This is a genomic window from Stenotrophomonas sp. Br8, from assembly GCF_014763005.1.
GTDB classification, from domain to species: Bacteria; Pseudomonadota; Gammaproteobacteria; order Xanthomonadales; family Xanthomonadaceae; genus Stenotrophomonas; species Stenotrophomonas lactitubi.
This window is the reverse complement of sequence record NZ_JACGTN010000008.1, coordinates 172,514-227,702: the sequence shown is the minus strand read 5'-3', so window position 1 is coordinate 227,702 and position 55,189 is coordinate 172,514. Positions and strand designations below refer to the sequence as shown.

Sequence of the window (55,189 nt, the reverse complement as noted above, 5' to 3'; positions counted from 1 at the left end):
TGGCGGTGTGCAGCACCGTGCGCGAGAACGGCCAGGACATGCCGCTGGATGAGCAGCGCCTGGCCCGCGTGCGGCAGACCACCGAGGAACTGAACGAACAGGGCCTGCGCGTGGTGGCCGTGGCGATGAAGGAAACCGCGGCCAGCCAGAACGTGTACTCGCAGGCCGACGAGCGGGAGCTGACCCTGGTGGGTTACGTGGCCTTCCTCGATCCGCCGAAGGAGTCGGCCGCGCAGGCGCTGCAGGCGTTGGCCGCGCACGGTGTGGAGGTAAAGGTATTCACCGGCGACAACGAACTGGTCACCGCCCGGGTCTGTGCCCAGGTCGGCCTGGACGCCGACACGATCGTGACCGGCCCGCAGATCGAGCGCATGGACGATGCGGCCGTGGCACGTGCACTGCAGGAACACCGCGTGTTCGCCCGCCTCACGCCGCTGCACAAGGAACGACTGGTGCGCGAACTGCGTGCACAAGGCAAGGTGGTCGGCTTTCTCGGTGATGGCATCAACGATGCTCCCGCACTGCGCGCAGCCGATATCGGCATCAGCGTGGACAGCGCGGTGGACATCGCCAAGGAGGCCGCCGACATCATCCTGCTGGAAAAGAACCTGATGGTGCTGGAGGAAGGCGTCATCCAGGGGCGGCGCACCTTCAGCAACATGCTGAAGTACATCCGCATGACCGCCAGCTCCAATTTCGGCAACGTGTTCTCGGTGCTGGTGGCCTCGGCGTTCCTGCCGTTCCTGCCGATGCTGCCGTTGCAGCTGCTGGTGCAGAACCTGCTGTATGACATCTCGCAGATCGCCATTCCGTTCGACAACGTCGATGAGGAACTGGTGCGCAAGCCGCTGAAGTGGAACCCGGCGGACATCGGCCGCTTCATGGTGTTCTTCGGGCCGATCAGCTCGATCTTCGACCTCAGCTGCTTCGCCTTGATGTGGTACGTGTTCGATGCACGCACGCCGGCCGACCAGGGCCTGTTCCAGTCCGGCTGGTTCGTGGTCGGCCTGCTGACCCAGACCCTGATCGTGCACATGATCCGCACGCCCAAGGTGCCGTTCCTGCAGAGCATCGCCGCGCCGCCGCTGCTGCTGATGACCGGGGCGATCATGGCGATCGGCGTGATCCTGCCGATGAGCCCGTTGGCGGGCTACTTCAAGCTGCAGGCGCTGCCGGCCGGCTACTGGCCGTTCCTGGTGGCGATCCTGTTCGGCTATGCGGTGCTGACCACCGCGCTGAAGAAGCTCTACATCCGCCGTTACGGCTGGCAGTAAGCGCATCGGCGCAGGGAGAACCGTCATGGACTTCAACCCCCACCTGCCCGCGTTCAACGCGGGCGCCACCCTCAGCTCGCTGATCAGCCTGTCCGTCGCCTTCGTGCTGGGCGCGCTGATCGGCCTGGAGCGGCAGTTCCGCCAGCGCACCGCCGGCCTGCGCACCAACACGCTGGTGGCAGTGGGTGCCGCGGTGTTCGTCGACCTGGCCGTGCGCTTCCACGACATGTACGGCGGTCCGCCGTCACCGCTGCACGTGGTGGCCTACGTGATCTCCGGTGTCGGCTTCCTCGGTGCCGGCGCGATCATGAAGGATGGCGCACAGGTATCGGGCCTGAACACCGCAGCCACCTTGTGGGGCTCGGCGGCGGTCGGCGCGTGTGCCGGCATCAAGCTGCTGCCTGAGGCGGTGCTGGCTGCGGTGTTCGTGCTGGCCGCCAACACCCTGCTGCGGCCGGTGGTGAACCGCATCCAGCGGCAACCGCTGCCGGAAGCGTTCAGCGAGGCAACCTACGCGATCAACGTGGTCTGCCAGCGTGAGCAGCAGGCCGAGGTGCTGGACCGTCTTCTGCTGTTGCTGGAGCAAGCACAGTACCCGGTGCGCGCGGTCGACCAGCGCCCGTTCGGCGAGCGCGATGTCGAGATCGAGGCGGTGCTGTACGCCACCACGGTCGATGGCGGCGAACTGGATGCCGTGCTGGCGACGTTGGCGGCCACGCCGGGCGTGCTGCAGGGGTTCTGGAACGCCAGCCTGGAGGAATGACGCCCGGTAGTGCCGGCTGCTGGCCGGCAACCAGCAAGAGCGTGCACACCAAGCTTCGGTAGGTGCCGACCGTTGGTCGGCACGGATCTTCAGATACCCCGGCTTCCTGCTGCTGTGCCGACCAACGGTCGGCACCCACCGCGGCACCCGCGGCCGTTCGAGGGCATGGGCTCACCTTTGCTATCCTTTCCACCCACGCCAGGGAGCCCCCGATGCCATCGCTGTCGCCCCGCCGCCCCCTGGTCGTGCTGGCCCTGATCATCGTGATGGCGGCCATCTTCCTGGTCGATACGGTTACCGACTACGCCGTTGCCGCCGCCTGCTTCTACGCAGCCGTCATCCTCGCGGCGTCGCGGCGCCTGCCCGCACGCGGCCTCATCCTGCTTGCCGCGGTCTGCATCGCGTTGACCGGCCTCAGCTTCTTCCTGACGCGCTTCGGCACCTACCGCATCGGCCTGGTCAATTCAGCGATCGGCATGCTGGTGATCGGCATCACCACCTATCTGGCATTGAAGATGGAAGCGGCCAAGGCCGCAGTGCAGGACGCACAGGCGCGCCTGCTGCGGGTTGCCCGCGCCTCCACCGTCGGCGAGCTGACCACCTCCATCGCGCATGAAGTGAATCAGCCGTTGGCTGCCATCGCCAGCAGCGCCGAGGCCAGCCAGCGCTGGTTGGCCCAGGATCCGCCCAACCTGGACAAGGCACGTCAGACCATCGCCCGCATCGTCGCCGACGCCCATCGCGCCAGTGACGTGATCGCCCGCATCCGCGGCCTGACCCAGGGCGCTGCACCTGAGCGCCAGGCCTTCGACCTCAACCAGGCCGTGGAGGAAATGCTGGCGCTGTCGCACAGCGAACTGGAGCAGCATGGTGTGACGGTCGCGCTGGTGCTGGGCAACGACCTGCCCCCCGCCCATGCCGATCGCGTGCAGGTGCAGCAGGTGATCGGCAACCTCATCCTCAACGCCGTCGACGCGATGGCCGGTACGCCCACGGGGGAGCGCAGGCTGTCGCTGCTGACCGCGCATGATGGGCACGGCCACGTCAGCCTGAGCGTGCGCGATCGTGGTATCGGCCTGCCGGCGGAGCAGCCCGACCGCGTGTTCGATGCATTCTGGACCACCAAGGCGAACGGCCTCGGCCTGGGCCTCAGCCTGAGCCGCTCGATGATCGAGGCCAACGGCGGCCATATCCGCGCCGAGCGACCCGCTGGTGGCGGCGCCTGTTTCATCTTCGAGCTGCCCACGCACATGGAAGCTACCCATGCGTAAACCCACGATACTCCCAGTGGAACCGTCACCGATCGTCTACGTGATCGACGACGATGCTTCGGTGCGTGCTGCGCTGGAAGACCTGCTGGCCTCGATGGGCCTGCAGGTACGGGCCTTCGCCTCGACCGGCGAATTTCTTGCGCAAGCGCTGGAGGATGCCCCGGCCTGCCTGGTGCTGGACGTGCGCATGCCGGGCCAGAGCGGACTGGATTTCCATCGCACCATGGCCAGCCATGGCCTGCACCTGCCGGTGGTGTTCATCACCGGGCACGGCGACATCGCCATGGGTGTCAATGCAATCAAGGAAGGCGCCATCGAATTCCTGACCAAGCCCTTCCGTGACCAGGAACTGCTGGATGCCATCCACAAAGGCATCGAGATCGATCGCCAGCGACGCCGCGAGGGCGACCTGCTGGGCGCATTGCAGCAACGCTGGGACACCTTGAACACCGGGGAGCGCGAGGTGGTCGCCGGCGTGGTGCGAGGTCGCCTGAACAAGCAGATCGCCGCTGACCTTGGGGTCAGCGAGATCACGGTGAAGGTGCGACGTGCGCAGGTGATGCGCAAGATGGGCGCGCGCACGCTGGTGGACCTGGTGCGCATGTACGATCGGCTGCAGGCGGGCCTCGCCTGAACCTTGCTTGCCTGATCCTGGCTTACTCCGGGTCGGGCAAGCTGTAGGCCAGACGGTAGTCGTGACGGCCATCGCTGATGGTGATCTGCAGCGTGCCGCTCAACCCGAGCAGTCCGTCCGTGCCTGAGTCCGGCACAACCACTACGCTCAGGCTCGGTGTGCCGCGCGTCATCACGCCGGTGTGCTGCAGCGTAAACGCGCCCTGGCGTCCGGCCAGCGTGGCGGTCACCCGCTCCATCGCCACGTAGCCCGCTGAACCCTGCACCGCGCTGCGGAATGCCAGCATCTGGCCAACGCTGATACCCTGCAGGTCGCCATGGAAGATCTTGTCGATTGACATCACCCCGATCGGGCCGTTATTGCCGCCGATCGGCAACAGCGTGACCTCGAACGTACCAGTTGCTTCGCCCTGCATCCTGCTCTCCCTTGTCGATTGGCTTGATGCTACCGCTTGGTCGCCAGCACGATCACACCGGCGACCACCAAGCCGATCCCGCTCCATTCACGCAGGCTCGGCCGTTCACCCAACAGGAGGTAGGCCAGCACGATGACCAGTACCACGCTGAACTTGTCGACCACCGCAACCTTGGCCAGTTCGCCACTCTTCAGCGCGCGGAAATAAAACAGCCACGATGCACCTGTGGCCAGCGCAGACAGCATCAGGAACAACTGGGTGCGACCCGGCAGCAGCAACGGGTTGGACCATTTTCCGCTGAGTACAACCAATGGCAGGACTACTGCAGCGACTACCAGGGTGCGGATCGCCATCGCCAGATCCGAGTCGACATCCCTGACCCCGGCTTTGACGAACAAGGCTGTCAGCGCCGCAAACAGTGCTGACAACGTGGCCCATACCAGCCATTGCGGAATGTTCTGCATGCCACTCCACTCCTGCATTAGAGGGTCGACATCCGCAACGCTACTCCCATCACCGGGTTCCGCAAGCACCCAGTCGCTGGCCGCAATCAGGCGCCTTGCAGGCGCCGCTGCAACCGCGTATCCATCAGCCCCACAATCAGCAGCACAGCGCTGGTCAACCAGCCGGCTGCGAGCAAGTGCGTATGCGGCAGGACCACGCCCAGCACGACCAACGCCGCTGCCCCCAGCAGATGCGAGCGCGGCACGTGGCCGTAGACCGCCCGCTTGTACAGCGCGCTGCCCAGCAGGTAGATCAATGGTCCCGCCGCCAGCATCGCGGCATACGGCAGGGTCACCACCGCTTCCGGTTCGTCCATCACCAGGTCATTGCCGACGGCGGTGGCGATGATGCCGGCGATCAGCAGCGCATGCACGTAGTGGAAATAGGCGCCGATGCGGCCCGGGTCGTCGGAACGGGTGATGGTGTCGGTGGCGTCGCGGCTGGAGATGCCGAAGTACAGCCACCACATCGCGATCGTACCGGCGAAGGTCGCCAGCACCGCCGAAACCACCGCGCCACTCCAGTGCTCCACTTCGCTCAGCACGCCGCCGGTTGCCAGCAGCGTCTCACCCAGTGCGACGATCACGAACAGCTGGCAGCGCTCGGCCAGATGCCCGCCTTCGATGGTCCACTCGCGGGTGCGCGAACGGCCGAGGCCGGGAAACGCGAAGCCGAACATCGGCGAGATGTATTCGCAGGCGACGGCCAGTGCCCACAGTGCCAGCCGCGCATTGCCCTCGACCGCTGCACCGGCCAGCCAGAAACAGGCCGAAACGCTGACCCAGGCCAGCATGCGCCTGAAATTGGCGGCCAGCGGGTGCGCGCGCCCTACTTCCAGCAGGACGAACAGCGTCCGCCCCACCTGCATCGTGGCGTAGGCGCCAGCGAATATCCACGCGCGTCCGGCAAAGGCTTCGGGGATGGACGAAGACATCAGCAACGCCAGCAGCATCGTGACGAACAGCAGGCCGCGGATGCGCGGCGCTTCCGGGTCGAACCAGTTGCTGACCCAGCACGCGTACTGCCAGCCGAGCCAGACCGCAAACCACAGCACCAGCGTCTGCAGCACGCCCAGCAGGCCCAGGTGGTGCAGCAGGTGGTGGCTGAGCTGGGTGACGGCGAACACGTAGACCAGATCGAAGAACAGTTCTTCGTATGTCACCCGTGCATGATGGCCGTCGCGACGACGCAGGGCAGGAAGACGGGGTGTTGCCGGCATCGTGGATCCTCGCTTCAGCGGCCCAGCCGCCAGAAAATGACACCGGCCACCAGCGCCGGAACGGCAAACACCAGCAGCAGGATCGGCAGCTCCTCGCGCACCGCATAGCCCGCCCGGCTGACCCCCACCCACAGATTGGCGACCGACACCAGCAGCCAGGTGCCGATGAAGGCCAACAGCGCCGTTGGCAGCTGCGAGCTGCCCGTGCTCCAGAGCCTGCCGAACAGGGCGAAGACACCCAGCAACAGGAACCCGCCGACGATCACCAGAAGCACGTGCATGGTCACTCTCCCCGATGGCTGCCCTGCAGCCTATCTGCGGCCGAGTGTGCGCTGCAGAGGGTGATCGTGGATTCACTTTCCGGCGGCCACGAACAATCCCCCGTGGCACACCCGATAGCAAATGCGAACAGTTCCCATTACTATCGTGGCACCGCGCAGGGCTGGCCTTGCGTGGCCCCGCCCCTTCCCGCCTGCGCCGCTTTCCCGGATGTCCACGCCACCGCACTCCCCACCACCTGCGCTGCCGCTGGTGTCCTCGCTGGTGCGCCACTACGAGGATCTGGTGGATTACCTGCGCCGTCGCTTCGCCTCACCCGGGCTGGCCCGCGAGGTGGTGCACGACGTCTGCGTACGCCTGCTGGAGCGCCCCACCCCGGCCCATGTGCGGCAGCCGATGGCGCTGCTGCGGCGGATGGCGCATGACGCCGCGGTTGATCGTTGCCGTGCCGAAGACCTGCGCCGCCAGTGGGTGGAAGCCCGTGCCGAACTGCCCGATGCCGCCTGCGAAGGCGCCGGCCCTGCCAGGCAGGCCGTTGCCACGCAGGAACTGGCTCGGCTGGTCGAGGTCATCCGTGCGATGCCCTGTCGCCGCCGCCAGGTGTTCATCCTGCACAAGATCCATGACGTGCCTCAGGCGGCGGTTGCGCGGCGCATGGGCATCGGACTGAAGGCCGTCGAGCGGCATCTGCGGTTGGCGATGCTCGATTGCCGGCATTCGCTGGATGTACGGGCGCTGACGTGACAGCACCACGCCGCCCGCGCACGCCACGCCCGGACAAGACCGGCGCGCCTTCGCCTGATCGTGTGCTGGAACAACATCGGGACACTCTCAAGGCATTGTTTCCGGTGCCCGACCCGGTGCAGCTGTATCGGCCTCATCGCAGCCGGCGGATCGGCGGCGCCGTGCTCGGCCTGCTGTTTGTGGCTGGATTGGGCGGGCTTTACGCTTTCGATCCCGGCTGGCAACAGCACGATTACCAGACAGCCATCGGCGAGCGCCGCAGCGTGCTGCTGGCCGATGGCAGCCGTATCGAACTGGATGCAGACAGCCATCTGCAGGTACGCAGCCATCTGCATTCGCGCCGCACGGTGCTGGTCTCCGGACGCGCCCGATTCGAGGTGGCGCCGTCGCGCTGGCGTCGGTTCCAGGTCGATGCCGGACCGGTGCAGGTGCGCAACTACGGCACGGTATTCGATGTGGATCGACGCGGTGACCGCAGTGAAGTCCGCCTGTGGCGCGGCAGGGTCGGCGTGCGCGTGGCTGGTCGCGATGGCGAGCAGCGCCTGCACCCTGGCCAGCAGCTGCTGGCAGGGACAGGCCCGGTCCAGCAACCGCAGCCGATCGCCGCCGGCAGCGGAGAATGGACCGAGGGCCGGCTGCAGTTCGCGCAGACCCCGCTGGGCGAAGTGGTACGCAGCCTGCAGCGCTATCACCGCGGCGCGATCGTACTGGACGAACCCGGTCTGGCCACGCTGCAGGTTTCGGGCGTGTTCGATGGCGACCATGCCGCCACCGCGCTGGCGCTGCTGCCGGAGATCCTGCCGGTCGCCATCCACCCCCGCGACGATGGCAGCGTCCACATCTCCGCGCACCACTGAATTCCGCATCGAGGGTGGGTTGTGGCCCTGCTCATCCGGCTGCTGCTTGAACCCCTCTGAAGGACCCCGCATGATCCGCATTGCCCTGCCCGCCGCCCTGCGCCGCCTGACGCCTGCCCTGCTGGCCGTCAGCCTGTGCGCCGCCCTTCCGGTGGCGGCGCAGTCCACCCCCACGACGGTGGACGTCCATCTTCCGGCGGCCCCGCTGCAGCAGTCACTCAATGCGGTAGCCAGGCAGAGCGGCATCCAGCTGCTGTTCGCTGCGGACAGCGTTGCTGGCCGCCAGGCGCCAGCACTGGACGGCCGCTATGCCCCGCGCGAGGCACTGCAACGGCTGATTGCCGGCCAAGGCCTGGACGTCGAGGAACGCTCGCCAGGCGTATTCGTGATCCGCAGTGCGGTCGCAACCGCGAAGCCGGCGGCAAAAGCAGATGGCCCGCGCACGGCAGCAACGGCGGCAGCTGCGACCTCACTCGGCAGAGTGACCGTGTCGGCGTCCACCGCGCGCATGCCGCAGGGCGAGACCGCCATGCCCAACACCATCACCGTGCTTACCCGTGAGGACATCCAGCAACAGCTGGCACTGGGCTCGGATGTGTCGCGCGTACTGTCCTCGCAGATCCCGGCCTTCGCCCCGGCGCGCGAGAAGATGTCCAACTATGGCGAAAGCATGCGCGGGCGCGGCATCCTGTACATGGTCGACGGCGTGCCGCAATCCACGCCGCTGCGCGACGGCTCGCGTGACTCGCACACCATCGATCCGGCGATGATCGAACGCATCGAAGTGATCCACGGTGCCAACGCGCTGCAGGGTATCGGCGGCACCGGTGGCATCGTCAACATCATCACCCGCAGCGCGCCGAGCGAACCGGGTGCTTTCCTGCTGGACAGCAACCTCTCGCTCACCGCCGCCTCGCCGGGCCGCCGCGATGATGATGGCCAGCGTGCTTCGGCACTGGTGGGTATCCGCGGCGAACAGTTCGACCTCGTTGCCGGCCTGGCCCATGAGCGGCAGGGCCTTTACTACGACGGCGATGGCCGTGCGATCGGCACCAATGCGCAGGGCGAACTGATGGATTCGACCTCGATCAACATCTTCGCCAAGCTTGGCTGGAACATCGCCGAAGGCCAGCGCCTGCAGTTGATGGCCAATCGCTACGAACTGCGTGGCCTGGACAATTACCTGCCGGTGGATGGCAACTTCCGTACCGGTCGCCCGGCCACGTCGGTACCCGGCGATACGCCGCTCGATCCGCCGATGAACCGCTCACGCTCGCTGACCCTGGACTACAGCAACGCCGATCTGTTCGGCGGCCAGTTCCTGGCGCAGGCCTTCGCGGTTGATTTCGAAGGGCGTTACGGCGCCAGCCAGTGGGACCCGTGGGGCAACACGGGTGCCAACGCCGCTTGGGACCAGACCCAGAACGAGTCGGACAAGCGCGGCTTCAAGCTGACCCAGAGCTGGCGCCGCATCGGCGACACGTCGCTGGACGTCACCCTGGGCCTGGATGGCCTGCGCGACCGCACCCACCAGGTATTGTTGGCCAGCGGCCTGAACTGGGTACCGCTGACGACCTACCAGAGCCTGTCGCCGCTGTTGCAGCTGCAGTGGTGGCCCACCGACCACGTCATGCTGTCCGCTGGCCTGCGTTACGAAAAGGGCGAACTGGAAGTGGGCGACTACACCACCCTGCCCCGCTACGGCGCACGCAAGGTGGCCGGTGGCAAACCGACGATGAGCGAGACGCTGCCCAATTTCGGCGCGGTCTGGTACATCAACGATCGCCTCAACGCCTACGCGTCGTACTCGGAGGGCTACACCGTGGCCGACGTTGGCCGCGTGCTGCGCGCGATCAACCGCGATGGCCAGCGCGTGGACAACCTGGTGGACCTGTCGCCGGTGGTGTCGGACAACCGCGAGATCGGACTGGAATATGACGATGGTCGCTTCAGCGGCGATATCGCGTACTACACTTCCGAATCCAAGCTGGGTTCGGTACTGGTCTATGACGCCGGCATCGATGCCTACAACGTGCAGCGCCAGGCTACGCGGGTGGAAGGCTTCGAGACCAACCTCCGCCTGCGCCTGGGCGACAGCCGCCTTGGCCTGGGCTATGCCCGCGCCAATGGCCGCTACGACGCCAATCTGGATGGTCAACTGGAAAGCGACCTGGCGGGCGTCAACATCGCCCCGAACCGGCTGACCGCGTTCTGGGAACAGAGCTGGACCTCGCAGCTCAGCACCCGCCTGCAGGCCAGCCATGCCTTCGACCGCGACTTCGACCTGCGCGGCGTGCCGGTGGCCAGTTTCAAGGGCTACACCACGTTCGACCTGGTCGCCCGCTATGCGCTGGACAAGAGCAGCTTCACCCTGGGCGTGCAGAACCTCGCCAACAAGCAGTACATCACCTACTACTCGCAGACCACGCCATCCAACCCGAGCTATTTTGCAGGGCGCGGACGTGTGCTGACGCTGGGATGGCAGTACCGCTACTGAGACATGCCGCCCTTATGGGTGCCATGAAATCTATGCGTGACGCGACGAAGGAGGCCCATGCTAGTTTCTGGGCCTCCTTCATCGGTGTCCACCCATGCGCCTGCAGACCCTCGCCATCACGCTCGCTGCCCTGCTTCCCGCTGCGGCTTCTGCCGCCGAACCGCCGCTTCCACAGCTGCGTGCCTACACCGTGGATGCGTCCTGGCTGCAGCCGATGGTGCCGCTGCAGATTGCCGACCACACCTGGCAGGTCGGCACCGAAGACCTGACCGCGCTGCTGGTGCAGACGCCGCAGGGCGCGGTGCTGCTCGATGGCGGCATGCCGCAGATGGCCGACCACCTGCTGCGCAACATGAAAGCGCGCGGTGTTGCGCCGCAGGATCTGCGCCTGATCCTGCTCAGCCATGCCCATGCCGACCACGCCGGCCCGGTTGCTGCGCTCAAGCGCGGCACCGCTGCGCAGATCGTGGCCAATGCAGAATCGGCGGTGCTGCTGGCGCGCGGGGGCAGCAACGACCTGCACTTCGGCGACGGCATCACCTATCCGCCGGCAACCGCGGACAGGATCATCATGGACGGCGAGGTGGTCTCGCTCGGTGGCATCGACTTCACCGCGCACTTCGTGCCCGGCCACACCCCGGGCAGCACCGCCTGGACCTGGACCGACACCCGTGAAGGAAAACCCGTGCGCATCGTCTACGCCGACAGCCTGAGCGCACCGGGTTACCAGTTGAGGGACAACCCTCGCTATCCGCGCCTGATCGAGGACTACAAGCGCAGCTTCGCGACGGTGCGGGCGCTGCCCTGCGACGAATTGCTGACCCCGCATCCTGGTGCCAGCAACTGGAACTACAGCGCTGGGGCCAAGGCCGGTGCCAAGGCCCTGACCTGCAAGGCCTATGCGGATGAGGCCGAGAAGAAGTTCGACGCGCAGCTGGCCAAGGAAGCGGCCGGGGCCCGCTGATCCTGTAGCCGAGCCGATGCTCGGCTTGCCGGCCGAAAGCAGCCGAGCGTGGGCTCGGCTCTACACGTGGCGCGCCGAAGAAGGACTACGTGGATGCAGCCGAATGGGCGCTCGACACGCAGCTGGCCAAGCGGCCGGGGCCCGCTGATTCTGTAGAGCCGAGCCGATGCTCGGCTTGCCGGCCGAAAGCAGCCGAGCGTGGGCTCGGCTCTACACAGGCCGCGTGGAAGGGTGCCGGTCAGACCGACCGGCACCGCCACTGACTGTCAGCCTCCCTGCCCGTGCTGTGCGAAGGGCTGGGTGCTGCCATCGGCCAGCACCAGCTCTACGGTATACGGCTGCACATAGCCATCAGGCATTTCCATGCCCGGAGATCCGGCCGGCATCCCCGGCAGCACCAGGCCACGCGCCGTCGGCCGTTCCTTCAGCAGGCGCTTGATGTCGCTGGCAGGAATATGGCCTTCCACCACATAGCCACCGATCTCGGCGGTATGGCAGGACGCCTTGCCGGCCGGTACGCCGAGGCGCTGCTTGACCGGATGCATGTCATCGGTGTCGCGTATCTCAACCGGGAAGCCTGCGGCTTTCAGGTGGTCGGCCCACACGCCACAGCAACCACAACTGGCCGTCTTGTGGACGATCGCCAGCGGCAGTTCCGGATCGATCGTCGCCTCAGCCATCACTGCGGCTGCCGAGGCGGTTGCGGCTGCGGCTGCGGTTGCCGAGGCGGACGAGGACACGGCTTCTTCGGAGGCGCGCGCGCAGGCGCTGCCCAGCAGAACGGTGGTAAGCAACAGGCCCAGGGAAAGCGTGCGGTTCATATGTCAGGTTGTCCTTTGCAATCGCAGGCGCGAGCGCCTGCCACCCACACGACGGATTCGCGTGGGTCAGGTAAATGAGGGGGGGGGTACTGCAGGACGGCAGGCACGCAATGCCTGCGCGCGATCAGGCGATCGGCGGACGGATCAGGTGCGGCAGCGCAGGCGCGGGATGACCGGGTCGCAGCGCCTCGCCGGGCACTGCACGTCGCGGCGATGCAGCAACGCTTGCCGCCGACGGCAGCATGGCCACACTGGCCGGCACGCATTCGCAACCCTCGCTGCTGCACGCGCCTGCGTCCCGTTCATCGCAGCAGGCGGGCGCGGCAGAGATTGCAGTGTTGGCGCTCTCGTGGGGCGCACCCCAATGACCATCGCTGGCCTGACCGTTGATGCCGCCCGAGGCAAGCGCCAGCGCCGGTGCATTCAGCACCAGGGTCAGGAGCAGCATCAGTCGCAGCAGCAGGCCGGATATATCCACGGGCTGATGATAGCCGACGCACGAGGCACCCGTCGCCGCTGCCTGGTGTCATCATGGATGACGTTCATTGGAGCATTTCCATGCCTGCCCGCTGCGCCCCTGCCGCCCTCCTGCTGTCTGCGTTGCTGAGCTTTCCGGTCATGGCAGGCGAACGCCAATGGACCGTGCTGTCCAGCGGCGATGCTGACGACACCCATGAGCGCTGGCAGGTGAGCGCGACGCGGTTGCATACGCTGCCCGCCTTCGACCCGGCGCGCGCCGAGCCGCCGCTGTCGGTACATCAAGCGACGGCGGCAGCGCTGGCCCACGCACGCCTGCGTTATCCGGGCGACGACTTCGTGGTCTCCGAGGTCAGCCTGCAGCGCTTCACCGCCGGCGCGGCGGCGCATAACGAAGACGCAGCGCGCGGCTGGGTGTACCTGGTCAGCCTCGACTACAACGCCAAGGGCTGGACCCAGATGGTTCCCGTGCTGCTGGACGGCAGCATCGTGCTGAGCGGCAACGAGAAACCGTAGGGGCGGTACCCGCCGGCCTGTTCTGCTGGCTGACTCGTCCCGGACTTGCGCGGCGTCCCGGTCTGTGGCGATATGGCGGTCGCGCCGCTGCCCCTAGGCTCGGGCCTACTCCAGGACACGGAATTGTCTCGATGAATGGAATCATGCGATCGCTGCTGGCGCTCGTCCTGCTCTTCGCCGCCACGTCCATACGTGCCGACGAACTGACTGATCGCCACGCTGTTACCCGGCAGGCCACGGAACTGTTCGAGAAGCAGGATTTCGCCACGCTGGAACGACTGGGCGAACGCTACCGCACGACGGATCAGCGCTTCGGCAGTGGCGTCTGGAAACTGTCCACCTACTACGCCGGTATCTCCAGAGCGTTCAGCATCACCAACCGCGACCCCGCCTACTGGGCTGGCCGCGAGAAGATCGTGCGCACCTGGATCGAACGGCATCCGAAGTCGCCAGCGGCGCACCTGGCCATGGCCAGGATGCTGTCCAGCCACGCATGGAGCATTCGCGGCAGCGGCTATGCCAACACGGTCAAGGACCAAGACTGGGGGCCCTTCAATACCTACCAGCAACAAGCCATCGACTACCTGCAGCAGCACAAGGCCGTCGTCTCGACGGATCCATACTGGTACGAGCTGATGGAACACCTCGCCATCGAGCGCAGCTGGCCACTGGAGCAGTTCATCGCACTGCACGACGAAGGGATCAAGCGATTCCCCGGTTATTACCCGCTGTACTTCTCGGCCGTCCGCTACTTCGCGCCAAAATGGGGTGGCGATGCACAGGGCCTGGAGATCTACGCACGGCGGGTCATGGCTTTGGCGCCGCCGCGCGATCAGTACATGCTGTATGCGCGCATCTACTGGGTAGCCTCGCAGGATGAGTATGGCAAACGCCTGTTCGTCGATTCGGCCGTCGACTGGCCGAGCATGAAACGCGGCTTCGAGGACATCCTGGCGCGCTACCCGGACGAATGGAACCAGCAGGCGTTCGCCTACTTCGCCTGCCAGGCCAATGATCGGGAAACGGCCCGCGGACTGGTGACAAAGATCCAGGAGCCCATCCTGGCGGTGTGGCGGGATACCGCCGACTACTACCGTTGTTCGTTTGCCCTGGACGAAGATACCAACCCACACCTGGGCGCCCGCTAGCGCCGAGTCTACTCGACGCCACCGGCCCCGCCGGCAAGCAGGCATGACTCTCCTCTACGCTGGCACCTCGACCTGCGCGCGCATCCGTACCGGAATGGATTTCGCCGCTGGCGTACCGCTGATCCGATCGTAGTAGTCCAGCGGCAGCAGCGGGTTCAGCTCCGGGTAGTAGCCCGCCAGCGCGCCGCGCGGCATCGGATAGTCAAGCACGGTCAGGCCTTCGATTCGCCGCGTCACGCCATCGTCGCTGATCGTTTCCAGGCTCACCAGGGCTTCCTTTCCGAGCCCGCGCGCCAGACGGTCTTCGATGTTCATGAACACCACCATGCGGTCGTTGTACACGCCCCGGTAGCGGTCGTTGTAGCTGTAGATGGTGGTGTTGTACTGGTCGTGCGAACGCACCGTGGCCAGCCGCAGCATCTCCGGGTCATCGACCACCGTGTTCACTTCCAGACCCGGCATGACCAGGATATTGGCCTTGCCGTTCGGCGTCGGCCACACGCGCCGGCGCGGTGGAATATCCAGGTGGAAGCCGTGCAGTGCCTGGATGCGTTCGTTGAAGCCTGCGTAGATGTCCGGGTAGACGGCGGCGATCAGGTCGCGGATCGGGCCGTAATCATGCATGTACGCGGCCCAGTCAACCTTGCTGTCCGGCAACGCCGCCATCGCCATGCGGCAGACGATCTCCACCTCCGGCAGCACGTGCTCGCTGGCCGGCTCCAGCACACCACGCGACGCCGTCACGTTGGACATCGCATCTTCGATGGTGACGAACTGTTCCCCCAATGGTGTGCGGATCCACTCCGAACGCGCCACCACCGGAAGGATCAGCGCGTCGCGGCCATGCACAAGATGACCTCGATTGAGCTTGGTGGCGATGCCTACGGTCAGTTCCAGCTTGCGCATGGCTTCGTAGGCGCGTTCGGTATCGGGCACCGCATGGATGAAATTGCCGCCCATGCCGATGAACACCTTGGCGCTGCCATCCAGCATCGCCGCGATCGACTCGACCACGTGGTGACCATGTTCGCGTGGCGGATCAAAACCGAACACCTGCTGCACCCGATCCAGGTAGCGCGCCGTGGGCTTTTCATCGATGCCGACCGTGCGGTCGCCCTGCACGTTGGAATGCCCGCGGATCGGGCCGATGCCCGCGCCCGGCTTGCCGAAGTTTCCGCGCAGCAACAGCAGGTTGGCCACTTGCTGCAGCAGCCGCGAACCCTGCTGGTGCTGGGTCAAGCCCATTCCATAGCAGATGACCGTCGCACGCGAACGGATATAGATCTCCGCGCAGCGCCGTATCTGCTCCTGCGCGATACCCGACACCCGCACGATCTCATCCCAGTCCTGCGCCAGCACGTCTTCGCGCAGTCCCTCCAGGCCAACGGTATGCTCGGCCAGGAAGGCATGATCCAGCACCTGCTCGCCCTGCGCTTCGCGCTCGAACATCACCTTCATCATGCCCTTGATCAGCGCCAGGTCGCCGCCGATGCGCACGTGCACGAACTCGCTGGTGATCTCGGTGGAACCGAACGTGGCCATCTGCACCACGTCCTGCGGTTCGGTGAAGCGGATCAGCGCACGCTCGGGCATCGGGTTGACCGCCACGATCGGCACGCCGCGTTTACGTGCTTCCACCAGGTTGCTCATCATCCGCGGCGAGTTGGTGCCGGTGTTCTGGCCCATCACGAAGATCGCCTCGGCGTGTTCGAAGTCGTCCAGCACGATGGTGCCCTTGCCCACGCCGATCACCGGCGGCAGACCACGGCTGGTCGGCTCGTGGCACATGTTCGAGCAGTCCGGGAAGTTGTTGGTGCCGAACTCGCGCACGAAGATCGAATACAGGAACGCCGCCTCGTTGGGCGTGCGGCCGGAGGTGTAGAACTCGGCTTGGTCAGGGTTATCCAAAGCCTGCAGATGCCGGCCGATCAGCGCGAACGCCTCGTCCCATTCGCAGGGAACATAGTGATCGGTGGCGGCGTCGTAGCGCATCGGCTCGGTCAACCGGCCCTGCAGCTCCAGCCAATAGTCGGTCTGCGCCATCAGCTCGGTGACGGTGTGCTGGGCGAACAGCTCGCGGGTCACTCGGTGCTGGGTCGCTTCCCAGGCCAAGGCCTTGGCGCCGTTCTCGCAGAATTCCAGCTTCTTGCGGTGGTCGGCATCGGGGAACGCGCAGCTGGGGCACTTGAAGCCACCCGGCTGGTTCATCGCCAGCAGTGCCTTCGATCCCTTGCCGATCACGCTCTGCTGCAGCAGCACCTTGGCGGTCGCACCGGCGGCCCCCCAGCCGCCTGCCGGTTGGTTGTAGGGCTTGTAACGCGGCGGCTTCTGTTCGGACATGGTCGGGAACCTGCGTTGGTGGAGTGCCTGCCTGCAGTGCCGGGCCCGCGCCCGGCTGCCGTGGCCAGTCAAGCACGCCGGCAACCGCGGCGCCATAGCCCGGCTGTGGTAACGCAGGCTGCCATGGCAACGGTTACCGCCGCGTCTTCACTGGATGGCTGCGCTATTCTGCGGGCGTAGCCTGCCCTTCTGCTTTGCCCAGGATGTGCCGCATGCCAGGATCGACGCCGCCCTCCCCTCCGCCCGCCGGCACGGCACTGCGCACGCTGCAACGCTGGCGCAGCACAGGGCAGGAGCAACAGGTGGACGTGATCGCCGAAGAAGTGCCGGTGGTGATGCGCTACAACGGTGCCGCCTTCGCGGTGATGATGGCCACGCCGTGCGACCTGGAGGATTTCGCCCTGGGTTTCTCGCTCAGCGAAGGATTGATCGAGCGCCCCGATCAGCTGCTGTCCGCCGAGGTGCAGCCACAACTGGAAGGCATCGAGCTGAAGATGACCGTGTCCGCCAACGCCCCTGGCGCAGGGCTGGACCCCGACAATGGCCGCCTGCTGCCTGGTCGTGGCGGTTGCGGACTGTGTGGTGCGCGTCAGCTGGAAGACGTGCTGCGTCCGCTGCCGCCGGTAAATGACCGCCGCACCTATCAGACGGCTGCCCTGCAGCGGGCACTGGCCGGGTTGGCCCCGCACCAGCCGATGAATGCTGCCAGTGGTTCGACCCATGCAGCGGCGTGGGCCGATGCCAGCGGCCGCATCGGCTGGGTGCGCGAAGACGTGGGCCGCCACAACGCGCTGGACAAGCTGATCGGTGCGCTGCACCACAACGAACACAGCATCGATGGCGGCCTGCTGGTGGTGTCCAGCCGTGCCAGCTACGAAATGGTCAGCAAGGCAGCACGCGCCGGTGCCAGCGTACTGGCCGCCGTCTCGGCACCCACCGCGCTTGCCATCGATCTGGCCCGCAGCGCCGGGCTGTGCCTGGTGGGTTTTGCCCGCGAAGGGGGCTTCAACGTGTATACCCACCCGGAGCGGCTGCAGGGGGATGGCCTGCACGGCCACCCACCTGCTTGACGGCGCGGCCTCAGCGCAGCGCCACCTTCGGGAAGTCCACCGGCACGTCAAAGGCCACGTTGACGTAGTTGGTGAACAGATTGAGCGCTACGTGGGCCAGGATCTCCACAATCTGCTCGTCATCGAAACCAGCCGCGCGCAGCGCCTGCACGTCAGCGTCGGCAATCTGCGCACGCTGCTCGACCACCTTCAGCGCGAAGTCCAAGGCGGCGGCGGTGGCCGGATCGCTGGACTGGCCGATCTGTGCAGCGGCCATCTGTTCGCCACTGGCGCCGGCCTTGCGCCCCAGCGCCGTGTGCGCGGCCAGGCAGTATTCGCAGGCATTGCGGTTGGCGATGGCCACCGCGATCTGCTCACCCAGCAGCGGCGACAGACGGCCGCCACCCAGCGCGCCAAATGCGCCCCACATGCTCTGCAGCGCGGCAGGCGAGTTGGCCACGGCACGGAACATCGCCGGCGTGGCGCCGAAGGCGGCGTGGACCTGGCCCAGCAGGGCCTGGCGCTCGGGCGTGGTCGAGGTCGGATCGATCAGGGGAATGCGGGACATGGGAGTACTCCTTGCGATAGCGCCCGGGATTGGACGATGGGCTCATCGTAGGTAGACTCGCAGGACGAATAGAGCCTTTATTTCCAGATATGTTGTCCAATCATCCATGAACGCCACGCCGCCCCCATTCCCACCGTCCGACGATGTGCCTGACCGGCTGTCGACCCTGCTCGAACGGTTCCGGGTACAGGCAGCGCTGTTCCATTCCGGCCCGCTGTGCGGACGGCACGTGTTCGAACCGCAGCCGGGACGCGCCTTCCTGCACATCCTGCGCAAGGGGGAAATGGAGGTGCATCACCCCGACGCGGACTGCATCACGCGCCAGCTGAAGGTCACCGCCCCCAGCCTGCTGTTGTACCCGCGGCCACTGCGGCATGTGTTCCTCAACGCGCCGCTGGACGGTCCTGATTTCACCTGCGCCACGCTGGATTTCGACGGCGGTGCACGCAATCCCGTCGTCCAGTCGCTGCCGCCGGTGATGGTGGTGCCGCTGTCGGCCATCGGTGAACTGGACGGCACCCTGCACCTGCTGTTCGCAGAAGCCGACCGCCAGCGCTGCGGCTCACGCCTGCTGACCAACCGACTGTTCGAGGTTGCCCTGATCCAGGTACTGCGCTGGGTGATCGATCATCCCGATGCTGCAGGGGTAAGCCACGGGTTGATGCGTGGGCTGTCCGATGTGCGCCTGGCACGCACGCTGGTGGCCCTGCACCAGTCGCCGCAGCAGGCCTGGACCCTGCCGAAGATGGCGTCCATCGCCGGGCTGTCGCGCAGCGCGTTCGCAGCGGTGTTCAAGGATGTGATGCAGACCACGCCGGCCAGCTACCTGCTGGATTGGCGTTTGAGCCTGGCCTGCACGCAGCTGCGCGCGGGGGCGGCGGCCAAGCACGTTGCGACCGACGTCGGCTTTGCGGATACCGCCTCGCTGTCCAAAGCGTTCCGCAAACGCCTGGGGCTCTCGCCCCGCGCGTGGCTGGCGACGCTGTAGCCCGCGGCTAGTCCTTCGGGGACTGCTCGGGAGAGAGCAGCCCACCGATCCGCTCGGTCAACTGAGCGCGCACGTTCTCGTCCAGCTGCCCTTCGTACATGGCCTCGTAGATCCACAGGCCGTCGGCGGCCAGCCGCGCCACGAAATTATCCAGCGCCGCAGGGTCGTCGCTGCCGGCGGCCGGCGGCGAAGGCGCCCAGCGCTGCACTACCGGTGCCCACGGCCGGTCGCTGGGGAATTCCGGGTCCACCGAGTCGAGCATGAACATCAGCTCAGCGCGGGTAGCACTCTGCGCCGAAACGCGCACGAAGGTCTGGTAGCGCTCCAGCGCAGTGGCCTCGCCGGCCGACTTGCCCAGCAGCGCCTCCATCGATGCTTCCCAGCTCTGCACCAGGTGCTCGTCGATGCCGCGCAGCAACGCTTCGCGCGACGGGAAGTGGTACAGCAGGCCGCCACGGGTCAACTGCGCCTCGGCCGCCACCGATTCAAAGGTGACCGCACGCACGCCGTCGCGGTTGATCACGCTGACGGCGGCGTCGAGGATGCGCTCGCGCTTGCTGGTTCTCATTGCCGCTATTTTACGCGATCGGAAGCGCCGTCGCGGCCACCGGCACGTCCACGCAGCAGGCGCGCGATGATCACCGCGCCGGCCGCCAGCACCGCGCTGATCACCAGCAGCACGATCTGGTAACCGCGATCGTAGGCCGCGGTGGCCAGGGCGAACCACTCACCCTGCCCCGTGTCACGCGCCACGTGCAACGCCTGGGTGAACCCCTCGCGCGCGGCGGCCGGAATGTCCGCCGACTCCGGCAGGAACGCGCCGTACATCGCAGCGCTCAGGCTGCCCAGCAGCGCGACCGCCAGCAGGCCACCGAACTCGTAGGACACCTCCTCCACCGACGAGGCCATGCCCGCACGATGCGGCGGCACGTTGTTGAGGATGGCGGTGGACGCTACCGAGATCGCAGCGCCCATGCCGAAGCCGGTGATCGCCATGCCGGCCACCACCCAGCCCAGACCGTGCGGGAAGCCCAGCGCCACCACCCCGACACCTACCGCGCCAGCCGCAAGGCCGCCACAGATCAACGGACGCAGGCCGACCCGATGCAGCACGCTGCCGCCCAGCAACGCGCTGGGCAGGCTGCCCAGCGCCGCCACCGATACCAGCAGGCCCGCCTGCAATGGGCTGAGGCCGGCCACCAGCTGGAAACGCTGGGTGGTGAGCAGCTGCAGCCCGGCCATCGCAAACAGGGTGAACACTGCCGACAGCGTGCCTGCAAGGAACGCCGGGTTACGGAAGATGGCGAAATCCAGCAGCGGATAGGGCAACTGCTGCTGACGGCGGCTGAAGGCGAAGCCGGCGATGAGCGCCAGCAGCAGCGAGACCGCGCCGACACCGTACGAGGGCGGCGTAGCGATCAGCGACTTGATCGCCAGCACCAGCCCGGACAGCGCGGCCAGTGCCAGCAACGAGGACAGCAGGTCCCACGGCCGCGTGCTGTCGCGCTGCCCTTCCGGCGCCAGCACCAGGGTCGCGATGAAGGCGACCACCACCACCGGCACGTTGATCAGGAATACCGAGCCCCACCAGAAGTGCTGCAACAGCCAGCCACCGATGATCGGCCCCAGTGCCGCACCGACGATGGCCACCGAACCCCAGATCGCGATGGCGATGTTGCGCTCGCGCTCTTCATGGAAGCTGAGCCCGATCAATGCCAACGTGGCCGGCATCATCGCCGCCGCACCCACGGCGAGGAAGGCACGCGCTGCAATCAGCTGCGCGGCGGTCGCAGAGAACGCGGCCGCCAACGAAGCGATGCCGAACACCACCAGGCCGATCAGGAACATCCGCCGGTGGCCGATGCGGTCACCCAAGGTGCCAGCGCCCAGCAGCAGGCCGGCCATCACCAGCGGATAGGCGTTGATGATCCACAACGCCTGCCCGGCACTGGCCGAGAGCTCCTCGGTCAGGGTCGGCAGCGCCGTGTACAACACCGAATTGTCCAACGTGACCAGCAGCAGGCCGGCGGCGACGGTGAACAGCAGCGACCAGCGTCGGGCGCGCGACAGGGACGGAGCACCGTCCAAGGGCTGGGAGAGAGCCATGGGAACCTGGAGGGGGAAGGAGTACGCCCATAACTATACAGGACGTCCTGTATAGTTATGGATGTCCCAGCGAACGCCATTCAGCTTCCGGGAGGCGCCCTGCCCGCTGCGCCACGGCCCTGGCTTACCTGCATTCCGCGGGCAATGCAGCGACCGCCTGCACGACCGGATCCTGCATGGCCTGGCCTACTTCGGCATCCAGCTCGCCACGCAGATGGCCGTGCTGCCGCTGCATCGCGTCTTCGCACAGCGCACGCACCCGCGCACGGGCGTTGCTGCGCAGCGTGCTGCAGCGCCAATCCCCCCCTCCCAGCGGCAGCACCGAATAGACCACGCTGTTGCAGGCGTTGCCGGCGCGTTCTGGCAGCGTGCGCCCGCCGAAGTCACGCGGCGCACTGCTGCGCTGCGGATCGAAGTAGCTGTCCGGGAACGTGCGTGCGTACTGTTCGATATCCACCTCGATGCTGCCGCCATCGCCTGCCGGCAGGCGCAGTGGCTGGCCGCAGCCGGTGGCATCGGCGCGGTGCTGGATGTACTGGTAGATCGGTCGGTCCAGGCTCGCATCCTGCGTGGTCACGGTGCTCACCGCCGCCAACACCGGCAGTGACGCACGGTTGGCCATGCGTGCCAGCACTCCCGCCTGCGCCGGTTCGCAACGGTCGCGCAGCGTCGCCACCAGCAGGAACAGCAGGTCATCACGAAAGGCCTTGTCTGCAGCCATGTGATGTTCGATGCGTGCCTGCGCTTTCGCCGCCGGTGCGGGAAATGCCACTGCCGGTGGCGAGGGCGCGTGCGTTGCGTTCCACAGCAGCGCCACGCCGGTCCCTGCCAGCAGCAGCACCACCATCAGCAGCGCGACGGTGCGTGCGCGGAGCCTGGTCATCGGGTGATCGCGGAAAGCGTCGCCGCGGCTGCGTCATAGGACGCGCTGGCGATATCCGCCTCGAAGTGCTTCACCTGCAGGCGGCCTGACAGCCGATAGGGGTCCCACAACGCGCCCATCGTGATCGGGGTGGCCAGGGTCACATGGATGATCTGGTTCGGCGGTGGCGGCGGTACGTGGATGCACGCGCCATAGAACGGCACGAACAGCAGTTCGTCCACCTGTCCCGCGTCGTTCATCGCCAGCGGCACCACATAGCCATCCAGGTCCAGCGTCCGGCCATCCACGCCATCGACCACCGCCGACGAGCCGAACTGCTGCGCGCGCAGAGGGCTGGAATGATCGATGGCCTGCCCGGGCAGCGAACCCGAACCGGTGTCGTCGATCAATCCGCCTACCCCATCCATGCCGTTGCCACGCGACAGCCCGATCTGCGGCGGTGGACGCTGGAAGCTGTCCTCCCCGGGCATCAGCGCGTCCCAGCGGTCGATCACTGCAGACGGCGCCGCTGGCGAAGCGGCAGCGTTGCTGGCCTGTGGCGGGGTCTCCACGGCGGGCCGGCCACAGCTGGTCAGCAGAACACCGGCAAACATAGTGGCAAGCACCTTCGCGCTACGGTTCATAAGGCCTCAATTCGGCGTCGGCCATGCTGTAGGCCGAGCCGGCAAGATCATCGTCCACCCGCTCGGCACGCAGCACGCCGGCCAGGAAGAACGGCGAGTACATGTCGGGCATGGCGATCGGCCGCGGCAGCACCACGTGCACGATCTGGTTCGGTGGCGGCGGTGGCACGTGGATGCACGCGCCGTAGTACGGCACGAACAGGAATTCGAGCAGTCGACCATCTGCGGCATTGGCCAAAGGCACGACATAGCCCGGCAGCCGAACCGCGCGATCCAGTACCGCGTCCACGGTACGGAAGGTACCGAACTGGGCCATGCGCCGGTTGCCGCTGTGCTGCACCTCCGGCCCCTCGCCGCGCTCCAGTGCGGCCAGTTCATCGCCCGGCAGCATCTGCAACCAGTCCAGTTCCTGCTCGCTTTCGGTGCGGGCACTGTCTCGCACCGGCGACGGAGGCAGTGCCTGCACGCCGGTATCGGTCGGCCGCGTGCAGGCGACCAGCAGCATGGCCGCAGCCAGCAGCAACCCGCGGACGCCCGTGCTCATGACGCAGGCGCCAGGCCATCGGCCAGGGTGCGCCGGTAGGCCAGCAGCGCAGGCAGCAGGCCTGCGACCGCGCTGATCAGCAGCACGCCGCCCACCCAGGCCAGTTCGCGCGCGTCCGGCCAGACGTGGGTGATCGACAGACCGAAATTGGCCAGCGCCCAGCTGCGCCCCACCACGCTGGCGCAGGTCAGCACGGCCAGCGCCAGCGCGCAGGCCATCGCAGCGGTGGCCACGGCTTCAACGACCAGCAGGCAGGCCACATAGGCTGGACGCGCACCGGTAGCGCGCAGCACCGCCATCTCTCGGCGGCGCTCCTGCAGCGTCGATACCAGCAGCGCCATCAGCGAAACCATGCCCAGCAGCACCACCATCGCACTGATCAACTGCAGCGCGCGCTCTGCGGTACCCAGCGACTGCCACAGTTGCTGCAGGGTCACGCCGGGCAGGATCGCCTGCAACGCTTCGTCTGGATACTCGTTGATGCTGCGCTGCACGCCGAACGTGGCGATGCGCGAGTTCAGGCCGAGCATGAAGGCGGTGATGCTGGTCGGGGTCAGGTCGAGCTGGCGTGCCTGCTCGGCACTGACGTGCTGGCTGCGAAGCTGCACGCCGGAGCGCCAGTCGACATGGATCGCCTCGATCGCCGGCAGTGACACCAGCACGGAAGAATCCACTGGCGTACCGGTCCGCTGCAGGATGCCGACCACACGGAACGGCTTGTCGGCATGCGTGGCCAGCGTTACCGCACCAGTGCCATGGGCCAGCACGATGTCAGCGCCCACGCCGATGTGCGCCGCCTGTGCCACTTCTGCACCAACCACCGCGTCATACAGGTCGTCGAACGGCTTGCCCTGTGCGAATGCCAGCGGATGCCCTGCGCCATGCCGGTAGTGTTCGAAGTAGCCGGCAGTGGTGCCGATCACCCGGTAGCCCCGCCAGGAATCGCCCAATGACAGCGGCACTGCCCATTTCACCTGCGGCAGCGCGGACAGTTCCTGGTAGGACTGCCAGGACACATTGTTGGTCGGGTCGCCGATATGGAACACCGAATACAGCAGCAGGTTCACCGGCCCCGAACGTGCACCCACGATCAGGTCCGTACCCGAGACGGTGCTGGCAAAGCCCTCGTGGGCCTGCGTGCGGATGCGTTCCACGCCCAGCAGCAGGACCACGCTCAGAGTGATGACCAGCACGGTCAGGCTCACGCTCAGGGCGCGGCTGCGCAGGCTGGCCCAGGCCAACTCAAACATGTGCGCCCCCTGCCCGGTTCAGATCACCCAGCGACAGCACCTGGTCGAACAACGGCTGCAGGCGGTCATCGTGGCTGACCACCAGCGCGGTGGTACCGGCGGCGCGGCACTGCGCAAACATCAGCTGCAGGAAGGCCGTGGCCGCGTCGGGGTCCAGCGCCGAGGTAGGTTCGTCGGCCAGCAGTACCGCCGGGCGGCCGATCAAGGCACGGGCAGCGGCAACGCGCTGCTGCTGGCCGACGCTGAGCGTGCCTGCCGCACGCGGCATCAGTGCCGGGTCCAGCTGCAGCGCGCGCAGCAGCCGCGCGATTTCGGCATCCAGCCCACCGTCGATGCGCGCGTTGCGCAGCGGCGAGAAACGCACGCCAAGGGCGATGTTGTTGCGCACGCTCAGGAACGGCAGCAGGTTGAACTGCTGGAAGATCACGCCCAGCTGATCGGCGCGGAAACGATCACGCGCGGCCGCGCCCAACGTGTTCACCGCATGACCGGCGACACGGATGCTGCCGCTGCCCGGCAGCAGGATGCCTGCCAGCAGGCCCAGCAGCGTGCTCTTGCCCGAGCCGCTGGTGCCGCGCAGCAGCACGCTGCTGCCCGCGCTTACCTGCAGCTGTGCGATGTCCAGCACTGCCCGGTCTGCGTAGCCGAACTGCACGCCCTGCAGGTCGATGATGGCGGCCTCGTTCATGGCGCCAGCGGCACCCGCAGGCTGTCGGCGGTCACCACGCTGCGGCCTTGCCCGGTCGACGTCGCGGTATTGACGATCACCTCATGCAGACCTGGAAACAGCGTCGGCAGCGGCAATGCCAGCCCACGCAATGCCGCCGGGTTGGCGCAGTGGTAGCGCAGTGCTGCTGTGAATCCGGCGTGCGTGTGCTGGCCAGGCTGCGTTGTCACTGCTACTGGCGCAAACCCCTCCGCAGTCGCCTCGGCATGGTCCAGCCGGCACTGCGCAGCGCTCGGCAACGTGACCCAGCTGCCGCTCTGCAGGATCGACCGTGCCCGCGCCAACGCGGCCTGTTCGCGGCTGTCGGCAGGTGGTCGTTCGAAGTCGAGGATGCCGATGCCCGGCGCACGCAGTGCCAGTTCCAGCGTTCCCTGGTCCACGGCCAGATCGACATCGGCCTGGCCATGGACATGCGCATCGTGATGGCGCACGTCGTGGGCGTTCGCAGAATGAGCAGCAAGCAGCAGTAGAAGAGCGGCAGAACGTTTCATGGGGGAGCTCCGTATTGTTACTATGTAACATTATGGACCATATCCCGACCTCGCCCGCAAGGGCCCGCACCCAGCCGCCAGCTTCGGCACGCTGGCATCCCCGCTTCGATCTGGCAGGCGCCTGGCTGTCGCTGGCCTGTGCCGCGCATTGCGTGGCCCTGCCTCTGCTGCTGGCCTTCACGCCCGCGGCGATGATGGCGCTGCGCTCGTTCCAGCACCCTGGCCACGCGGCGATGACCGCGCTGCTGGTGATGTCGCGCTGGGAATGGCTGTTCGCGCTGCTGGCCTCGACGATCGCCCTGCTCAGCACCGCCGCCGGGCAGCGCCGCCATCAGCGCGCACTGCCGCTGTGCGTGGCCCTTGCAGGCGCGACCCTGCTGCTGTCCGCCTCGCTGTACCTGCCGTTGAAGGAATCGCTGCTCTGGCATGGCGCTGCCACCGCCTGCGGAGGGGTGATGCTGGCCGTCGCACATCTGCGCAACCGGCGGGCCCTGCGGTCCGCCGGCTGATGACCCTTCAGAACCGGTAGCCGACCTCGGCACCGACAATGCGCGGGCTGTCCACCGGCCCGTAGTAGTTGCCATCGCGGCCGAAGGCCAGGTTGTCGAAGATCAGGCCGTTGATGCGGCGCTTGTCGGTCAGGTTCTGCACGAACACGCGCGTGCTCCACGGGCCCCGCTCGTAACCCAGCTGCACGCCCAGTACGGCCACGGCCGGCTGGAACGCGCGGTTGCGCTCGTCCAGCGCGCTGGAACCGGTGAACTGCGATTCCACCCGGGCATAGATGCCGGAATCGAACTGATACCGCGCGGCCAGGTAGCCGGTGTAGTGCGGCGTCAGCTTGACCCGCTTGCCGTGCAGGTTCTCCTGCGGGCTGACCCACAGCTTGGTGTACGTCGCATCGACATAGCCGACATTGGCCATCACCGTGAACCCCGGCGCGACTTCAAACACCCCTTCCAGCTCTGCACCGCGCGAACGTATCGAGGCATCCGAGCCCACGTAGTCGGAGGAGATCGGCCGGCCGTTGGCATCGGTGGCCACCTGGATTTCCTGCCAGTTGTCCGAGCTGATATGGAACAGGGCGCCGCCGATATGGCCACGGCCGCCCGCCAGGTTCATCTTGAAGCCTACTTCATGGCTCCACATGCGTTCGGATTCGTAGCGCAGCACCTTGTCGTTGATCACATCGCTCTGCGCGGCGGCCAGGTTGAAGCCACCGGGGATATAGCCCTTGGCCGAGGCCGCATAGAACGACAGATCATCGCTGGCGTCATAGCGCAGCGAGACGCGCGGCAACGTGGCTGAGAACGTATGCGCCAGGGCTGCGTCGCGGTAGCGCACCAGGCCGCCCGCACCCAGGTCGAGGAATCCGGCCCGCTGTTCGGTGGAGCGGCGGGCCTGCTCGTGGCGGATGCCGAGGCTGGCGGTCAGCTTCGGCAATGTCGGCAGCGTGTAGCTGGCGGTCGCGAAAACACTGTAGTCCTCACCCTTGGAGGTCTGCCGCGGCGCCAGGTTGTAACTGTCCAGCCCGCGCAGCGCCGGGCCGACGAAGGTGCCCTGGATCGAATCCTTGTCGATGCGATAGGCCGATACACCGGCCATCCAGGTCAGCGCCTGGTCGCTGGGCGAGCTGAAGCGCGCCTCGGCATTCCATGCATTCTTCTTGTCGTAGATGTAGCCGGCCAACGCGGAGCTGGCGGTCATGTCGAAGTCATAGCCAGCCGAGGTGGTTTCCTCGCTGCGGTACGAGGCGGCGACATCCAGGGTGCCGGACTGCAGTTGCCACTGCGCGCTGAGGCCGGCAACGGTCTCGTCCTTTTCGGTGCGCTTGGGCGCATCGTTGATGTAGGTGAAATCACCTGCATGGCGGCCACCATTGAGGCGGTCGCCATAGGTGCGGTTGTACAGGCCGGTATCCAGCGGCAGGTACTCGTACTCGAACATGCCTGGTGCGCGCGTGCGCAGGTGATAGGCCAAGGCGTTGACGGTCACGTAATCGCTGGGCCGCCAGCGCAGCTTGCCCTGCAGATAGCCCTCTTTCACTTCGCCGCGCGCGCCGTACGGGGTCAGGTTCTTCAGGTGGGCATCCTCATCGGACCCCATGAACGCCACCGAGCCCGACAGCGTGCCGTCCTTGCTCAGCGGGCCTGCCAGGAAGCCATCCACGGCCGTACCGTTGCCGTTGCCGAACCAGGTGCTGCGCACGTTCACCTCACCCTCGCGGGTATCGGCCGGGCCGCGCGTGCGCACCAGCACCAGCCCCGACTCGCTGTTGGCGCCGTACAGGGTTCCCTGCGGCCCCCGCAGCACCTCGACCGATTCCACCTGGTTGAGCACCGCGTTGCTCAGCTCGCGGAACGGAATGCCATCGATGTAGACCGATGCACGGTTGACCAGGAAAGGATTGGATTCGATGCCGCGGATGGAAATGAACATGTTGCTCAGCTGGCCCATCACGTTGAACTTCACGTTGGGGGCCAGCTTGTCCAGGTCACGGAACTCTGTGACACCGGCTTCTTTCAACGCCTGCCGGTCAAGCACGGTCACCGACAGGTCACTCTTCAGGTAGGGCGTGTCGCGCTTGGAACCGGTGACCACCACGCCATCGAGGGTGGTGGCATCGGCGGACTGGGCGTGGGCGGGAAGAACAGGAACGAGCAACGACGCTGCGACGAGGGCAGCGGAGGAAACGGGGACTTTCAAGGGCAACCTCATGAGGAACGGAAACGCGCCTGGCGGGCCGGCTGGCGCAAACTGTTATCCTGTAACATTCGACGCTCGCCGCCACTCCATTGCAGTCAGCGCTGCTCCATTCCTGGACCCGCCATGCTCGCCCTCGCCGACCAGTTGCACCGGGAAGTCGCCCAGCCCATGGAGAGAACCGTGACCAGCGAGGATGGCTCGGTCGTTCTGCTGCGCCATGGCTTCCAGGCCAGCGAAGGCCCCATGGGGCACCCGCACCAGCTGCGCCTGGGCCTGCTGCTGGCCGGTGGCGGCAACCTGTACCAACGGACCACTGGCGGCGTCCTGCAGGCGCCGTGGCATCCAGGCCAGTTCAACGTGGTACTGCCCGGCGATCATGGACACTACGCCAGCCCTGCGGTGGAGCTGCTGGGAATGGCAATCGATACCGCGCAGTGGCGTGACACCCTTGGCGGCTTCCCGGACGTCCCCTCCCTTTCCCTGCGACTGCATCGCGACCCGGTCATCGCCTCCGTACTGCACGCGCTATGGTCGAGCGCACAGGTTGACGCCTGCGTGCCTGGCTTCCTGCAGTTCGGTGCAGAGGTAGTGGTGCGGCGATTGGCCCAGCTGGCTGGCCATCCGCCCGCCCGGCCACGCATGGCCGCACCGCTGTCATCGCGGCAGCTGCGCCAGCTGCAGGGCTTCATCGAGGAACACCGTTCGCAGCCGCTGGATGTCGCAGCACTGGCCGGCGTACTCGGCATGGAACCGACCACCTTCAGCCGCGCGCTGCGCGCCGCCACCGGCATGCCACCGTATGCCTACCTGACCCAGCGCCGCATGCAGTGGGCGCAGCAGGCGCTGCAGGGCGGCCTCAGCGTGACCGAGGTGGCCATGGCCTGCGGCTACGCCAATCCCAGCAAGTTCAGCGCTGCCTTCCGCCGCGTTGTCGGCGTCCCCCCGTCAGCGTGGCCACGCCGGTAAATCCACGCCATGCGTGGATGAGCCACCACGCGTCGCCAACTCGAACGGTTACGCCAGTAGATCCACGCCATGCGTGGATGGGCCGCCGTGCGCGCGCTCCGGCTCGAACACACCCGCCACCCAGTCGATGAACACACGCAGCCGTGGCGATGGCGTGCGGTTGCGCGGATAGACCAGGCTGACCGGGCTCGGCGTGGGCGGCATCCCGGGCAGCAGCTCCAGCAGCTGCCCGCGCGCGATGTACGGGTCCATCCGGTAACGCGGCGCCTGGATGATGCCCAACCCGGCCAGCGCGGCACCGAGGAAGGCGTCGGCACCGGACACCCGCACGCGTGCCGGCAACGGCATATGACGCACCTGGCCGCCCTGCTGGAACTCCAGCGGAATCAGCTGGCCGGTGGCGCTGGAACGGTAGCCGACCATCTGGTGTCCCGCTGCCAGCGACGCGATGCTTTCCGGCTGCCCGTGCGCCTGCACGTAGGCAGGCGACGCCACCGTGACCTCGCGCAGCAACGCCAGGCGCCGCGCGGCCAGATCGCTGTCGGCCAGGGTGCCCACGCGGATGGCCGCATCCACTCCCTCGCGCAGCAGGTCGACATAGCGGTCGCCCTCGCTGACCTCCAGTTCGATGTCCGGGTAACGTTGCAGGAAATCCGGCAGGTGCGGGAACAGCAGGTGACGCCCCAGCGTACCGTGCACTTCGATGCGCAGTGGCCCGCGCGGTGGCACGTCACGGAACGCGGCTTCGGCATCGTCCATGTCCGCGATCAGGCGCAGGCAGCGGCCATAGAAGGCTTCCCCTTCCAGCGTCGGCACCACCACGCGCGTGGTCCGGTGCAGCAGGCGCACGCCCAGGCGCTGCTCCAATGCCTTGATCGCGTCGGTCACCGTGGCACGCGGCAGCCCCAGGTCTTCGGCGGCACGGCTGAAGCTGCGGCGCTCGACGATCCGGACGAAGGCACGCAGGGCGGTGAATCGATCCATTGTTCGACAGGCCGGATGACGTTTCCGGATTATCCATGATTATCCGCGACGGCGGAGAGACGAAGATGGCCCTGCGCCATCCCGGCGTGACCTTCTGGAATGTGCCATGACCTCCCCCGCTTCCCGTTCTGTCGCTCTGGTCACCGGCGGCTCCCGTGGCATAGGCGCTGCGATCTCGCGCCGCCTGGCCGCCGACGGCCACACCGTGGTGATCAACTATGCCGGCCGCCGCGAAGAGGCTGAGGCACTGGCTGCCGAACTGACCGCTCATGGCGGCCACGCCATGGCCCTGCAGGCCGATGTGGCGGACCCGCAGGCTGTGCATGCCCTGTTCGACGCGATCGAGGCGCGCTTTGGTGGCATCGACGTGGTGGTCAACAGTGCCGGCGTGCTGCAGTTGGCCGCATTGGCGGATAGCGATGATGCATTGTTCAACCGCGTGATCGGCATCAACCTCAAGGGCGCATTCAATGTGCTGCGCGAGGCCGCGCGGCGCGTGCGCGATGGTGGCCGCATCGTCACGCTGAGCACCAGCGTCGTGGGCATCAAGCTGGAAAACTACAGCGTGTATGCCGCCAGCAAGGCCGCCGTGGAGACGATGGGGGCGATCCTCAGCAAGGAGCTGCGTGGGCGCGGCATCACCGTGAACGCGGTGGCACCCGGGCCGACCGCCACCGATCTGTTCCTGGACGGGAAGTCGCCCGAGCTGATCGAGCGGCTGGCGAAGATGAATCCTTTGGAGCGGCTGGGTACGCCGGAAGACATCGCCGGTGCGGTGGCGTTCCTGGCCGGTGCCGATGGCGGCTGGATCAATGGCCAGGTGCTGCGCGCCAATGGTGGGATGGTGTAGATCGCATGCCAACCAAGGTTGGCATCTACCAGATCACGCCACATCGGTAGTCGCCCACCTTGGTGGGCGCTGCGTCACGGGCTCATCGAATACGGCGCCTGCGCGCCCTGCCCCGGCCAGTTCTTGTTCGGTTCGGCCTGCATGGTGAAATGCAGCTCGCCACCAGCCAGGATCTCATCGTGGCGCAGGAAGGTGCGCTGCAACGGCTTGCCGTTGAGGGTCACGCTGCCGACATAGGTGTGCTTGTCGTCCAGGCCTTCGGCCACGATGGTGAACGTCTTTCCGTTCGGCAACCGCATTGCGGTCTTCGGCAGGAACGGCCGGCCGAGGATGTACTCGCCCGAGCCCGGCGCCACCGGGTAGAAGCCCAGCGCGGTGAACACATACCACGCCGACATCTGGCCCACGTCATCGTTGCCGGCCAGACCATCGGGGCGATCGGCATACTGCGTGTCCATGATCTGCTTCAGGCGTGCCTGCGTGCGCCACGGCTGGCCGGCATACGAGTACAGGTAGGCCACGTGATGGCTGGGTTCGTTGCCATGCGCATACCAGCCGATCAGGCCGGTGATGTCTTCCATGTGTTCGAAGATGGCCGGATCGACCTTGGCGTTGAACACTTCGTCCAGGCGCGCCAGCAGCTTGTCGCTGCCACCATGTGCGGCGGCCAGACCAGCCACGTCCTGCGGCACGTACCACGAGTACTGCCAGGCATTGCCCTCGGTGTAGTCGGTGCCGTAGCCGCTGGCGCTGGGGTCGAACGGGGTGCGGAAGTTGCCATCGCGCTTGCGCGCACGCATGAAGCCGGTGTCCTTGTCGAAGGCATTGCGCCAGTTGCCGGCACGCTTGTCGAAGGTTGCCGCCACATCGGCCTTGCCCATCGCCTGTGCCATGCGCGCGATGGTCCAGTCATCGAAGGCGTACTCCAGCGTCTTGCTGGCCGCTTCGCCTTCTTCGTCGATCGGCACGTAGCCCAGCTCACGATACTGCGCGATGCCATCGTAAGGACCGTAGTTGGCGGTCTCCACCATCGCCTTCAGCGCCTTGTCCGCGTCGAAACCACGGATGCCCTTCACGTAGGCATCGGCGATCACCGGCACCGCGTGGTAGCCGATCATGCACCAGTCTTCCAGGCCATGGAACGACCACACCGGCAACATGCCGTAAGGGCTGTGCTCGTGATGGGCCAGCATGGAATTGACGAAATCGCTGTTGCGCTTTTCCGGCTGCACCAGGGTCAGCAATGGGTGCAGCGCCCGATAGGTATCCCACAGCGAGAACGTCGAATAGTTGGTGTAGCCCTTGGCCTGATGCACCGCATTGTCAGAGCCGCGGTATTGGCCGTCGGCATCCATGAACAGCGTTGGCCCCAGCAGCGTGTGGTACAGCGCGGTGTAGGCGCTGCGACGCGCGTGCTCCGGCGCGTCGATATCCAGCACCGACAACGCCTGCGTCCACTCCTGCTTTGCCTGCACGCGCACGCGGTCGAAATCGAAGTCGGCCACTTCGGCATCCAGGTTGGCGATGGCGCCGGCCTCGCTGACCGGCGAGATCGCCACCTTCACCACCAGCGGCGCCTCCAGCTTGCCGAAGTCGAAGGTGCCCACCAACTGCCGCCCCTCGATCTGCGCGCGCTGCTTCGGGTCTTTCTCGCCCGGGGGCGCAAAGCCCTTGTAGACGATGTCCTGCTCGGTGTTGTGCAGTTCGTGGCTGGCCAGCGGCCGCGAGAAACGCATCGCGAAATACAGCTGGCGGCCGGCTGCCCAACCGCGGGTCTCGCGGAAACCGGTGATGGTTCCATCGCCACGCACGCGCACCCGCGACCACAGGATCTTGCCCGGGTAGTCATACATGCTGGTGCGCATGTCCAGCAACACCTTGGCCTCGGTGCCCTTCGGGAATGCGTAGCGATGCACGCCCACGCGGGCGCTGGTGGTCAGTTCGGCGCGCACCTTGTAGTCGTCCAGGGTGACCGCGTAGTAGCCCGGCTCGGCCTTCTCGTCGTCGTGGCGGAAGCGCGAGGCGTAACCACTCTTGGGCTTCTCGGGGTCGCCGCGCTCCAGGCCCGGGTTGCCGGTGAACGGCATCAGCAGGATGTCGCCCAGGTCTGAATGGCCGGTGCCGGAAAAATGCGTGTGCGAGAAGCCGACGATGCTGCTGTCGTCATAACGATAGCCCGCTGCCCAGCCATAGGCCTTCTCTCGCGGCTGGATGCGCGTGTCGGGGCTGAGCTGGACCATGCCGAACGGCACCGTTGCGCCGGGGTACGTGTGCCCCTCACCGCCGGTACCGATGAACGGATCGACCGAGGCATAGGCCTTGTCGGCGGCAGTCCTGGCCGGGGCGGCCACAGCCAGGCCGGAGGCGAACATCGCCGTAGCGGCGACAGCGATCAGGAGACGACGGTCCAGCGTGGGCATCGGCATTTGGATCGATTCAGGTGATGGTCAGATCCTAGCACCGGCCCTGCCACACCGCATGCTGCGCTGCGGCTGAATGGCTTCATTCACCGGGACTATTGAACGGAACGATTGCAACAAGTTGCATGGATCGAAACGCGATCGATCAACAGACTGTGCTCCATGCCAATCACGACCGAATCTGAGCAAAGACGACGCCGCGAGTCGTGATGTGACCGCTTTCGCACTCTGTCACAGCCATGCCCGAAGGCCTCGAAAAATCACAAAGCCTTCACCGCATCTGCGCGCTTGATTCACGTCGGCGACATGAATGCGGTCCCTTTCCGGAATTTCCATCTACCAGGAGTCCCCATGAAGATCGCTGTTCGATGTTCGCTTGCGCTGGCCGTTGCGGCTGGTCTTGTCATCGCCTCTTCCGCTCAGGCCAGGATTCTCCGGCCCGGTGAAAGCGCCACCATCAATGAGGGCGATAATGCGGAGTCCTGGATAGCGAGTGGTGATGGCGCAACGCTTGCCTTCAATCCCGGCAGTTCAGCCACTTTTGCCAACGTGCAGAATGGGGCCGTCATGCACATGACCGGGGCCACTGTAAATGGCAGCCGCAATAGTTCGGTGACCCAATTCGTCTCCGCGTCAGGAACGGTCGTTGGCTCCAGAATCACCAATGACACCGCCTCCGCCTTCTCGGTCACGAATGGGATCACCTCCAACGACCCAGCGGGGATGGCGACCGTCTCGAATTCGATCATCTCGGGGCGCGGGATTGGTGCCTACATCCAAAGCGGCGTACTTGAGCTCTCCGGCACCCGCGTGGAGTCAACGGGCGAAGGCACCGGAAACCTCGAACCCGCGGGTCTGAAGACCGGCATTCTTGTCACGTCCAATTCAACGATTCGGATTGCCAATGGCTCCGCCGTCGCCGGTGACGAGAACGGAATCTTCATCGGCACTTCCAGCCCCGGCACCCCGGGAAGCTCGATCGCCGACAATACGATCACCATCGACAACTCGAGTGTTCTTGGCCGTACTGGTTCGGGAATCGTATTCAGCGGTGCCGGGCTCGTCGACAAGACCACGGTTACAGTCACAAGCGGAGGCAACGTCTCCGGTGGCAACGGCGTGATCGCCGAAGTCATCGACGGAGGCACTCTGGACTTCAATGTGCAGGCCTCCAATCTGCAAGGCGACCTGCGCGCCGATGCGGCGTCGCAGATGCACGTGGCCCTGTCCAACAACGCCAGCATCACCGGCGCCATGACCAACGTCACCAGCGTGGCGCTGGATGCGGCCACCTGGAACATGACCGGCGATTCCACCGTTGGCCGGCTCGATCTCGGCAGTGGCACGGTGTCGCTGGGCAATGGCACAACCTTCAATACCCTCAACGTCGCCAGCAACTTCAGCGGCAATGACGGCACGATCCTGTTCAACACCGTGCTGGCGGGCGACACCGCCGCCACCGACAAGCTGATCATCGGTGGCGACACCAGCGGCAGCGCCAACGTGCGCGTCAACAATGTCGGCGGTGCCGGCGCGCAGACCGACAAGGGCATCGAGCTGATCCAGGTCGGCGGTGCCTCCAATGGCCAGTTCACCCTGGCCGGCCGTGCCGTGGGCGGCCAGTACGACTACTTCCTGTTCAAGGGCACCGGCACCGATGGCAACTGGTATCTGCGTTCGCAGCTGCCCACCCAGCCAGAACCGTGCGAGGTCGACCCCACCCTGCCCGAATGCAATCCGGTGAATCCCGAACCCGTGCTGCGCCCCGAACCCGGCGCCTACCTGGCCAACCTGCAGGCCGCGCAGACGATGTTCCGCCTCGGCTACCACGATCGCCAGGCCGGCCAGAACGGTGGCCGTGCGTGGGCGCGCGTGGACGGCTCGCGCAACGGCTTCGATGCGGTCAGCCGCCAGCTCGACATCCGCGGCAACAGCCAGGCACTGAGCGTCGGTGCCGATGTGTGGCGTCACGATTCGGGCAGCAGCGTGGGCGTGATGCTGTCCACAGGTAATGCCACCAGCACCTCCACCAATGCACTGACCGGTTACTACGCACGCGGCAAGGTGAAGGGCGAAGCGCTGGGCCTGTACGGCACCTGGCGCGGCGGCAATGGCGCCGACCCGTATGCAGGTTTCTACGTGGATGGCTCGGTGCAGCGCGCCCAGTTCCGCAACCGGGTGGAAGGTATCGGCCTGGCCGACGAGCGCTATGACAGCCGTGCATGGCAGGGTGCGGTGGAAACCGGCTACGCCTTCCGTGTGGGTGGCGCCAGCAACGGCGGCATCTATCTGGAGCCGCAGCTGCAGCTGGGTTACAACCGCTGGGACAGCAACCGCCACACCGAAGCCAACGGCACGGTGGTGACGAGCGAGGATGCCGATGGCCTGTTCGGTCGTGCTGGCCTGCGCCTGTCCGGCGTGACCCGTTGGGGTAACCGGACGACCGAAGTGCAGCCGTACATTGCGGCCCACTGGCTGCACACCCGTGCCGAGTCGCAGATCCGCATGGACGATGAGGTGGTGGATGCGCGAATCCCGCGCAGCCGTGGTGAATTCAGTGCCGGTGCGTCGCTGAAGTTCGGCAACGGTGTGGGTGCATGGGGCGGGCTGTCGCTGCAGAAGGCCAGCGGCTTCCACCAGGCCAGTGCGCAGGTGGGTGTGAGCTACAGCTGGTAAGGCGTTTCTGGCCTTGTCAGGGCAGCCCGGGTTTGCGTGCCGGGCTGCCTTTTTGTTTTTCGGGTTGCGCCGACGAGCGCGCTCGTCGCTGCGGAACGCAGCGCATCGCGCCACATCATGTCGCTATCAGGTCGCCTGCTGGGCTGCGCGCGACATGCAGATGCTCGCCCTTCAGGTGGAGAAATTTCCGTATGAAAAATCTATTGGAACTGCGCTCGCTGGCGTGTGCAGGATGTCCGCGCAGCGCGAACACCGCTGCCGGGCTTGGAACCCCGGAATGAGCTACGAGAGCTGCTTGCCATGACTACGGCGGGCGGTGCGCGGCGGCCGCATGGCCCTCCGGCTTTTCTCGTAGCTCAGCCGAAGTTCCAACCCGCATCGCCCGCCACCCTCCGGTGGCCACGTCCCTCAAGGAGCCATCGCATGTCGCATGAACCGCCCATCCTGACCCCGGAAATGGAATCCCTGTTCTTCCGCATCGAGCACGCCCTGAACACCGCCGAGGGCATGGCAATGATGATCGGTGAGAACGAACCGGTAGACCCACAGGCGCACCTGCGCCCGGGCTACAACCTGCAGAAGATCACGGTTGCGATGATGGCGCTGAGCCAGCATGGTCGGCGGTTGCTGCATGAACTGCGCGAGCAGCATGTGCGGGTGACGCTGCATTGAAGCGTGTAGAGCCGAGCCCATGCTCGACTCTGGTGTGATCGAGCACTACGGTTGGTGACGGAGCATGCCGAGCATGGGCTCGGCTCTACAGGAGCCGCTCAATCCGGCAGCGCGCTCTGCAGTGTGGCGAGATCTGCCGCAGCCACCGGCCGCACCACGCGCGCCACTTCCATGCCGTCACGCAACAGGATGACCGTCGGCCACAGCTTCACCTGGTACGAGCGGCCCAGCGGCTTGCCCTTGCCATCTTCGATCTTCCAGTGCGGCAGATCATGCGCATCTACGAAGGCCTGCAGTGCCGATTGCGCGGCCTGGCAATGGCCGCACCACGGCGCGCCGAATTCCAGCAGCAGCCAACCGGCCTGCGCATCCACCTCCGCGCGGGCCGGCTCGGCGGCTACATGATCACGCATGAAGGGCATGCCGGCTACGCCTGCAGCGTGCGCTGGATGTCTTCCAGCGGCGCGTTGGTCAGATCCTTGGCGATATCGACCAGCAACCGCGCCTGCGTCTCTTTATGCAGCAACGGACGGATGCGGCCAAGCGTGGTGGGATCGGCGATCAGCACCAGATGCGCGTAGCGGTTGTTGAGTGCATCTTCGTTGAGCTGCTCGGCCACCTGCTTGGCGAAGGTCGCTTCGTTGAGCTGCGAGATCGACATGTCCTTGGGCACCGCGCCGGACGGCCCCTGTCCGGACACACCCTGCTCGCTGATGTCCTGCAGGCGCAGCTCGCCTTCCTGCTTCAAGGTGAGCTTCTGCTCGCTGCCGACGTTGGTGAACACGCAGGCCGAGCCACCATCGGCGACGATAACCAGGGTGCCTTCGGGAATGCGACGGGTCATGCGTTACTCCTTGCGTTGGTTCGCAACCACCGTAGAAGGCATGGCGTGAGCGAGGTGAGCACAACATGTTCATTCGATGTGCGTGGGTCATCTGCATGAACAGGCAACATGGAACGCTGCGTTCGTAACAGCGCGATTCTCGGCACACTCACACTGTAACCGTTATCATGAACGCATGATCGACACGACCCACTGCGCGTCAGCACCTGTTGCTGGCATGCGGGAAGCACTGCCGACCGGCGCTTCGCTTTCCATCATTGCTTCCCCCTCGCCTTTCCATCGCCTCGCGCTGGATCCCGGCGGATGACGCCTGCGGGCCCTGCCCCGCCTGTTCTCTGCGCCTGCCACCACCCCACGTGCACTGACGCGGTCTGACACGTAATCGGACCCATCCGATTGTCCCGCGTTCTGGCAGCGGGCAATGCTTGTCGCGTGCGCGGCGTTTGATCGCACACACCATTCGCCCCGTTCCGGGCCTTCCATTCGATGCCCCTGCGCCTGCTGCGCCAGCATCGCCGTTTCCGACTTTCGGGACATCCGTACCGCCCATTCCACTCCATTTCCATTCTTCCAAGGGAGTCCCCATGCAGGACAACTCCGATGCCCACGCCCATTTCGGCTGGTTCAAACGCCGCCGCCATCTGAAGGTCGACGAGATCACCGTTGTCGACAAACCCATGCTCAAGCGCGCCGTGGGCGCCGCTGCACTGGGCAATGCGATGGAATGGTTCGACTTCGGTGTCTATGGCTATCTCGCCGTCACCATCGGCCAGGTGTTCTTCCCCTCCAGCAACCCCACCGCGCAGGTGATCGCTGCGTTCGCCACGTTCACCGTGGCCTTCCTGGTACGCCCGCTGGGCGGCATGGTCTTCGGGCCCCTGGGCGACCGCTACGGGCGCCAGAAGGTACTGGCCTTCACCATGATCATGATGGCCCTGGGCACCTTCGCCATCGGCCTGATTCCCTCTTACGAACGCATCGGCATCTGGGCGCCGGTGCTGCTGCTGCTCGCGCGCGTGGTGCAGGGCTTTTCCACCGGTGGCGAGTATGGCGGCGCGGCAACCTTCATTGCCGAGTACTCCACCGACCGCAACCGCGGCCTGATGGGCAGCTGGCTGGAGTTCGGCACGCTGGGCGGCTACATCGCTGGCGCCGGTACGGTCACCGCACTGCACATGCTGCTGAGCAGCGCGCAGATGCTGGACTGGGGCTGGCGCATTCCGTTCCTGGTGGCCGGCCCACTCGGCCTGCTGGGCCTGTACATGCGCATGCGGCTGGAGGAAACGCCGGCGTTCCGCGCCTATGCAGAGGAAGCAGAGAAGCGTGACCACGAACGTCCGGGCCTGGGTGAACTGCTGCGTGTGCACGGTCGCCAGCTGATCGTGTGCATGGGCCTGGTGCTGGTGTTCAACGTTACCGACTACATGCTGCTGACCTACATGCCCAGCTACCTGAGCGTGACCATGGGGTATGCGGAGAGCAAGGGCCTGCTGCTGATCATCATCGTGATGCTGGTGATGATGCCGTTGAACATCGTCGGTGGCCTTTTCAGCGACAAGCTGGGCCGGCGCCCGATGATCATCGGCGCCTGCATCGCGCTGCTGGTGCTGGCGGTGCCGAGCCTGCTGCTGGTGGGCAGCGGCAACGACTGGCTGATCTTCCTTGGCCTGATGCTGCTGGGCCTGGCGCTGGTGTGCTTCACCAGTTCGATGCCCTCCACGCTGCCGGCACTGTTCTATACGCCGGTGCGCTACAGCGCGCTGTCCATTGCGTTCAACGTATCGGTGTCCCTGTTCGGTGGCACCACGCCGCTGGTGACCGCCTGGCTGGTGGAGCGCACCGGCGATCCGCTGGTGCCGGCCTACTACCTGATGGGCGCGGCGGTGATCGGCCTGATCACGATGATCTTCGTGAAGGAAACCGCCGGCCTGCCGCTGCGCGGTTCGCCGCCAGCCGTGGGCTGCAACAAGGAGGCGGCGGCGCTGTTGAAGAGCGATGCCCCGGTAACAGTGGATCGCACCCTGCCGCCCTTGCCGGACGTAGCCGAACCGGAACAGGTGACCCCGGCCTGAGTGCGGGAGGCAGCGCCGGGCAGTGCCTGGCGCTGCCGGCTGCGCAGCGCTAGTCGGCGCGGGTCAGCTTGCCCGGGGTCCAGCGGTACACCCAGGCATGCTGGCCTTCCGGTGGGCAGGTCACCTTGCCACGCACGCACAGCTTTGAATTGCGGGTGCTGTTGAAGGTGACGCGGATACGGTCGCCCTCCATGGTGATCGCTTCCATGTCGCCGGGAATGTGCACGGCAGCGTCATCGGCGTAGCCGGACGCGCGGATCAACGCGTAGGTTTCGTCGTCATAGGCGGATTTGCCCGGTGACGCGGCCTGGACCCGTGCATCGCCTTCGGCCAGCGGGGTCATCACCACCAGTTCGTTGAGCTGCATCGCGTTGCCGGTCTGGGTCGCGGTGTAGAGATAAACGATTTCCGGGCGGCCATCGCCATCGAGGTCGGCATTGCCGGCCCACAGCGGACGGTAGTCGTACTGGCTGTCGGTGCCGGGGTGCAGACGCAGGGACGCCTCGGCAGCACGACGCGCCTTGTCGTAGCTCATCGGCTCGCTCTTCGCTTCATCCTTGGCGTCGGCCGGCGTTGCATCCTGGGCAAGCAGCGGTGCCGCCACCGTCAATGCCATGGCCGCCACCAGCGCGCGCAGGCCGATGGCCTGCCAGTGCTTCCGCTCGTACATCCCTGTTCCTCGATCACTGAATCTGCGGAGTCGGATCATCGCACAGGCGGACCGGCAAGCGGCGTGCTGTCGGCATGCAGTTCCATCGCGCGCATGACGATGGGCTTGGCCCAGTCCGGGGTGTGCAGCAGCTCCACCACCGACACCGGATACTGCAGGCCTTGGCGATCCAGCGCCAACACCGGCAAGGGGGCAACACGTCCGTAGCGATCGGCTGGTGCGCTGTTGTCATACACGTGCAGTTCGGCCAGGTGCGGCATCAATGCCAACAGGTTCTCGCGTGCGGAATCGAAGCGAGCGCGGATCTTGTCCTGCGGAATGTCGTGGCCGCCGCCAGCAACGCGGGCGGCCACGCGGGCTACATGCAGTTCGACGGTGGCCAACCCGCAGAACCAGATCGCCACGTCGTGCTGGCTGCAGGCCTCACGCAACAGACGCGGAATGGTGGTGCCCCCCAAGGTGGTTTCAAAGGCAAAATCGCTGCCGTCGGCGATCGCCTGGCGCAGCCGTCGTGCGCCTTCCTGCCACGCTTCAGCGTTGGCTTCGGCCAACGGCCAGCCCGCCTCCACCAGCCGTCGGGTGAAGCTGTCCGGGTTGTACCAGCCCAGGCCGTCGGCCTCCAGCCAAGTACCGAGCAGCGAACTCTTGCCGGCGCCGTTGACGCCGGCCAACGCCAGGATCCGCCCCATGAGTCAGAGCGGACGGCCGAGCGCGACCTTGTGGCCGCGGCGGATCGGCTTGCCCATCACCTTGCCCAGCCCCTCACCCTGCTGCAGCCCGGCCAGCGCCTGGTCGAACTCGGTACGCAGGCGCGAAAGCACGTCGCTGCGCTCTTCGGTATCGCTGCCGCTGGCCCTGGCCAGCAGCTCCTGGTAGGTCTTGATGTCCACGATCACCGCTTCGGGGTGGTTGTGGTTGGTGATGACCAGCGCCTGCTTCTCGCGCACGGTACGCATCAGGCTGGGCCAGCCACGGGTCTTGACCGAGGATGCCGGGGCCTTGTCGAGGCCGGGCAGGTCGAGCGGGAGGGTCATGGCACGGCTCCAGCGGAAGGATATGAGGCCACTATACCCAATTTGGCCAAATTGGGGATAAATGGACCCTCCCACCCTCCGGACCCGGCCGACGGCTCAGAACGCCCGTTCCCATTTCAGGCTCAGCAGGCTGCGGTCATGGCTGTACAGCCAGTCCACGTTGCTGTCGATGCGCGCGTAACGCAGGCTCAGGCTGGGCACCAGCCCGGCCACGGCCAGGCGCTCGCTGCGCACGATGGCGATCAGGTTCTGCTCGCAGTCCTGCCGACGCGCTTCCAGCAACGGGCTCCAGGCATCGTAGTCACGCTCACGCAGCGACACGAACACGGTAGCCGTGGTGCCGCTCCACTGGCGAGCTGCGCCCAAGCGCAGGCCGCGTTGCCGGTAGCCATTGGCGGGATCAGCGGCGCTGCTGTCACTCAGGTCGACCCCGGCAAATACCGTCCAGCGTGGGTTGAGCGCACGGAACCAGGTGGCATAGATCGCCGCCAGTTCACCGTCGTAGTTGCTGGCCAACCCCGGCTGTCGATAGCGCTGGCGTTTCCAGTCGGCTTCCAGCTTCAGCAGGCTGCGCGCATCGGCGGCGAACTGCCATTCGCCATGCACGCCGGCACCGCCCTGCAGCGCATGGTTGCCCAACCCCTGGTAATCGTAGCTGGGCGCCAGCAGCACGGTATGCCGTGCGCTGCGCCAGCTGTAACCGGCCTGCACGCTGGCATTGAGCTCGTTGTAGTCGCTGTGCCCGCGCCACGCCTGGCCGAACGCCAGCCCGCGCAGGTACAGCCCATGGTGGCCGGCCAACGGCAGGCGCCGTTCCAGGCTGGCGTCGTAGTCCAGGCCGAATGCTGCCTGTGCATCGGGCAACCGGCGTTCGATGAAACAGGTGGTGCCGTCACCGAACAGGCAGGTACGGCTGGCCGAACTGCGGTTGATGTTGTCGCTCCAGGCCGGGCCAGCGGCGATCCCACCCTTCCAGCGTTGGCGCGCCTGCAGGGCCTGCAGGTAGCCGTCCACCCGCGTACGCACGCCCGCTGTTGCCGGATCGTCGCCATCGATACCGGCTGCGATCGCCTCGAACAGGACGATGGCATCGCGGTCGCGCTGGTCTTCGGCGTAGACACGTGCCAGTTCCAGCCGCGCCGGCAGGAAGTCCGGCTGCGCGGCGAGCACGGCCTCGTATTCGGCGGCGGCATTGCCGTGCTGTCCAGCCACCCGCGCCAGCGCGCCCTGCGCGTAGTGGCGCAGCAGCGGATCATGGCCGGGCAGTTCGATGTACTCGGCCAGGAAGGCGGCCACGGCCTGCCATTGCTGATGCTGCAGCGAGAGATAGAGCGCCTGGCCGAGGTCGTCGACAGTGCGCTCCACGCGGTACTGCTGGCCGTCGAGGGTGATGGTCGGCCGCTCGCGCTCGGCCTGGCGCAGGCGTTGCTGGTCCTGCTGCTGATGACGCAGCTCGCTGCCCTGTTCGAGCACGCGGCGCAGGTCATCCTGCTGGGCGCGGGCATCATTGAGCGGCCATGCCAGCAGCAGGACGACAAGAAAGAGAAGGTGGCGCATGTTCGATCCGGTTGAAGCACTATCGCGGGCCGAAGCAGGGACTGGCGGATCGCGGCTTGTCCCTGCCCTGCCCCGTCAGGGGCGTGGCGATCAGTTCTTGCTGCCGCCGAAGGCGGTGTCGTACTGGCTGTTGCCGGCGAAGGTGGCGATGCCGGCCAGGGTAGCGGCGTTGGCGCCGAAGAACTGGCCCTGACTGGTGCCGGCAACCGTACCGTTGGCCGTAGCCGAACCGGCGAACGACGCGTTGGCGCTGTTGATCGATGCAGCCACGGCCACGGTCAGGCCCGAGCCGGCCAGCGCGCCGTTGAGGCGGCCGGTGCCGAAGTCAGCGCGGAAGGTGCCGCTGAGCAGGTTGCTGCCGTTGAACTTGTTGAGGCCTGCGACGGCGTAGGTGGCCACGCCTGCCGGCAGCGTGGTGCCCGCGCGGTCACCGGCGAAGTAGACCTGGCGGTTGTTGAAGCCGCCAGCCGCGCCATCCTTGGACCATTCGCCGAACCAGACATCGCCGCTACCGACCTTGACGAAGTTGAAGTGGCCCATGCCGGCGTGGCTGCCTGGGGTACCGGTGATCGGCATGGCGAGGGTGCGCACGGTGGTGCCGTTGATGACGGTGGGTGCCGAGTAGGCGCTCAAGCCCTGGAAGTCCACACGCGTGCCACCGGAGACGGTGCCGACGCCAATACCGGCCTTGCCTGCCGAGTGCGGGCCACCATTGACCTGCGATTCGCCGACGTTGACGTTCAACTGCGGATCGGTGACGGCGCTGGCCGCACCGACGATATCGGCAGCGTGGGCGGCACCGGCCAGGGCCAGGCTGGCGGCGACGGTAAGCAGGGAACGGGAGATCATTTTCATGGAAAAACTCCTTGGATTGAGGGAACTACAGGTACAACGCTTGCAACGGTGGAACTCAGAAGCGCGCAGTGGGCGCAAGCTTGACGGTGCGACCCGGCGCCGGCAGCGTGGAGCGCGTGGCCGGGTCGACGTAATAGCGGTTGCCGAGATTGCTGCCGACCAGTTCAACGCTGGCGTGGTCGCTGAAGCGCCAGCGCGCATAGGCATCCACGGTGGTGATGTTTCCCCAGGTGAACGGCACGTTCTGCCAGAGCAGGCTGCTGCCACCTGCCAGCAGACGATCGCGGTAGACCTGCAGGTCGGGGTTGTTGTGACGCCGGTAGTGCACGATGCGGCTGCCCAGTTCCAGCCGCTCATCGAACAGGCGCGTGCCCAGTGACAGATTCACCGACAGCTTGGGAATCGCCTGGGTCAGCAGGTAGCCGCCCACGAAACCGTCCTGTACGCAGTTCGGCACCAGCCCGCGGTTGGCGTCGAGCAGCACCGCGCTGCTCTCGTCGCACACCTCGTTTTCCAGCGTGCGCGCGATACCCAGGTCACTGAAAAAGCGTCGATTGTCGAAGCGCGCCTGCAGTTCGATGCCACGGATGGTCTGCTTGTCGATGTTGTCGAACAGGAAGTAGGCGTCGCGCTCGATCACATCGCGCGTCTTGTGCACGTAGTAGGCCAACTTGACGTCGGCATCGGCGGTGCCGCCGAACAGCGCGGACAGATTGTGTACATAGCCCAGCTCGTAGTTGTAGGCGTGCTCGGGCTTGAGCGCGTACAGCGGATTGAGGCTGCTGGAGAAGGCAATGGTGCTCTCGAACATGCTAGGGAAGCGCACCGCCTCGCTGTAGCGCAGGTAGATGCGCGCGGACGGCGACAGGTTCACCGTTGCCGAGAAGGTGGGCAGCCAGGCATGGTCGCGACGGCGGGTATTGCGTCCATCCACCGGCCGCGACTGCACTGTGTTGCGGATGCTGCAGACCAGGTCGCTGCCGGGGAACAGTGGCAGCGCGCCGGGGATGGCAGCCACTTCGCCATTGAGGCACGGATTGGTGGCACGGGAGTAGTTGCCGTCGGCATCGGGCAGCCAAGCGATGGTGTGCTCCACCGGCTGTGGCGTCTGGTAACTCTGCAGCAGGCCACGGATCGCATCGTCGACGAACCAGCCCATGCCGATGCTCTCCCAGAAGGCGCGCTCGGCTTCGAGCGAATCCACCTGCGCCTGCACGCTGGCTGGGCGCTCCGGCAGCTCGTTGACCCGGTAGCTCGCCTGTTTGCCGCCCACCCCGCGGGTCAGCAGTTCAGGATGCTCGCCGAGGAAGTCATCAAAGGCCCGGTAGCGGCTGTAGCGCACGCCGGCATTGAGGGTGAGGAAATCGACCGGCCGCCACTCCAGCGTGAGGTAGCCCTCGCCTTCCTGGCGACGGCCCGCGCGCGGGTACATGCGCCAGCCATCACTGACGCCGAAGTACGGGTCTCCCGACCCCAGTTTTTCATACTGCCAGTTGCCGCCCACGGTCAGGTCAAGCGTGGAATGCAGGCCGAAGCGGTTGCTCAGGGTCAGCCCGGTACGGTCGTTGCGCGCATTGGCCAGAGCGGTGTTGCGCAGGATCGGGCTGCGGCTGGGATCCCAATCGGGGTTGCCCGAGGCGAAGTTGGGGAAACCACCGGCGGTGTAGGTATCGCTGTTGGTTTCGGTCCGCCACAGGTTGGCGCGCAGGTCGAGCCAACGGCTGCCGGCCGGCTGCCAGCGGTACTCCAGGTTCCAGGCATCGGAATCGACCCGGCTGAGCGGCCACTGGATGCGCCCGTAATCCGGCGCGGACAGGATGCGCGAAGGCATGATCTCGCCGTAGTGCGAAAGCGTGTGCCGCCAGGTGGCCTTGAGCTGCTGGTCATCGCTGATCTGCCAGGTGGCCTTCAGCAGCCACGACTCCTGTTCGCTGGACGTGTTGGGGACTTCATCACCCGGCTTGAAGTAGCGCGCCAGCGTGGTGATGTAATCGATGCCCTGGTATTCGTACTGCTCGCGCGGGTCCTGATCGTAGTAGGCACTGCCCTTGCTACCCGAGAAATAGTTGCCGCGCTTGCGCCACGCGTAGGCCGCCATCACGTCCACCCGCTCACCGCGCCAGCCCAGCGCCAGCCGCCAGGCCTGGTCATCGCCATCGAACGGGTTGTCACCGCTGCGCGATTTCACCGGCACCACCAGGGTGCGGTCAGCATAGGGCGAGTTCGGCGACTGCTGCGGGAAGCCATCCACCGTGCGGTAGTCCTCGCCGGTGTGCAGCCGTGGCAGGCGCGGTGACACCGCATTGCTGCTGCCTTCGATCTTCAGCTCCCCGCCGAAGCGCTCGCCGGCCGGCACGATGTCGTCGACGTCGAGGGTCTTGATGACCATCGCTCCGCCGATACCGCTGTGTACATCGCGCACCAACGCTGGCCCCTTGATGACCTGGATGCCACCAATCAGGTTGGGATCGATGTAGTTGCGGTTGCTGACGCCGTTGTAGCCCCGCCATACGGTCAGCGCCTGCTCGCCACCGTCGATGCTGACCGGCACCCGTCCCGGCCCCTGGATGCCGCGGATGTTGAGGTCCAGCGCGCCGCTGTTGCGGGCGTCGCCGCTGAACACGCCGACCAGGTCCTTGACCACATCGGCCGGGTTGGCGCCGCGATAGCGCTCCACGCGGTCGCGCCCGGAATAGGCCGTGCTCAGGTCGAGCGCGAACACGTCGTCGTATCCCCAACGATCACGTGTTTCGCCGCCGTCGGCCTGCAGGCGCCCGCCCACTTTCAGCGTGTCGGTGACCACCACCCCGCCGTCAGCGGCGGCGGCCTGCAGGGTCCAGGTGCCGCCCAGCTCCTGCTGCGCGCGCAGGCCACTGCCCTGCAGCAACTGGTCCAGTGCTTCGGTGGGGCTGTACCGGCCCTGCACTGCACGCGAGCGCCGCCCTTCCACCAGATCGCTGCGGAACACCACCTGCACCTGCGACTGGCGGCCGAAGCTGCGCACTGCGTCGGCCAAGGCCTGTTCGGGAATGGCATACGTGCGCACGGAGGCAGTAGCGGCCTGGGCGCGGGCGGTCGGCGCCCAAGCGAAGGGAACCAGTGCCGTGGCGATGGCCAGGGCGAGGACGGTGGCGTGGCGATGACGGGCGGATGCCGGGAACGGCATGAACGGTGACTCCTCAAGGTGGCGGTACCGTGCGCACATCGGGTGCACGCGGCTCGGTTGGCTTGAGAAGAAACGCGGTTTCGCTCTGGCTATACCACTAGAGACAAGGGGGGGCCGGATCTGCCCACGGTTTTTTTGTTGACCGGCAGATCATCCACGCATGGCGTGGATCTACCCGGGCTCTTGGTAGATCCACGCCATGCGTGGATGAGCCCGATTCACCCCAGTGGATCCACGCCATGCGTGGATGGGCCCACCCGCCACCCCTCGACATCACCACAACAACAACGCGCCGCCCGGCAGGCGCTGGCTGCGCAGGCCGGCCTGCTGGGCCACGGCGGCAATCGCCGCATCCGGCTGCTGCAGGTGGAACAACCCGCTCACCGCCACCTGCGCGCCCTGCCCGCGCAGAACCCAGACCGGCGCACGCCGATAGCGGGCAAGGCGCTCGATCGCCCGTTGCGCAGGCAGATCATCAATGACGATCTCGCTGCGCCGCCACGGTGCGATGGCCTCCACATCGGTCAGCTGCAGCGGTTGCAGCCAGCGGCCATCACGGAACGCGCGTGCCTGCCCGGCCTGCAGCCGCTGCGCAGCGACATGACCTGGCCTGATCTCCACTTCGCCCTGGCTGACCTCGGTGGTCACCACGGCATCCTGCAACGCAACGCTGAATGCCGTGCCGATGTCACGGATCTCGCCACCGCCGGCCTCCACCCGGAACGGTCGTGCTTCGTGCGCGACCTGGAACCAGGCGCTGCCACGCAGCAACTGCAGGCGGCGCTGGCCGGCGCTGAAATCAAGCGCCAGCGCGCTGCCTGCATCCAATATGGCAGTGCTGCCATCCTGCAGCTGCACCGTGCGCGGCGCGTTGCCGCTGCGCACATCGCTGCGGACCAGCAGCCACGCGTGCGGCGCCACCGTCACCGAAAGCAGCAGCACCGCCGCACTGGCCAGCAGCCAAGTCAGTCGACGACGTGGCTGCAGCGGCCGCAGCGCGGGTTCGGCGGTCAGTTCCGGGAGCGCAGCCAGGACATCCGGGCCGGCGGCATCCAGGCCTTGCCAGAAGGCCTGCTGCTGGCGCCAGGCATCGGCATGCCGGGGATCGGCCTGCAGCCAGCGCTGCAGGGCGCGTTGCTGGCGCTCCGGCAACCGGCCCGCATTGCACCGTATCACCCAGCGCAACGCCTGCCTGGCCTGACGCGGCGAGGGTATGGACGTAGTCATGATTGTGGCCCGCGGCACCACCAACGGGTGCGCCTTACAGTTGAGACAACGGTGAGCGGCATCTGCCCACGGCACATGCAGGTCATGCGCGGCTTCCCCGCTGGTGCTGCTGGATGAGCAGGGCTGCGCGCAGCACGTACTTGCCCACCACGCTCTTGGAAATACCCAGACGCACGGCGATTTCGCGCTCGCTCAGGCCCAGGTAGCGGTTGAGCACGAAGCACTCGCGCACCTGTGGCGGCAGCGCCAGGATGGTCTGGCTGATCTCGCGCAGCTGGGCCTGGTCCAACGCCTGCGCCTCGCCATCATTGCGGGCATCGGCCAGGTCGCTGGCGTACTCCGCCATCGCCCGCCGTTCGCGCGCGTCGGCTTGGCTGCGGTTGAGCGCGTGGTGGTAGGCCATGCGGTACAGATACCCGCGCGGTTCCAGGATCGGCGGGTCGCCGGGCACGCTGCTGGCCTTCAGATAAAGGTTCTGCAAGGTGTCTTCGGTACTGGCCGGGTCGAGGTAGCGGGCAATGAAGCGGGACAACGCACGGCGCTCGCGGATCAACAGCTCGATCAGCGCCAGGGCATTGGGAGACATAAGTGCCAAGGCCGGACCGGGGAATGATGGGCGTGATGGCGACGGTCCGTACGTGGATTGTGGGCCGCGCAGCGATGCGCGGCAAGCGAAGTTCCGCACAGCATCCACGCATGGCGTGGATCTACCAGGCGACGACAGGTCCAGTAGATCCACGCCATGCGTGGATGTGGTGCCTACGGTTCCTGCAGCGCATCGAAGCGCTCGGCCAGGTAGTCGATCAACGCGCGCACCGCCGGCAGCAGGCCGCGCCGCGAGGGGAACACGGCATGCACGATGCCGTGCCTGGGTTGCCACTGCGGCAGGATCGGCACCAGTGCGCCGCTGGCCAGTTCGTCGGTGATCATCATCCGCGGCAGCATCAGCACGCCGACACCGGCCACCGCCGCACTGCGCAGCGCGATCATGTCATCGCTGACCAGCCGCGGGCGGTGGTGCACGCTGGCCTGGACCTCCTCTGGACCGGCGTACTCCCAGACATGCATCTGGGCCGGCGATGCCAGGTCCACGGTGGGCATCATCGCCAGATCGGCAGGCACTTTCGGCGTACCCATCTGCTTGAGCAGGGCCGGGCTGGCAGCAGTACACCAGATGCGACGGGCCAGCACGCGCACCACCAGGTCGCTGTCCTCCAGCGGTGGCGGGCGCACGCGGATGGCCACGTCCACGCCCTCGCCCACCACGTCCACGCGCCGGTTGGTGGCATCCAGCTGCAGGGTCACCTGCGGATGCAGGGCCAGGAAGTCGGCCAGCATGCCGCCAATGCGCGCGTGCAGCAGTGCGATCGGACAAGCCAGCCGCAGGGTGCCCCGCGGCTCGGCGCGTGACAGCGCGATGGCCTCCTCGGCCGCCTCGGCTTCCACCAGCATCGCCTTGCAATGCCGGTAGTAGTCCTGGCCGATCTCGGTGACCGAAAAGCGGCGGGTGGAACGTTGAATCAGGCGCACACCCAGCCGTTCCTCCAGCAGGGCGATGCGGCGGCTGAGCTTGGACTTGGGCATGGCCAGTGCGCGCCCTGCCTGCGAGAAGCCGCCGTGCTCGACCACCATGGCGAAATAGAACAGGTCGTTGAGGTCGCAGCGGCGGATGTCGGCGATGAACACGGGACGATCTCCTGCGGCCCTTGCCGGGCCTTCATCGTTCACAAAATAGGACTATGACGGCAAATTCTGCCGACTACCGGGCCCATTGTCACGGCGATATCGTCTCCGCAACGAAAAACAGCGACCGGTTGCCCCGGTCAGGAGATCGCCATGAAGCGTGTCACCGGTACCTACAGCGCCCCCCGCCCGCACTGGGTGGGCGACGGCTTTCCCGCCCGTTCGATGTTCTCCTACAACACCCATGGCCAGCACCTGAGTCCGTTCCTGCTGCTGGACTACGCCGGGCCGTACAGCTTCCCGCCCAGCGAAACCCCGCGCGGGGTCGGCCAGCATCCGCACCGCGGCTTCGAGACCGTCACCATCGTCTACGAAGGCGAAGTCGCCCATCGCGACTCGACCGGCGCCGGCGGCACCATCGGCCCGGGTGACGTGCAGTGGATGACCGCTGCCTCCGGCATCCTCCATGAGGAATTCCACACGCCGGAATTCAGCAAGCGCGGCGGCACGCTGGACATGGTGCAGCTGTGGGTGAACCTGCCGGCCAAGGACAAGATGGGTGCGCCGGGCTACCAGACCCTGCTCGATGCGCAGATTCCTTCGGTGGCCTTGGCCGACGGTGCCGGCCGCGTACGCGTCATCGCCGGGGCATTCGAAGGCGTTGCTGGACCGGCACGTACCCATACCCCCATGGACGTGTGGGACATCCGCCTGCTGCAGGGCCAGCACGCCGAGCTGCCGGTGGCCGATGGCCGCACCCTGGCGCTGGTGGTGTTGAAGGGAACGGTGCGGATCAACGGCGGCCAGGCAGTCGGCGAAGCACAGCTGGTGACCTTCGACCGCAGCGGCGAAGACGTGTTCATCGATGCCGACAGCGACGCCACGGTGCTGCTGCTCAGCGGCGAACCGATCGATGAGCCGGTGGTGGGCTATGGGCCGTTCGTGATGAACACCCAGGCCGAGATCCGCCAGGCCGTCAACGACTTCAACGGCGGCCGCTTCGGCCAGATCGCGCACTGATCCACTGCATTGCGGCGGGCAACCGCCCGCCGCCTTCCGGGCCTTCGCCCCCTCCCCAGGAGACTGACCATGAGTACCCCCGCCAACTTCAACGGCGCCCGCCCGGTGATCGACCCGGACAACGCCGCGATGCTGCTGATCGACCACCAGAGTGGCCTGTTCCAGACGATCGGTGACATGCCGTTCACCTCCGTGCGCGCGCACGCCACCGCCCTGGCGAAGATGGCCACGCTGGCGAAAATGCCGGTGATCACCACCGCGTCGGTACCGCAGGGTCCGAACGGCCCGCTGATCCCGGAGATCCATGACGCCGCACCCCATGCGCAGTACGTGGCGCGCCGCGGCGAGATCAATGCATGGGACAACGCCGAGTTCGTCGCCGCGGTGAAGGCCACCGGCCGCAAACAGCTGATCATCGCCGGCACCATCACCAGCGTATGCATGGCCTTCCCCTCGATTGCCGCCGTCGCCGACGGCTACCAGGTGTTCGCGGTGGTCGATGCCTCCGGCACCTATTCGAAGATGGCCGAGGAAATCACCCTGGCGCGTGTGGTGCAGGCCGGCGTGGTGCCTATGGATACCGCTGCGGTCGCCTCGGAAATCCAGCGCACCTGGAACCGCGAGGACGCCCAGCAGTGGGCAGCGATCTACACGCAGATCTTCCCCAACTACCAGCTGCTGATCGAGAGCTACCAGAAGGCGCAGGACGTGCAGAAGAACCACGAGCAGCTGGATTCTCAGCGTAGCTGAGCCCAGTGCATCCACGGCGATTTCCGCCTGCCGGCGCGCCGCCGGCTCCACCGCAAGCCAACCCCGACCAGGACACCCTCATGGCCAGTGAACCGATCCGTGACCCCGTCAGCGACCACCTGCTGACGCCGCAGAATTCCGCCTTCATCATCATCGACTACCAGCCGGTACAGGTGAACTCCATCGCCTCGATGGACCGCCAGCTGCTGGTCAACAACATCGTCGGCACCGCCAAGGCGGCGGTCGCCTACGGCCTGCCGATCGTGCATTCGACCGTGAACGTGCAGACCGGCCTGAACAAGCCGCCGATCCCGCAGCTGCGCAAGGTGCTGGGCGACTACCCGACCTACGACCGCACCACCATCAATTCCTGGGAAGACGTCGAGTTCCGCAAGGCGGTGGCAGCGACCGGCCGCAGGAAACTGATCATGACCGCGCTGTGGACCGAAGCCTGCCTTACCTTCCCGGCACTGGATGCGCTGAAGGAAGGCTATGAAGTCTACGTGGTGGTCGATGCGGTGGGCGGCACCTCGCTGGCCGCGCATGATGCCGCGCTGCGCCGCATCGAGCAGGCCGGTGGCCAGTTGATCAGCGTGACGCAGCTGTTCTGCGAACTGCAGCGCGACTGGGCACGGGCGGAGACGGTGCCGGCCTTCATGAACCTCTTCATCGAAACCGGTGGTACGGCCGGCATCCAGTTCTCGTACGATCGTACGGAGTGATTCCGTGGCGGCCCCGGCTCCGGCTGGCGCCACCTTTTCCTGCAGCCGGGCATGGCCCGGCGCTACAACCGGGGATTCCCATGGCCTACGCACGCATTGTTTCGACCGCCGACAACTACCTGCACCACATCAGCAACGGCCATTTCGATGTCGCGGCCGATGAGCCCGCCTCGCTCGGTGGCCAGGGCAAGGGCTTTGCCCCGTTCGACCTGTACCTGGCCTCGCTGGCCGCGTGTACCGCCATCACCCTGCGCATGTATGCCCAGCGCAAGGGCTGGGAGCTGGGCGAGTTCCACGCCGAGCTGCGTTCCGAACGCGATGCGGACGGGCGTTTCCACGTGCACCGCGTGCTGCATGCCACCGCCGAGCTGAGTGATGCGCAGTGGCAGCGCCTGCTGGAGGTGGTGGAAAAGACCCCGGTGACGCTGGTGATGCGCGAGGGTGCACGGATCACCAGCGAGCGCGGGGCGGCAGCATAAGCGCATCCACGCATGGCGTGGATCTACTGACCCTTCAACGCCGGGAGTGCAGCACGGTGCGCTGGCGCATGGCGTTGAACTCCTGTTCGACCTGCTGGATGTCCTCGGCCTGGAAGCCGGCGGCATCCAGCAGTTGATCGGCGGCAGCGGCAGCCAGCGGATCATCCTCACGCTGGCGCCAGCAGCGTGCCGGCAGGAAATAGCCGACCTCGCTTCGCCCGCGCATGATGACGACCGGGCGCCCTGCATACAGCAGGAATTCGGCCAGGTGCTGGCGCAACCCCTCCACCGAGACATAGGCCGGCCCGATGCCCAGTGTCTGTGCGGCGGGCTCGGAACTCTCGAACAGCTTGCGACGGCTCATCCACTCCTCCTTTGTGCAACGCGTGGTCTTCCTTCCTTAGACGGGCGCGTCGCCGCGCCCCCGCCACGCGTGTCGTGACTGCGATCACGCTGTCCGATCAGAAACCGGTGTTGAACTCCAGCTGGAACACGTCGATCGACAACGGTGGACCCGACACTTCCTTGGCCGCCATCCACTTGCCGCTGATCCAGCTGCGCGCATCCAACGCATAGGCGCCGCCGACGTAGTAGCCGCGCGCATTGGTACCGCCGAGGTGGAAGTTCGGATCGTTGTAGGCGTCAGGCAGCGCATCGGCCTCGATCCGCTTGTAGCCCAGCAGGGCCTGCCACTGGCCCTTCTCCTTCAGCTCGGTGGCGCCGAAGGTGGCCTGCAGCATCCAGGCGGTGTCGCCGCTGCGGAAGGTGTCGATGCTGGCACTGCCACCGGCGCCGTAGTTGTTGACGATGCCGTTGTTGGCCCGGGCGAACATGGCCTGCTTGCCATAGGCCAGGTTGCGGATGTAGTCCGCGTCCAGGCGCATGCCGATGTCCTGCGCAAGCTGTGTATCCCAGCGCAGGTTGAAGGTCGCCAGGCGGAATGCCGAGGCCAGGCCCACGTACTGTGGCGTGGGCGTATTGGCCGGATCCAGCGGATTGCGGGCGATATCGCGGATCAGCATCAGGGTGTTGCCCTTCTGCATGAACGCCGGCCGCGACCAGTCGGTATCGCACCCGACCGCACCTGCGTACAGCGCGCACGGCGACGACAGGCGGCCACTGATGTTCTTGAAATCGTAGTAGCCCAGCGCTGCACGCAGGCTGTTGTCATCGTTGAAGCGCCAGTTCACCCCCACCTGTGCACCGGACAGCCACTTGTTCTCGTTGGGCGTCTTCACCCGGCTCTGGCTGGGAGCGCTGTCGGAGGTGTACTCCAACGGCACCACCGCCAGGTTGCCGAACAGGCCGACGTCGTCGGCGAGTTCGTACCTGAGATTGGCTGCCAGACCATCGAAATTCAGGTCGTTGGAGAACAGCGTGTCGCTGGTCCAGAACGGATTGCCGAAGCGTCCGCCGCGCACCGTCACCCAGTCGGCCGGGCTGTAGGCGAGCCATGCCTGGTCCAGCCACACGTCCTTCTTGCCCAGGCCGCCGCCAAGCTGTTCGGTGGTGGACACCGGCCCGTTGCTGCTGCCACTGGCCAGGCGCACGCCTGCGGTGGTGTGCTCGCCGATCATCGCTTCGATGCCCAGCCGTGCACGGATGCGCCACAGGTTGCGGCGGTCCTGGCGGGTGTTGAGCAGCGGCGGCAGCTGCAGGTTGGTGTTGTTGTTGGTATCGAAACCGCTACCCGCATTCACCGAGGCCCAGTTGGTTTCGATGTCGCTGTTGCGTTCGGAGTAGAAGCGCGACTCGCTGCGCACGCGCATGTCACCGGTCACCTTGATGCGCTTGGTCCACTCGGCCACTTCGTTCGGCGCGGCCCAGCCCTCGGCTTTGGCCTGCGCCATCACATCCTGGCGTACTTCATCGCGGATGCCATCA

Annotated in this window: 55 protein-coding genes (2 of these 55 cut by a window edge); 22 read left to right on the top strand and 33 right to left on the bottom strand. The window is 66.4% G+C overall.

Annotation, left to right across the window (positions count from 1 at the left end; genetic code table 11):
* From mgtA to H3005_RS09105, 4 genes are all read left to right on the top strand, one after another.
* Positions 1-1,274, top strand: the final stretch of a protein-coding gene (mgtA, locus tag H3005_RS09120; RefSeq protein WP_191078000.1) for a magnesium-translocating P-type ATPase. It extends 1,486 nt beyond the left edge of the window; 1,274 of the gene's 2,760 nt are visible here — the last part of the coding sequence; its start codon lies off the left edge, out of view; its stop codon occupies positions 1,272-1,274.
* Positions 1,275-1,299: 25 nt separating this feature from the next.
* The gene (locus H3005_RS09115; protein WP_099818571.1) at positions 1,300-2,037 is read left to right on the top strand and encodes an MgtC/SapB family protein; all 738 of its coding nucleotides are present in this window, start codon (positions 1,300-1,302) and stop codon (positions 2,035-2,037) included.
* A gap of 212 nt (positions 2,038-2,249) precedes the next feature.
* Positions 2,250-3,308, top strand: coding sequence for an ATP-binding protein (locus tag H3005_RS09110; RefSeq protein WP_191077999.1), 1,059 nt, complete (start codon positions 2,250-2,252; stop codon positions 3,306-3,308).
* Positions 3,301-3,942, top strand: a complete 642-nt coding sequence (locus tag H3005_RS09105) for a response regulator transcription factor (RefSeq protein ID WP_191077998.1) — start codon at positions 3,301-3,303, stop codon at positions 3,940-3,942. The genes H3005_RS09110 and H3005_RS09105 overlap by 8 nt, the downstream gene beginning before the upstream one ends.
* Before the next feature lie 22 nt (positions 3,943-3,964).
* On the opposite strand, the gene H3005_RS09100 is transcribed toward H3005_RS09105, so the two are convergent.
* The 4 genes from H3005_RS09100 to H3005_RS09085 form a co-directional block, all read right to left on the bottom strand.
* On the bottom strand, positions 3,965-4,357 hold the full coding sequence (locus H3005_RS09100; RefSeq protein WP_100552614.1) for a DUF3224 domain-containing protein: 393 nt from the start codon (positions 4,355-4,357) through the stop codon (positions 3,965-3,967).
* Positions 4,358-4,386: 29 nt separating this feature from the next.
* Positions 4,387-4,821, bottom strand: a complete 435-nt coding sequence (locus H3005_RS09095) for an EamA family transporter (protein ID WP_100552615.1) — start codon at positions 4,819-4,821, stop codon at positions 4,387-4,389.
* A gap of 86 nt (positions 4,822-4,907) precedes the next feature.
* On the bottom strand, positions 4,908-6,080 hold the full coding sequence (locus H3005_RS09090) for a low temperature requirement protein A (protein ID WP_191077997.1): 1,173 nt from the start codon (positions 6,078-6,080) through the stop codon (positions 4,908-4,910).
* Positions 6,081-6,094: 14 nt separating this feature from the next.
* Positions 6,095-6,361, bottom strand: a complete 267-nt coding sequence (locus H3005_RS09085) for a hypothetical protein (RefSeq protein ID WP_191077996.1) — start codon at positions 6,359-6,361, stop codon at positions 6,095-6,097.
* 208 nt (positions 6,362-6,569) lie between these two features.
* Here H3005_RS09085 and H3005_RS09080 point away from each other — a divergent pair, with 208 nt between their 5' ends.
* The 4 genes from H3005_RS09080 (at position 6,570) to blaL1 (ending at position 11,421) form a co-directional block, all read left to right on the top strand.
* The gene (locus H3005_RS09080; RefSeq protein WP_191077995.1) at positions 6,570-7,103 is read left to right on the top strand and encodes an RNA polymerase sigma factor; all 534 of its coding nucleotides are present in this window, start codon (positions 6,570-6,572) and stop codon (positions 7,101-7,103) included.
* Positions 7,100-7,960 (top strand): FecR domain-containing protein, encoded by an 861-nt coding sequence (locus tag H3005_RS09075; protein ID WP_191077994.1) that lies wholly within the window; start codon positions 7,100-7,102, stop codon positions 7,958-7,960. The genes H3005_RS09080 and H3005_RS09075 overlap by 4 nt, the downstream gene beginning before the upstream one ends.
* 70 nt (positions 7,961-8,030) lie before the next feature.
* A complete protein-coding gene (locus H3005_RS09070) occupies positions 8,031-10,457 on the top strand; it encodes a TonB-dependent receptor (protein WP_191077993.1) in 2,427 nt (808 codons plus the stop codon).
* A 94-nt stretch (positions 10,458-10,551) separates the two neighbouring features.
* The gene (gene blaL1 / locus H3005_RS09065; protein ID WP_191077992.1) at positions 10,552-11,421 is read left to right on the top strand and encodes a L1 family subclass B3 metallo-beta-lactamase; all 870 of its coding nucleotides are present in this window, start codon (positions 10,552-10,554) and stop codon (positions 11,419-11,421) included.
* 266 nt (positions 11,422-11,687) lie between these two features.
* Here the strand turns inward: blaL1 and H3005_RS09060 are convergent, their stop codons facing one another.
* Positions 11,688-12,242, bottom strand: a complete 555-nt coding sequence (locus H3005_RS09060) for a DUF411 domain-containing protein (protein ID WP_191077991.1) — start codon at positions 12,240-12,242, stop codon at positions 11,688-11,690.
* A 124-nt stretch (positions 12,243-12,366) separates the two neighbouring features.
* On the bottom strand, positions 12,367-12,720 hold the full coding sequence (locus H3005_RS09055) for a CopL family metal-binding regulatory protein (protein WP_331273756.1): 354 nt from the start codon (positions 12,718-12,720) through the stop codon (positions 12,367-12,369).
* A gap of 80 nt (positions 12,721-12,800) precedes the next feature.
* On the opposite strand from H3005_RS09055, the gene H3005_RS09050 reads away from it, so the two are divergent.
* Together H3005_RS09050 and H3005_RS09045 are read left to right on the top strand one after the other, a co-directional pair.
* Entirely contained in the window at positions 12,801-13,235 is a 435-nt protein-coding gene (locus tag H3005_RS09050; RefSeq protein WP_191077989.1) for a hypothetical protein, read from the top strand.
* A 143-nt stretch (positions 13,236-13,378) separates the two neighbouring features.
* Positions 13,379-14,383 (top strand): DUF4034 domain-containing protein, encoded by a 1,005-nt coding sequence (locus tag H3005_RS09045; protein ID WP_223880152.1) that lies wholly within the window; start codon positions 13,379-13,381, stop codon positions 14,381-14,383.
* A 54-nt stretch (positions 14,384-14,437) separates the two neighbouring features.
* Here H3005_RS09045 and H3005_RS09040 read toward each other — a convergent pair whose 3' ends face one another.
* Positions 14,438-16,723 carry an FdhF/YdeP family oxidoreductase gene (locus tag H3005_RS09040; protein WP_191077987.1) on the bottom strand — a complete coding sequence of 762 codons (2,286 nt, stop codon included), beginning with the start codon at positions 16,721-16,723 and terminating at the stop codon, positions 14,438-14,440.
* A 212-nt stretch (positions 16,724-16,935) separates the two neighbouring features.
* On the opposite strand from H3005_RS09040, the gene fdhD reads away from it, so the two are divergent.
* Complete coding sequence (fdhD, locus tag H3005_RS09035) at positions 16,936-17,793, top strand: formate dehydrogenase accessory sulfurtransferase FdhD (protein WP_100552627.1); 858 nt, start codon at positions 16,936-16,938, stop codon at positions 17,791-17,793.
* Positions 17,794-17,803: 10 nt separating this feature from the next.
* On the opposite strand, the gene H3005_RS09030 is transcribed toward fdhD, so the two are convergent.
* Entirely contained in the window at positions 17,804-18,340 is a 537-nt protein-coding gene (locus tag H3005_RS09030; protein WP_099818599.1) for a peroxidase-related enzyme, read from the bottom strand.
* 106 nt (positions 18,341-18,446) lie between these two features.
* Between H3005_RS09030 and H3005_RS09025 the strand changes: the two genes are divergently transcribed.
* The gene (locus H3005_RS09025) at positions 18,447-19,328 is read left to right on the top strand and encodes an AraC family transcriptional regulator (protein ID WP_191077986.1); all 882 of its coding nucleotides are present in this window, start codon (positions 18,447-18,449) and stop codon (positions 19,326-19,328) included.
* A gap of 7 nt (positions 19,329-19,335) precedes the next feature.
* Here the strand turns inward: H3005_RS09025 and H3005_RS09020 are convergent, their stop codons facing one another.
* The 8 genes from H3005_RS09020 to H3005_RS08985 form a co-directional block, all read right to left on the bottom strand.
* Positions 19,336-19,896 carry a TetR/AcrR family transcriptional regulator gene (locus H3005_RS09020; RefSeq protein ID WP_180167211.1) on the bottom strand — a complete coding sequence of 187 codons (561 nt, stop codon included), beginning with the start codon at positions 19,894-19,896 and terminating at the stop codon, positions 19,336-19,338.
* A gap of 5 nt (positions 19,897-19,901) precedes the next feature.
* Complete coding sequence (locus H3005_RS09015; RefSeq protein WP_191077985.1) at positions 19,902-21,434, bottom strand: MFS transporter; 1,533 nt, start codon at positions 21,432-21,434, stop codon at positions 19,902-19,904.
* A 124-nt stretch (positions 21,435-21,558) separates the two neighbouring features.
* A complete protein-coding gene (locus H3005_RS09010; RefSeq protein WP_191078064.1) occupies positions 21,559-22,281 on the bottom strand; it encodes a hypothetical protein in 723 nt (240 codons plus the stop codon).
* A 32-nt stretch (positions 22,282-22,313) separates the two neighbouring features.
* Complete coding sequence (locus H3005_RS09005; protein ID WP_191078063.1) at positions 22,314-22,910, bottom strand: DUF3299 domain-containing protein; 597 nt, start codon at positions 22,908-22,910, stop codon at positions 22,314-22,316.
* 19 nt (positions 22,911-22,929) lie between these two features.
* Positions 22,930-23,484: a DUF3299 domain-containing protein gene (locus H3005_RS09000; RefSeq protein WP_191077984.1), complete on the bottom strand. Its 555-nt coding sequence runs from the start codon at positions 23,482-23,484 to the stop codon at positions 22,930-22,932.
* The gene (locus H3005_RS08995) at positions 23,481-24,734 is read right to left on the bottom strand and encodes an ABC transporter permease (RefSeq protein WP_100465539.1); all 1,254 of its coding nucleotides are present in this window, start codon (positions 24,732-24,734) and stop codon (positions 23,481-23,483) included. Before H3005_RS08995 ends, H3005_RS09000 begins: the two co-directional genes overlap by 4 nt.
* Positions 24,727-25,422 (bottom strand): ATP-binding cassette domain-containing protein, encoded by a 696-nt coding sequence (locus H3005_RS08990; protein WP_191077983.1) that lies wholly within the window; start codon positions 25,420-25,422, stop codon positions 24,727-24,729. Before H3005_RS08990 ends, H3005_RS08995 begins: the two co-directional genes overlap by 8 nt.
* Positions 25,419-25,952, bottom strand: coding sequence for a DUF2796 domain-containing protein (locus tag H3005_RS08985; protein ID WP_191077982.1), 534 nt, complete (start codon positions 25,950-25,952; stop codon positions 25,419-25,421). Before H3005_RS08985 ends, H3005_RS08990 begins: the two co-directional genes overlap by 4 nt.
* Before the next feature lie 32 nt (positions 25,953-25,984).
* On the opposite strand from H3005_RS08985, the gene H3005_RS08980 reads away from it, so the two are divergent.
* Positions 25,985-26,461 carry a MerC domain-containing protein gene (locus tag H3005_RS08980; protein WP_191077981.1) on the top strand — a complete coding sequence of 159 codons (477 nt, stop codon included), beginning with the start codon at positions 25,985-25,987 and terminating at the stop codon, positions 26,459-26,461.
* Positions 26,462-26,468: 7 nt separating this feature from the next.
* On the opposite strand, the gene H3005_RS08975 is transcribed toward H3005_RS08980, so the two are convergent.
* Positions 26,469-28,658, bottom strand: coding sequence for a TonB-dependent receptor (locus H3005_RS08975; protein ID WP_223880151.1), 2,190 nt, complete (start codon positions 28,656-28,658; stop codon positions 26,469-26,471).
* Between the two features lie 123 nt (positions 28,659-28,781).
* On the opposite strand from H3005_RS08975, the gene H3005_RS08970 reads away from it, so the two are divergent.
* Positions 28,782-29,624 carry an AraC family transcriptional regulator gene (locus tag H3005_RS08970; RefSeq protein WP_191077980.1) on the top strand — a complete coding sequence of 281 codons (843 nt, stop codon included), beginning with the start codon at positions 28,782-28,784 and terminating at the stop codon, positions 29,622-29,624.
* Between the two features lie 48 nt (positions 29,625-29,672).
* Here H3005_RS08970 and H3005_RS08965 read toward each other — a convergent pair whose 3' ends face one another.
* Positions 29,673-30,608 (bottom strand): LysR family transcriptional regulator, encoded by a 936-nt coding sequence (locus H3005_RS08965; RefSeq protein ID WP_191077979.1) that lies wholly within the window; start codon positions 30,606-30,608, stop codon positions 29,673-29,675.
* Positions 30,609-30,714: 106 nt separating this feature from the next.
* Here H3005_RS08965 and H3005_RS08960 point away from each other — a divergent pair, with 106 nt between their 5' ends.
* A complete protein-coding gene (locus tag H3005_RS08960) occupies positions 30,715-31,458 on the top strand; it encodes an SDR family oxidoreductase (RefSeq protein WP_191077978.1) in 744 nt (247 codons plus the stop codon).
* 74 nt (positions 31,459-31,532) lie between these two features.
* On the opposite strand, the gene H3005_RS08955 is transcribed toward H3005_RS08960, so the two are convergent.
* Both H3005_RS08955 and H3005_RS20920 read right to left on the bottom strand, forming a co-directional pair.
* Positions 31,533-33,884 carry a GH92 family glycosyl hydrolase gene (locus tag H3005_RS08955; RefSeq protein WP_191077977.1) on the bottom strand — a complete coding sequence of 784 codons (2,352 nt, stop codon included), beginning with the start codon at positions 33,882-33,884 and terminating at the stop codon, positions 31,533-31,535.
* 413 nt (positions 33,885-34,297) lie between these two features.
* Positions 34,298-34,627 carry a hypothetical protein gene (locus H3005_RS20920; RefSeq protein WP_223880150.1) on the bottom strand — a complete coding sequence of 110 codons (330 nt, stop codon included), beginning with the start codon at positions 34,625-34,627 and terminating at the stop codon, positions 34,298-34,300.
* Between the two features lie 370 nt (positions 34,628-34,997).
* On the opposite strand from H3005_RS20920, the gene H3005_RS20915 reads away from it, so the two are divergent.
* Together H3005_RS20915 and H3005_RS08945 are read left to right on the top strand one after the other, a co-directional pair.
* The gene (locus H3005_RS20915; protein WP_331273755.1) at positions 34,998-36,554 is read left to right on the top strand and encodes an autotransporter outer membrane beta-barrel domain-containing protein; all 1,557 of its coding nucleotides are present in this window, start codon (positions 34,998-35,000) and stop codon (positions 36,552-36,554) included.
* Positions 36,555-36,977: 423 nt separating this feature from the next.
* Complete coding sequence (locus H3005_RS08945) at positions 36,978-37,226, top strand: hypothetical protein (RefSeq protein WP_191077975.1); 249 nt, start codon at positions 36,978-36,980, stop codon at positions 37,224-37,226.
* Between the two features lie 98 nt (positions 37,227-37,324).
* Here H3005_RS08945 and H3005_RS08940 read toward each other — a convergent pair whose 3' ends face one another.
* Together H3005_RS08940 and H3005_RS08935 are read right to left on the bottom strand one after the other, a co-directional pair.
* Positions 37,325-37,648 carry a thioredoxin family protein gene (locus H3005_RS08940; RefSeq protein ID WP_191077974.1) on the bottom strand — a complete coding sequence of 108 codons (324 nt, stop codon included), beginning with the start codon at positions 37,646-37,648 and terminating at the stop codon, positions 37,325-37,327.
* 5 nt (positions 37,649-37,653) lie between these two features.
* Positions 37,654-38,070, bottom strand: coding sequence for a host attachment family protein (locus tag H3005_RS08935; protein ID WP_191077973.1), 417 nt, complete (start codon positions 38,068-38,070; stop codon positions 37,654-37,656).
* A 584-nt stretch (positions 38,071-38,654) separates the two neighbouring features.
* On the opposite strand from H3005_RS08935, the gene proP reads away from it, so the two are divergent.
* Complete coding sequence (proP, locus tag H3005_RS08930) at positions 38,655-40,142, top strand: glycine betaine/L-proline transporter ProP (RefSeq protein WP_191077972.1); 1,488 nt, start codon at positions 38,655-38,657, stop codon at positions 40,140-40,142.
* Positions 40,143-40,191: 49 nt separating this feature from the next.
* Here the strand turns inward: proP and H3005_RS08925 are convergent, their stop codons facing one another.
* The 9 genes from H3005_RS08925 to H3005_RS08885 all read right to left on the bottom strand — a co-directional run bounded on the left by H3005_RS08925 (position 40,192) and on the right by H3005_RS08885 (position 50,337).
* On the bottom strand, positions 40,192-40,812 hold the full coding sequence (locus H3005_RS08925; protein WP_191077971.1) for a hypothetical protein: 621 nt from the start codon (positions 40,810-40,812) through the stop codon (positions 40,192-40,194).
* A gap of 35 nt (positions 40,813-40,847) precedes the next feature.
* On the bottom strand, positions 40,848-41,501 hold the full coding sequence (locus H3005_RS08920; protein ID WP_191077970.1) for a hypothetical protein: 654 nt from the start codon (positions 41,499-41,501) through the stop codon (positions 40,848-40,850).
* A 3-nt stretch (positions 41,502-41,504) separates the two neighbouring features.
* On the bottom strand, positions 41,505-41,846 hold the full coding sequence (locus H3005_RS08915; protein ID WP_089235803.1) for a type II toxin-antitoxin system prevent-host-death family antitoxin: 342 nt from the start codon (positions 41,844-41,846) through the stop codon (positions 41,505-41,507).
* Positions 41,847-41,942: 96 nt separating this feature from the next.
* Positions 41,943-43,403 (bottom strand): porin family protein, encoded by a 1,461-nt coding sequence (locus tag H3005_RS08910; RefSeq protein WP_191077969.1) that lies wholly within the window; start codon positions 43,401-43,403, stop codon positions 41,943-41,945.
* Positions 43,404-43,493: 90 nt separating this feature from the next.
* Positions 43,494-44,258 carry a Slam-dependent surface lipoprotein gene (locus H3005_RS08905; protein WP_180167228.1) on the bottom strand — a complete coding sequence of 255 codons (765 nt, stop codon included), beginning with the start codon at positions 44,256-44,258 and terminating at the stop codon, positions 43,494-43,496.
* Between the two features lie 55 nt (positions 44,259-44,313).
* Entirely contained in the window at positions 44,314-47,424 is a 3,111-nt protein-coding gene (locus H3005_RS08900; RefSeq protein WP_191077968.1) for a TonB-dependent receptor, read from the bottom strand.
* 273 nt (positions 47,425-47,697) lie between these two features.
* Entirely contained in the window at positions 47,698-48,651 is a 954-nt protein-coding gene (locus H3005_RS08895) for a FecR domain-containing protein (RefSeq protein WP_191077967.1), read from the bottom strand.
* Between the two features lie 82 nt (positions 48,652-48,733).
* Positions 48,734-49,237: an RNA polymerase sigma factor gene (locus H3005_RS08890; protein ID WP_191077966.1), complete on the bottom strand. Its 504-nt coding sequence runs from the start codon at positions 49,235-49,237 to the stop codon at positions 48,734-48,736.
* Positions 49,238-49,410: 173 nt separating this feature from the next.
* Complete coding sequence (locus tag H3005_RS08885; protein WP_191077965.1) at positions 49,411-50,337, bottom strand: LysR family transcriptional regulator; 927 nt, start codon at positions 50,335-50,337, stop codon at positions 49,411-49,413.
* 150 nt (positions 50,338-50,487) lie between these two features.
* On the opposite strand from H3005_RS08885, the gene H3005_RS08880 reads away from it, so the two are divergent.
* The 4 genes from H3005_RS08880 to H3005_RS08865 all read left to right on the top strand — a co-directional run bounded on the left by H3005_RS08880 (position 50,488) and on the right by H3005_RS08865 (position 53,305).
* Complete coding sequence (locus H3005_RS08880) at positions 50,488-51,354, top strand: pirin family protein (RefSeq protein ID WP_191077964.1); 867 nt, start codon at positions 50,488-50,490, stop codon at positions 51,352-51,354.
* Between the two features lie 69 nt (positions 51,355-51,423).
* A complete protein-coding gene (locus H3005_RS08875; RefSeq protein ID WP_191077963.1) occupies positions 51,424-52,104 on the top strand; it encodes a hydrolase in 681 nt (226 codons plus the stop codon).
* A gap of 80 nt (positions 52,105-52,184) precedes the next feature.
* Positions 52,185-52,826: a hydrolase gene (locus H3005_RS08870; protein WP_100552657.1), complete on the top strand. Its 642-nt coding sequence runs from the start codon at positions 52,185-52,187 to the stop codon at positions 52,824-52,826.
* 80 nt (positions 52,827-52,906) lie between these two features.
* On the top strand, positions 52,907-53,305 hold the full coding sequence (locus H3005_RS08865) for an OsmC family protein (RefSeq protein ID WP_025874386.1): 399 nt from the start codon (positions 52,907-52,909) through the stop codon (positions 53,303-53,305).
* A gap of 34 nt (positions 53,306-53,339) precedes the next feature.
* Here the strand turns inward: H3005_RS08865 and H3005_RS08860 are convergent, their stop codons facing one another.
* Together H3005_RS08860 and H3005_RS08855 are read right to left on the bottom strand one after the other, a co-directional pair.
* Entirely contained in the window at positions 53,340-53,669 is a 330-nt protein-coding gene (locus tag H3005_RS08860) for a hypothetical protein (RefSeq protein WP_089235815.1), read from the bottom strand.
* Between the two features lie 97 nt (positions 53,670-53,766).
* On the bottom strand, positions 53,767-55,189 hold the 3' portion of the coding sequence (locus H3005_RS08855) for a putative porin (RefSeq protein ID WP_191077962.1). Its footprint extends 317 nt past the window's final position; only the last 1,423 of its 1,740 coding nucleotides appear in the window; its start codon lies beyond the right edge, outside the window; its stop codon occupies positions 53,767-53,769.

What these genes read in the sequence shown, in the direction of transcription:
- H3005_RS09050 (WP_191077989.1), top strand. Translation starts at nt 12,801, where the DNA reads ATGCCTGCCCGCTGCGCCCCTGCCGCCCTCCTGCTGTCTGCGTTGCTG.
- H3005_RS09005 (WP_191078063.1), bottom strand. Translation starts at nt 22,910, where the DNA reads ATGTTTGCCGGTGTTCTGCTGACCAGCTGTGGCCGGCCCGCCGTGGAG.
- H3005_RS08935 (WP_191077973.1), bottom strand. Translation starts at nt 38,070, where the DNA reads ATGACCCGTCGCATTCCCGAAGGCACCCTGGTTATCGTCGCCGATGGT.
- H3005_RS08995 (WP_100465539.1), bottom strand. Translation starts at nt 24,734, where the DNA reads ATGTTTGAGTTGGCCTGGGCCAGCCTGCGCAGCCGCGCCCTGAGCGTG.
- H3005_RS08865 (WP_025874386.1), top strand. Translation starts at nt 52,907, where the DNA reads ATGGCCTACGCACGCATTGTTTCGACCGCCGACAACTACCTGCACCAC.
- H3005_RS09030 (WP_099818599.1), bottom strand. Translation starts at nt 18,340, where the DNA reads ATGTCCCGCATTCCCCTGATCGATCCGACCTCGACCACGCCCGAGCGC.
- H3005_RS09000 (WP_191077984.1), bottom strand. Translation starts at nt 23,484, where the DNA reads ATGAGCACGGGCGTCCGCGGGTTGCTGCTGGCTGCGGCCATGCTGCTG.
- H3005_RS08920 (WP_191077970.1), bottom strand. Translation starts at nt 41,501, where the DNA reads ATGGGGCGGATCCTGGCGTTGGCCGGCGTCAACGGCGCCGGCAAGAGT.
- H3005_RS08990 (WP_191077983.1), bottom strand. Translation starts at nt 25,422, where the DNA reads ATGAACGAGGCCGCCATCATCGACCTGCAGGGCGTGCAGTTCGGCTAC.
- H3005_RS08925 (WP_191077971.1), bottom strand. Translation starts at nt 40,812, where the DNA reads ATGTACGAGCGGAAGCACTGGCAGGCCATCGGCCTGCGCGCGCTGGTG.
- H3005_RS08875 (WP_191077963.1), top strand. Translation starts at nt 51,424, where the DNA reads ATGAGTACCCCCGCCAACTTCAACGGCGCCCGCCCGGTGATCGACCCG.
- H3005_RS08985 (WP_191077982.1), bottom strand. Translation starts at nt 25,952, where the DNA reads ATGAAACGTTCTGCCGCTCTTCTACTGCTGCTTGCTGCTCATTCTGCG.
- H3005_RS08860 (WP_089235815.1), bottom strand. Translation starts at nt 53,669, where the DNA reads ATGAGCCGTCGCAAGCTGTTCGAGAGTTCCGAGCCCGCCGCACAGACA.
- H3005_RS09045 (WP_223880152.1), top strand. Translation starts at nt 13,379, where the DNA reads ATGCGATCGCTGCTGGCGCTCGTCCTGCTCTTCGCCGCCACGTCCATA.
- H3005_RS08945 (WP_191077975.1), top strand. Translation starts at nt 36,978, where the DNA reads ATGTCGCATGAACCGCCCATCCTGACCCCGGAAATGGAATCCCTGTTC.
- H3005_RS08980 (WP_191077981.1), top strand. Translation starts at nt 25,985, where the DNA reads ATGGACCATATCCCGACCTCGCCCGCAAGGGCCCGCACCCAGCCGCCA.
- H3005_RS09015 (WP_191077985.1), bottom strand. Translation starts at nt 21,434, where the DNA reads ATGGCTCTCTCCCAGCCCTTGGACGGTGCTCCGTCCCTGTCGCGCGCC.
- H3005_RS08915 (WP_089235803.1), bottom strand. Translation starts at nt 41,846, where the DNA reads ATGACCCTCCCGCTCGACCTGCCCGGCCTCGACAAGGCCCCGGCATCC.
- proP (WP_191077972.1), top strand. Translation starts at nt 38,655, where the DNA reads ATGCAGGACAACTCCGATGCCCACGCCCATTTCGGCTGGTTCAAACGC.
- H3005_RS09095 (WP_100552615.1), bottom strand. Translation starts at nt 4,821, where the DNA reads ATGCAGAACATTCCGCAATGGCTGGTATGGGCCACGTTGTCAGCACTG.
- H3005_RS20920 (WP_223880150.1), bottom strand. Translation starts at nt 34,627, where the DNA reads ATGATCGAATTCGAGACGGTCGCCATCCCCGCTGGGTCGTTGGAGGTG.
- H3005_RS09020 (WP_180167211.1), bottom strand. Translation starts at nt 19,896, where the DNA reads ATGAGAACCAGCAAGCGCGAGCGCATCCTCGACGCCGCCGTCAGCGTG.
- H3005_RS08970 (WP_191077980.1), top strand. Translation starts at nt 28,782, where the DNA reads ATGCTCGCCCTCGCCGACCAGTTGCACCGGGAAGTCGCCCAGCCCATG.
- blaL1 (WP_191077992.1), top strand. Translation starts at nt 10,552, where the DNA reads ATGCGCCTGCAGACCCTCGCCATCACGCTCGCTGCCCTGCTTCCCGCT.
- H3005_RS09080 (WP_191077995.1), top strand. Translation starts at nt 6,570, where the DNA reads ATGTCCACGCCACCGCACTCCCCACCACCTGCGCTGCCGCTGGTGTCC.
- H3005_RS08890 (WP_191077966.1), bottom strand. Translation starts at nt 49,237, where the DNA reads ATGTCTCCCAATGCCCTGGCGCTGATCGAGCTGTTGATCCGCGAGCGC.
- H3005_RS08880 (WP_191077964.1), top strand. Translation starts at nt 50,488, where the DNA reads ATGAAGCGTGTCACCGGTACCTACAGCGCCCCCCGCCCGCACTGGGTG.
- H3005_RS08905 (WP_180167228.1), bottom strand. Translation starts at nt 44,258, where the DNA reads ATGAAAATGATCTCCCGTTCCCTGCTTACCGTCGCCGCCAGCCTGGCC.
- H3005_RS09105 (WP_191077998.1), top strand. Translation starts at nt 3,301, where the DNA reads ATGCGTAAACCCACGATACTCCCAGTGGAACCGTCACCGATCGTCTAC.
- fdhD (WP_100552627.1), top strand. Translation starts at nt 16,936, where the DNA reads ATGCCAGGATCGACGCCGCCCTCCCCTCCGCCCGCCGGCACGGCACTG.
- H3005_RS09010 (WP_191078064.1), bottom strand. Translation starts at nt 22,281, where the DNA reads ATGGTGGTGCTGCTGCTGGCAGGGACCGGCGTGGCGCTGCTGTGGAAC.
- H3005_RS09115 (WP_099818571.1), top strand. Translation starts at nt 1,300, where the DNA reads ATGGACTTCAACCCCCACCTGCCCGCGTTCAACGCGGGCGCCACCCTC.
- H3005_RS08965 (WP_191077979.1), bottom strand. Translation starts at nt 30,608, where the DNA reads ATGGATCGATTCACCGCCCTGCGTGCCTTCGTCCGGATCGTCGAGCGC.
- H3005_RS08870 (WP_100552657.1), top strand. Translation starts at nt 52,185, where the DNA reads ATGGCCAGTGAACCGATCCGTGACCCCGTCAGCGACCACCTGCTGACG.
- H3005_RS08910 (WP_191077969.1), bottom strand. Translation starts at nt 43,403, where the DNA reads ATGCGCCACCTTCTCTTTCTTGTCGTCCTGCTGCTGGCATGGCCGCTC.
- H3005_RS08900 (WP_191077968.1), bottom strand. Translation starts at nt 47,424, where the DNA reads ATGCCGTTCCCGGCATCCGCCCGTCATCGCCACGCCACCGTCCTCGCC.
- H3005_RS08955 (WP_191077977.1), bottom strand. Translation starts at nt 33,884, where the DNA reads ATGCCGATGCCCACGCTGGACCGTCGTCTCCTGATCGCTGTCGCCGCT.
- H3005_RS09070 (WP_191077993.1), top strand. Translation starts at nt 8,031, where the DNA reads ATGATCCGCATTGCCCTGCCCGCCGCCCTGCGCCGCCTGACGCCTGCC.
- H3005_RS09025 (WP_191077986.1), top strand. Translation starts at nt 18,447, where the DNA reads ATGAACGCCACGCCGCCCCCATTCCCACCGTCCGACGATGTGCCTGAC.
- H3005_RS09060 (WP_191077991.1), bottom strand. Translation starts at nt 12,242, where the DNA reads ATGAACCGCACGCTTTCCCTGGGCCTGTTGCTTACCACCGTTCTGCTG.
- H3005_RS09110 (WP_191077999.1), top strand. Translation starts at nt 2,250, where the DNA reads ATGCCATCGCTGTCGCCCCGCCGCCCCCTGGTCGTGCTGGCCCTGATC.
- H3005_RS08895 (WP_191077967.1), bottom strand. Translation starts at nt 48,651, where the DNA reads ATGACTACGTCCATACCCTCGCCGCGTCAGGCCAGGCAGGCGTTGCGC.
- H3005_RS08960 (WP_191077978.1), top strand. Translation starts at nt 30,715, where the DNA reads ATGACCTCCCCCGCTTCCCGTTCTGTCGCTCTGGTCACCGGCGGCTCC.
- H3005_RS09090 (WP_191077997.1), bottom strand. Translation starts at nt 6,080, where the DNA reads ATGCCGGCAACACCCCGTCTTCCTGCCCTGCGTCGTCGCGACGGCCAT.
- H3005_RS09040 (WP_191077987.1), bottom strand. Translation starts at nt 16,723, where the DNA reads ATGTCCGAACAGAAGCCGCCGCGTTACAAGCCCTACAACCAACCGGCA.
- H3005_RS09100 (WP_100552614.1), bottom strand. Translation starts at nt 4,357, where the DNA reads ATGCAGGGCGAAGCAACTGGTACGTTCGAGGTCACGCTGTTGCCGATC.
- H3005_RS08940 (WP_191077974.1), bottom strand. Translation starts at nt 37,648, where the DNA reads ATGCCCTTCATGCGTGATCATGTAGCCGCCGAGCCGGCCCGCGCGGAG.
- H3005_RS09085 (WP_191077996.1), bottom strand. Translation starts at nt 6,361, where the DNA reads ATGCACGTGCTTCTGGTGATCGTCGGCGGGTTCCTGTTGCTGGGTGTC.